This window comes from Kitasatospora sp. NPDC029367 (assembly GCF_055569135.1).
On the sequence record NZ_JBVHYH010000080.1, the window covers coordinates 1 to 42,261 of the forward strand.

Consider the following 42,261-nt stretch of genomic DNA (forward strand, 5'->3'; position numbering starts at 1 on the left):
GTTGACTTTTGGCACGCTGTTGAGTTCTCAAGGAACGGACGCTTCCTTCGGACCGCCTTCCAGCGGGCCCTCCGGGCGCTTCGTTCTTTCGTGTTCCCAGCTTATCAGATGTTTTCCGCTCCGTTTTCCGGGGCTTCGTCATCCAACTTGCCGGTGTCTTTCGGGGTTTGATGCCCCGTCCGACGTCTCAAACTCTAACCGAGCCCCGCTCCGAAAAGCGAATCCGGCCGCAATCCCGATAAGCAGGCATGCCGAAACCGGCCTGTGCTGTTTCTCGTGGATTGGCCGCCCCGGAACCGTCCGCGCTTTCGCGTGTCCGGTGCTCCCTGTCGGGCGACTGGGAGACAGTACCCCTACTCCTCGCCCGAAACAAATGCCCGGCCCCGAACCGCGCGGGAGCGTAGACGGGGGCTGAACGTACGTCACCGGCCGACTCGGCACTGTGGCGATAGGGTGCCGGGATGGTTCCCGACGCTCCCCGGCTGCTGCGCGCCGACGCCGCCCGCAACGCGGAGAAGATCATCCGGGCTGCCCGGGAGGTCTTCGCCGAGCAGGGCCCTGACGCCCATCTCGACGACGTGGCGCGGCGGGCCGGCCTCGGGGCCGCCACGCTCTTCCGCCGCTTCCCCGACAAGGCCGCGCTCCTGCGCGCCGTGCTGGACCAGCGCTTCGAGGAGCACGTCCGGCCCGTCATCCAGGCCGCCGCCCACGAGCCCGATCCTGCGGGCGGGCTCGCCCGGGTGCTGGCGGCGGCTCTGGAGTCGGTGGCGGGCGACTACAACGTGCTGGCCGCCGCCCGCGCCGCCGGGGTGCTGACCCCGGCGACCGGTGAGGAGTTCTTCGCCGCCCTCGACGTCCTCCTGGCACGCGGTCAGGCGGCGGGCGTGCTCCGCACCGACCTCGTGCCCGACGACCTGCACCGCGTGGTCGTCATGCTGGTCTCGGTGCTGTGGACGGTGGAGCCCGGTGAGGACGGCTGGCGCCGGTACCTGGCCCTGGTCCTCGACGGCCTCTCCCCCACCGGGGCCCGCCCGCTGCCCTGCCCCGCCCCGGCGCTGCGCGCCCGCACACCCTGACGCCCTGACGCCCTGACGCCTCACGCCTCACGCCTCACGCCTCACGCCCGGGCTGGTGTCGGCAGCTCCACAGGGCCGTTCACCACCGGACCGGGACCTCGCCGATGCCGCCCGCCAGCCGTTCGGAGTGGTCGCGCAGGCTGCGCGCGTCCACCGCCAGTCGCAGGCCGGGGAAGCGTCGGAACAGCGCGGTCAGCGCGATCTGCATCTCGGTGCGGGCCAGCGCGTTGCCGATGCAGTAGTGGCCGCCGTGCCCGAAGGCGAGATGGGCGTTGGGGGAACGCGAGGGGTCGAAGGTGTCCGGCTCCTCGAACGCCCGCCCGTCCCGGTTCGCGGCGTTGATCGCCACCAGCACCGCCTCGCCCCGCGCGATCGCCGTCCCCGCGACGGTGATCTCCTCGCGGGCGTAGCGGATCAGGCCCAGGGCGCCGGGCGCGGCCATCCGCAGGATCTCCTCCACGGTGGCGCGGGCCGTTCCCTCGGGGTCGGCGGCGAAGCGGTCGCGCCGGGCGGTGTCGCTCAGCAGGAACAGGACCCCGAGGTCGATCCGGGTCGACGTCGTCTCGTGGCCCGCGAACAGCAGCCCCACCGCCAGGCGGGTCATCTCCTCCTCGGTGAACGAGGGGTCCTGCGCCTGTACGGCGAGGATGTCGCTGATCACGTCCTGTCCCGGCCGCTTGCGCTTGTCCGCGGCGACGGCGGCCACGTACGCCTCGAACTCGGCCATGGCCGCGGCCCCGTCGGCCTCGCCGTACAGTGCGGCGATCCGCGCCGACCAGCCGCGCAGCAGCTCCCGGTCAGCGACCGGCACGCCGAGCAGCTCGCAGATCACCATCACGGGCAGCGGGAAGGACAGGTGGTCGTGCAGGTCGACGGCGCGTCGGGGGTCTCGTGCACGCTGCTCCTCCATCGCGTCCAGGCAGGACGCGGCGAGTTCGCCGATCCGCTCGCCCAGCCGACGCATCCGCGGCGCGCTGAACGCGGGTGCCAGCATCCGCCGCATCCGCGCGTGCTCGCGGTCCTCCTCCTCGGGCGTGCCCGCGGTGCGGGTGTGCAGCGCCGAGGCCGAGATCCTCGGGGAGTCCGCGGTGTCGGGGCGCAGCCGGGAGAACCGGGTGTCGCTCAGGATCTCCCGCGCCTCCTCGTAGCGGGTCACCAGCCAGGCCGGGTCACCGGCGGGTGTCGTCACCCGTGTGATCGGGCCCTCCTCCCGCAGGCGCGCGAGCAGCGGCGCCAGGTCCAGGGCGTTGGGGCGTTCGAAGGGTAACTGCGGTGCGGGCGTGGTCATGGTCTCTCCTCACCGGCCGAAGGGCCACAAGAGCAGCGAACACTCGACGGAGCGGCTCTCTCCTGCACACCCGGGCCGGGGTGGACGAACGGCACCCGGACCCAAGAAGTGAGAGCCAGCTCTCTATTGCGGGGAGCGTAACACCGCCGGCACGCACAGTCAGCCTCCCTGGCACCGTCCGGACCGGTTCACCACCGCGTCGAACGCCATCAGGCCGCGCCCCCGTCACTCGTCGAACCGATGCGACGAACCCTCCACCTGCGGCGGGATCTCCCTCTGACCTGTCGTTCAGCCTCCGGCTTCGAACGAGCGGGCCCCGAAGTGGCAGGCTGTGGCCGTGCGTATCGCGAGAGACGACCAGCCAAGGCCGCTGTCGACGTGCTGGCTCTACTGGATCGCCGTACCGACCGGTGACCAAGCGGGAGTCATCGCGTCCCTGGGCCTCACCCGACCCGTACCCGTGACGTTCGCCGAGGCCGAAGCTGTCATCGACGAGGACGGCCACGGAGAGGCCGAGGACGATCCGGACGGACTGGCCCGGGTGTACGTGAGTCCTGAGATCGAGGGATGGACTCTGGTGATCGGCCCGTGGTGCGACCCGTGCGACACCGCCAGAAGTGACGAGGTCCTGCGCCTGTGTACCGACCTCAGTTCCCGCTACGGAGTGGCCCAGGCGTACTACTTCGGCACACAGAACGACGGCTCGGCCTGGCTGATCGCAGAGCACGGGGTGGTGGTGCGGCGGTACTGCGAGACCGGCGAGATCGACGACGGACTCCTCACACTGGGACAGCCCCTTGCACAGGAACAGGCCGAGCGGCAGCGGATGGGCCTGCCGCCGACCTGGAACGAAAGCGACCGCAACGACGAGGCCGAGGAGGAGTGGAAGTGGCGGGCGTTCGACCTGGCCCCCGAGATCGCCACCGCCCTGGGCATCAGCCCGCTCGCGCTGAACGAGTCGATGCGCGTACGCGGCGTCGGCGTTCTTGCGGAGACACCTGTTCCGGTGCGCTGAGCACCGCATTCCGCACTTCGCCGCGGTCGTTCTCGGCTTGGTCCCCTTCTTGTGGTGGGCGGGTTGTCGGAGGGGGGTGGCACCATCAGGGCAACACGACGAAGGGGGCCGCCGATGAGTTTCCTGGGCATGTGGTGCCTGATCCCCGTGCGGCCCGAGGCCGTCGCACGGTACGCGCCGGAACTCGCTCCGGTCATCGAGGCGGAGGCCGCGCTCGCCGCGTCCACGGACCTCCTCCGTTGGTGGCGAGCCGGCGGCAGCACCCCGGAGGCCATGGACCGGTTCATCGATCTGGCCGCCCCGTCCGCACTGGACGAGCGGATCTGCACCGTCTACGAGGCCTGGGAAGAGGGCTACGACAGGTCCCTGCCGCACCTCGTGGTCTCCGCCCGCAAGGCCTACCCGGCCTCCGCCATGGCCTTCGCCCTCGGCCCGCAGCGCTTCGCGGAACTGCCCGGCTGGTTCGGCGACATCCTGCTCACCCCGGAACAGGTCGTGCAGACCCTTCCTGCCGTCGAACGCGCCTACGACTGGACCCCGCAGAGCCGGCACCAGGCCGAACTGCTGCTCACCGCCGCCCTCCACGACGAGGGCGGTCGGGACGACATCACCGCACTACTCGACGGCGTACCCCCGGTGTGGCGCGCGGCGGCGGCCGCCGGCCACGGTCTGCTCGGAGCACAGTTCATCCCCTGACACCCGGCACGGGAAGCCGGACCGGCCCCTACGGCCGCGGCTCGTTCGGGCGAACGAGCCGGTGTCCGGGGCAGGGCTTCGGCGCCGTCCCGACGAGGCTGCCCCCGGAGCGGGCCGGCGGCTTCGGGGGCAGTGTCGTCGCGGGTGGACCGGTGTCAGTACAGGGGGGTGTATCCGGCGTGGCTGCCGATCTGCCCGGAGGAGTCGGTGGCGTTGCCGACAGCGTAGGAGAGGTAACCGGCGTCGTTGACCATGGGCGTGTAGCAGTAGTACTGCCCGGAGCCCGAGTCCCAGGACGCCTTGTCGCAGCCCGAGCGCTGGTTGTCCTTCTGGCGGACCACGTTCGCCCAGAGGCTGTTGCCGCGGGAGTAGACGCGGGCCCAGGCCGTGCGGCACGAGCGGCTGTAGCGCAGTTCGAGGGTGCCGACCTGGCCGATGCCGTCCGCGTTCAGGGGCACGGACTTCGCGGTGATCGCGTCGGCGGCGCAGCCGGAGGAGATCGGGTCCTGTCCGTCGTAAGTGTCGGCGTTCGCGGTGCCGTTGACGCCCGTGGCCAGGGCGATGACGGCCGCGCCGACCAGGGCGGCCCGCTTGAGGGAGGTGGAGATGCGCATGGATCCTTCTGGGGGCTGGTGGTGGTCGGTTCCGGGCCGGGCGTTCGTGCGCCGGATTCCGGCGGCCCGGTGGGGGCGGTGGGGGCGGGGTGGGGGCGCAGTTCGCCAGTGTTCCGTCCGGAGCCCGTCCCCGGCGCCGTCCGCGCGTCCCCGCTGCGTCCCGGGACGCCCGCGCCCGCCCCGGGGACGCCGCCGGGATGCGAGGCAGCGGTCTCCGGATGGAGCGGTTGCGGTGCTTCGCCCACCTCTAGGGTTACGGGGACGAGAGAAGACCCACCATGGACCCCCGCATACCCCGCCTGCGTCGCAGGCTGGCCGCGATCCCGTTCCAGCCACTGCGCAGCCACTCCTTCGGGGAGGAGCAACACAGGTTCCGCCTCGGACCGACGCTGTCGGAGTCGCGGATCGCTGCCTTCGAGGCCGAACACGGCGTCGCCCTGCCCTCCGCCTATCGGCAGTTCCTCAGGCACCTCGGCGGCTCCGGCGCGGCACCGTTCTACGGGCTCGTGCCGCTGGAGCGGTGCTCCCTGCTGGTCATGGAGCCGCGCGGAGCACCGGGGACCCCCCGGGGCTTCGGCCGCCCGGAGACCGGGTCGCACGATCGCGACCTCTTCCTCCACATCATCGAGATGGGGTGCACCGACGTGTGCGTCATCGCGGTGACCGGGCCCCTCACCGGCCGCGTCCTCGTCGGCAACGGCGACGGGTACTGGGGGCCCAACGTCTCCTCCGCCACCGACTTCCTCGCCTGGTACGAGCGCTGGCTCAACCAGATGGGTGCCGGACTCGACAACCGGGCGCTGGAACTCAACTCGCCCCGGCTTCACGGCCATCCGAACCGGCATCGGATGGCCCCGCGGCTGTGACGCTCCGCAACAGCCCTGGTCAGTCCCGGTCCAGGTCCGGATAGTAGCCGCGCTGGTAGGAGGACAGTCCGTAGACGCTCAGCTCGCCGGCGCCCCGGCAGATGACGCAGAGCCTTGTCGTGCGGCATTCGCCGCAACGGCGCTTGCCGTCGGGGCGGCGGGGGAGCCACCCGCGGCCGTGGCAGGTGGGGCAGCGGCCGAGGCCGTCGCACTCGTAGCAGAGGACGTAGCCGGGTGTGAGGGTCTCCGGCGTACACACCGGTTCCGGCTCCGGTTCGGGCTCCTGGGGGCGCACCGGCACCGACTCAGGTCCAGGCTCCGGTTGCGGGGCGGTCAGGGCCAGGTCCGCCGTCTGTCCCCGAAAGACCACCGCAGGGGTGTCGTCGCTCGTCAGGACGCGGATGGTGCTGCCGTCCCGGCGGGCGAGGATCACCGTCCAGAGCCTTCCGTCGTCGTCCAGCTGTGACGTCGTGACGTCCCACCCGGCCGCGTGGAGGAGGGAGACCGCCCGGTCGGACGTCTCGGTGGCGGTGACGGTCGCCGGACGATTGCCCTGGTACGCCATCGAGTGGTGGTACCGCAGCGGATCGGGCCGGTCCGTGATCTCCGGCTGCGGCTCGCCCAGGGTGAGTCGGCGGAGGTGGACACGAACGGTCAAGTCCTTGACCAGGGTGACCAGTTGTACGCGCAGGGACCGACCCAGTCGGTCCAGTTCCGCACGTGCCGTCGAAGTCTCGTCCATGTCGCCCCCTTGGTCCCGGAACGTACCACGGGGCCGGATCCCGTGACCGTGGCGGCCGCGCGCGAGATCTTCCGAGGTCGCGCCCAACTCGGGGAGGGTGTGAACCCAAGGGCACGACTGGCCTGTGCACCGTGCACCGTCCAGGATCTGGCCAACCGGTTCCCGTCGCTGTCCGACGTGGCCATCGAGCGGGCCTGGGGCGGTTGGATCGGCATCAGCCCGGACTGGCTGTCGATCGCCGGGCAGGTGGGCGGCAACGTCTTCTACTCGATGGCCTGCAACGGCCACGGCCTCTGTCAGGTGCCGTACGTGGCCCATCAGCTCGCCGACTACATCGTCGACGGTGAGATGTCGGATGACCTCGCCGGCATCTGGTCGAACGCCTCGAAGTACCCGCCGTCGATGTCGTTGCTGATGCAGCCGTTCGTCCTCCGAGCCATCTGGGGGCTGGACCGGTTCAACGACTTCTTCAATGGCAGCAGGACACTGGCCCGGCGGGCGCTCCGCCGTGGCAGGCGTGGGGGCTTCTGAAGGTCTGGGTGGCGCCTGATCGGTTACGGCGTGGTGTGAGATCGCGGGGGTTCCCCGCACGGGTGGGGTGTCGTACCGTGACCGGATGACCACGATCGTGTCATCCCGGTACGACGCCGTGATCGTCGGCGGCGGGCACAACGGACTGGTGGCGGCGGCCTACCTGGCGCGGGCCGGGCAGCGGGTGCTGGTCCTCGAACGGCTGCCCAGGGTGGGCGGGGCCGCCGTCTCCGCGCGGGTGTTCCCCGGCGTGGACGCCCGGCTGTCGCGCTACTCCTACCTGGTCAGCCTGCTGCCCCGGCAGGTGGTACGGGACCTCGGGCTGCGGCTCGACCTGCGCCGCCGCCGGATCTCCTCCTACACCCCCACCCTGCGGGACGGGAAGCCCACCGGGCTGCTGGTGGACGCGGCGGACCCGGAGCGCACCAGGGAGTCGTTCCGGAGCCTGACCGGCGACGACCGGGAGTGGCAGGCCTGGCAGCGCTTCTACGGGATGACGGCGGAGGTCGCCCGACGGGTGTTCCCCACCCTCACCGAACCGCTGCGCACCCGCGCCGAGTTCCGTCGGCTGGTCGGCGACGAGGCCGCCTGGACGGCCCTGTTCGAGCGGCCGCTCGGCGAGGCGGTCGAACGGACCTTCACGGACGACCTGGTACGCGGCGTGGTCCTGACGGACGCGCTGATCGGCACCTTCACCCACGCCCACGACCCCGCGCTGCGGCAGAACCGCTGCTTCCTCTACCACGTCATCGGCAACGGGACCGGTGACTGGGACGTGCCGGTCGGCGGGATGGGCGCCGTGACGGACGCCCTCGCCGGGGCCGCCCGGGCCGCCGGGGCGGAGCTCCGGACCGGCTGCGAGGTGACGGCCGTCGCCACCGACGGCCGGGGCGACGCCGAGGTGACGTACCGGCACCGGGACGGCGAGACGACGGTGGCGGGGCGACGGGTGCTGGTGAACGCCGCCCCGGCCACCCTGGCCCGGCTGCTCGGCGAGGACCCGGGGCCCGCCCCGGAGGGCTCCCAGCTCAAGGTCAACATGGTGCTGCGCCGGCTGCCCCGGCTGCGGGACACCGCCGCCGACCCGCGCGAGGCCTTCGCCGGGACCTTCCACATCGCCGAGGGCTACCGGCAGTTGGAGACCGCGTACACCGAGGCGCTGGCCGGCCGACTGCCCTCGGCACCGCCGTCCGAGATCTACTGCCACTCCCTCACCGACCCGTCCATCCTCGGGCCGGAGGCCGTCCGGCAGGGGTACCAGACCCTGACGCTCTTCGGACTGCACATGCCCGCCCGGCTGTTCGGCGACCCGGCGGCCGAGGAGCGCGCGCTGGCCGCGAGCCTGGCGCAGCTGGACGCGGTGCTGGCCGAGCCGATCGCCGACTGCCTGGCCGTGGACGCCGACGGACGGCCCTGCGTGGAGGCCCGGACGCCGCCGGCGCTGGAGCGGGAGCTCGGGCTGCCGGGCGGGCACATCTTCCATCGCGACCTCGCCTTCCCCTTCATCGAGGAAGAGGACGGGGACGGGGACGACGGCGGGGAGGGGCGGGCGGACCCCGCCGCCCGCTGGGGCGTGGCGACGGCGCACCCGAACGTGCTGCTGTGCGGGGCGGGCGCCGTCCGCGGCGGCGGGGTCAGCGGTATCCCGGGGCACAACGCGGCGCAGGCCGTCCTGGCCGACCCGGCCCGGTAGGACGGGGACCGGGCCGGCCGGGACGAGAAGGTCGTACGGAGAGGCCGCGCGGAGAGGTCGTACGGAGAGGCCGTACGAGGAGGTCGTACGGCGACCTGCCCGGTGCCGGTGCGTCAGGCGCGGGCGAGGACCCAGCCGCCGAGGCCGTCGCAGGCGCCGGCGTTGTACTGGGTGGCCCGGAAGCCGGCCGGGACGGGCGAGCCCGGGCAGGTCCAGAGGCCGACGCGGGCGGTGTTGTGGCGCCAGGAGCCGGCGCCGTCGCAGCCCGCCACGGTGTGGCCGGTGATCACGTAGCCGGCCACCACCGGGGAGCCCGAGCAGGTCCAGATGCCGTCGTGCGGGAGGCTGTGCTGCCAGTTGCCGATGCCGCCGCAGCCGCTGCGGAAGTGGTTGCTGATGACGTAGCCGGGCACGACGGGCGAGCCGGAACAGGTCCAGATGCCGTCGTGGACGAGGTTGTGCCGCCAGGAGCCCATGCCCCGGCAGCCGGTGGTCTGGTGGTCGGTGATCACGTAGCCGGCCACCACCGGGGAGCCGGAGCAGGTCCAGATGCCGTCCTTGGCCGGCTGCTGGTACCAGGAGCCGGCGCCGCTGCACCCGCTGGGGTCGTGGTCGGTGATGACGTTCCCGGCGGCGACGGGCTGCCCGGAGCAGCTCCACTTGCCGCCGTTGCCCCAGCCCGCCGTCCGGGCCTCGGCCGTGGACATACCGGAGACGGTGCCGCCCAGAGCGACGGCCGCGACCAGGGCGATCGACGCCACGGCGGCTCCCGCGCCCCGGCCGGTCGCCAGGGCCCTCACGCACTTCACTATCTGACGCAGGATCATGTCCGGTGTGCTCCTGGAGTGTTGAGGAGGTTGAGGTGCCCCCGTTGCGCCGGTCCGCCCGGCGGTCGAACGAGAGTCACCCTAGGTGGTGGAGACGTGAAAGTTCAGCGGAGGATCGGAGAATTCCACTCCCGGGGCGCAGCTTGTCCGAAAGTCGTCAGGACGTACGGCCCACCCCCCGGCATCCCACCTGACGGGACTTTCAGCATGCGGAGTGATCTTGGCGCGCCCCGCGGGTAAGGTGGTGGACCGTGGCCAGTAGGAAAACGTCGATCATGGAAGCAGCGGCGCGGGTGATCGCGCGGCGCGGGGTGCGCGGGCTGCGGGTGGAGGAGCTCGCCGCCGAGGCGGGCGTGTCCACCGCGCTGATCTACTACCACTTCAAGGACCGCACCGGCATCCTCCGGCAGACGCTGGAGTTCATCAACGACCGGGCCGAGCGCTACACGACCGAACGCGCCCCGGACGCACCGCCGTTGACACCGCGCGAGGAGCTGGAGCAGACCCTGCTGCTGGAACTCCAGGACAGCGTCGAGGTCCGGGAGAACAGCACCGCCTGGGGCGAGCTGCGCGCCAGCGCCGTCTTCGACGAGACCCTGCGCGAGGACCTCGCCCGCGCCACCCGGGTCTGGGTGCAGGAGGTCGCCGGACTGCTCGGCGCCGTACAGCCGATGTCCTCGGCGGTCGCACTGGCCGGCGCGGCGGAGCGGCTGACCGCACTGCTCGAAGGCCTCAGCACCCGCTGGCTCAGCGGCAGCCTGCCGCTGGCGCACGCCCGCGCCCTGATGGCCGAGGCGATCGACACCGAGATCGCCCGGCTCGACGCCTGAACCGTGCAACGGGCGGGCCCGGACGGCGCGCTGCGTGACGCTCCCTGCGGCAAGAGTCACGGCGCATGTCCAAACTTGACTGACTTTTTAGTCAGTGCAACGCTGCAGGGGGCAGCAGGCGCCGGCCGCCCCGTCCGTTGACTCCGTCCCGCTCTGCGCCCACGCGCCGTCACCCGGAGAGTGGAGACGGCCGCGGCCCTTCCCCCGACCACGGACCGGTCCCGGGCCGCGGCGCGAACGGCACCTGCGCATCCCCGCACGATCAGGAGACCACCGTGAGCTACCACGACGACCACTCCGGCGAGTCGGGCCCCTGGGTGCCTGCCGACGACGTCCCCCATGCGCGGACCTGGATGTCCTGGCCCTCCCGCCGGGGCGTCTGGGGGCTGCGCCTGGGCGGCGTCCAGGAGGACATCGCCCTGATCGCCCGCACCGTCGCCCGGTTCGAGCCCGTGGTCATGTGCGCCCCCGACGACTACACCGCGGACAAGGCCCGCTCGAGGTGCGGCCCGTCCGTCGAGGTGACCACCGCGATCCCCACCGACGACCTGTGGATGCGCGACATCGCCCCGGTGTTCCGCCGGGACGGCCACGGCGGCCTGGAGGCCGTGGTCCTCAACTTCAACGGCTGGGGCAACAAGCAGGTCCACCACGACGACGCCCGGGCCGCCGAGCGGATCGCCGCTCACCGCGGCCTGCGCCACTCCTACGCGGACTTCGTCGGCGAGGGCGGGGCGGTCGAGACCGACGGCGACGGCACCGTGATGGCCACCGAGAGCAGCCTGGTCAACAAGAACCGCAACCGCGGCATGAGCCGGGACGAGATCGAGGACGCCGTCCTGGAGGCCTACGGCGCGGACAGGATGATCTGGCTGCCCGGTATCAAGGGCGAGGACATCACCGACGACCACGTCGACGTCACCTCGCGGTTCGTCCGCCCCGGCGTGGTGATGGTCCAGCTGCCGCCGGCCGACCGCAACGACTCCTGGGCGCGCGACGCCCGCGAGCAGTTCGCCATCCTCTCCGCCGCCACCGACGCCCGCGGCCGCCGGCTCCAGGTCATCCCGGTGCACGGCCCGGACAGCGTCCGCTCCCGCAGCTCCAGGTTCGTCGACTCCTACCTCAACTTCGTCCTCGTCAACGGCGGGGTCATCACCGCCCAGTTCGGCGACGCCTACAAGGACGCCGCCGCCCGGGACGCGCTCGCCGCCGCCTTCCCCGGCCGCCACGTCGTCCAGCTCGACGTCGACCGGCTGATGGCCGGGGGCGGCGGCATCCACTGCTCGACCATGCACGAGCCGCTGCCGTAGCCGGAGCCCGAGCCAGAGCCCGAGCCGCACCAGTTGTCCTTCCCGGACCACCCTCGACCCCTGCCCGGAGAGCCCGTATGACCAACGCCATGTCCCGCCGCAGCATGATCCGCTCCATCACCGGCGTCGGCGCCGGAGTCGGCGTCCTCACTCTCGGCCTGACCGCCTGCGACCCCGACGGCCTCGGCGCCCCCGACGGCGCCGTGCCGCCGTCCCAGCAGCCCGGCACGCCCGGCCCCCGGCGCTTCGGCGCCGAGTGGGAGAAGCACCAGCGCACCGTGATGTCCTGGCCCGCCTCCGAGAGCGTCTGGGGCGAGCAGCTCCCGGAGGTCCGCAAGGACATCGCCGGCCTCGCCCAGGCCATCGCCGCCCGCGAACCCGTCGTCATGATGGCCCGCCCGGAGCAGCAGGAGGCCGCCCAGAAGGCCTGCGGCTCCGCCGTCGAGGTGGTGCCGGTGGCCGTCGACGACCTGTGGGCCCGCGACACCCTGCCGGTGTTCGTCGAGGAGGGCGGCAAGGTCAAGGGCGTCGACTTCAACTTCAACGGCTGGGGCGACAAGCAGCAGCACGCCAACGACTCCAAGATCGCCCGGACGGTGCTGGCCAGGTTCGGCGTCGAGCGCGTCGAGACCCCGCTGGTCGCCGAGGGCGGCTCCTTCGAGACCGACGGCCAGGGCACCCTGATGGTCACCGAGAGCTCGATCGTCAACGCCAACCGCAACCCGGGCCGCGACCGCGACCAGATCGAGGCCGAGCTCAAGCAGGCCCTCGGCATCACCAAGGTGATCTGGCTGGCCGGCGTCAAGGGCAAGGACATCACCGACGCCCACGTCGACTGCCTGGCCCGGTTCGCCGCCCCCGGCGTGGTCCTCCTGGACCGGGCCTTCCCCGGCATGCCCGCGGACGTCTGGTCCCGCTCCGCCGACCAGGCCCGGGCCGTACTCGCGGACGCCACTGACGCCACCGGCAGAAAGCTCAAGGTGATCGAGATCAGCCAGCCCGACCCGGACCGGATCACCGGCCGGGGCGACGCCTTCGTCTCCTCGTACATGAACTTCTACATCGGCAACAAGGGCGTGTACCTGCCGCTGTTCGGCGACGCCAAGGCCGACGGGCACGCCCGGGAGGTCTTCAAGGACCAGTTCCCGGACCGCGAGATCGTCCCCGTGCAGATCGACACCATCGCCTCCGGCGGCGGCGGCATCCACTGCTCGACCCACGACCAGCCCGCCGTCTGATCCCCGTTGTTCGGCGCCCACGGCGCGACCCCGGCGGACCTCTCGGTCGCCTTCACCAGCAGCGCCGCCGCCGAGGCGGGCACCGGCGACCGGCGACACCACGGCGGCGGCGGGCACCCCTTCACGTTCGCTTGAAGAACTCCACCTCCGCCAGTGCCACGGTGCGGCCCGGGCCGGTGCCCGCCGCCTCGCGGACGGTCAGCTTCACCCGGACGACGTCGCTGATGCCCGTCGCCACGGTCTGCGGGCCCGGCTGGTCGTTGAGGGTGACCTGCTTGCGGTGCACCTCGCCGTCCGAGGCGGTCACCTCCAGGGCGAGCACCAGCGGGCGGGCCTGCTGCCGGAACTGCTCCGGGTCCGCGGAGGCGCCGGTGTGGACGATCAGGTCCACCAGCCGGAACGGGGTGCGGAAGGTGAAGTCGACGGAGTCGCCGATCGCGGGCGCGCCCCAGTAGGTGTTGGAGAGGCCGTCGTCGGCCGCGCTCGCGGGGTGCCCCTCGACCGCGGCCGACGCCGTGGTCAGCGAGGGCGAGACCGGCGCGGTGCTGCCCAGCTTGTCCAGCACGTCCTGGTAGGCGTTCTTGCCGAGCGGGTAGAGCAGGACCCCCGCCACCACCAGCGCGAGCAGCACGATCAGCGCGATGGTGCGGCGCAGCGCGTTGCCCGAGCCGCCGATCCGCACCCGGCGCCGGAACGGCCACCGGGTGCGCCACCAGGGCAGCTCCGGGGCGGCCGCGGTGACGGTCAGCGGGGCCGCGCAGCGGCGGCAGAACCGGCGCTCGGGCAGGTTGGGGGTGCCGCAGCGGGGGCAGGGCGGGCCGTCCTGGGCCTCCTCGACGGCGGAGGCCCGGACGACGGGACGCGGCGCGACGGGCTTGGCGGGCTGCACGGCGACCGGGTCGCTCTGCGGTGCGGCGGGTGTCACGGCGGGCGGTGCCGCAGGCGGTACGGCGGGTGGTTGCGGCTTCGGGTCCGGCTCCGGTGCGGGAGCCGGTACGGGCCGCGCCCGGGTGGAGGTCGAGCGCGAGGTCTCGACGGCCGCCGGGGACGACGGCTCCTCGACGGGCGGCTCCTCGACGGGCGGTGCCGGTGCAGCGGGCTCCGGGGCAACAGGCTCTGCGGCAGCGGGCTCCGGGGCGGCCGGTTGGGCGCGCCGGCTCCGGCTGGTGACCCGTCGGGAGACGTTCCGCCAGGTACGCGAGGTGTCGGGGGCGGTCGGCTCGGGCGCAGCAGACTCAGGCGCAGCAGGCGCAGCAGGCGCAGCAGGCGCAGCAGGCGCAGCGGACTCGGGCTCGGACGCCGCCGGCGCCGAGGCCTGCGCCGAGGCCTGCGCCTGCGCCGGAGCGGGCCCAGGCCCGGCGACCGGAGCGGCCCCGGCCCCCGCGGCGGGCGCCCGGCGCGACCACCCCAGGTAGGCGCCGCAGTTGCCGCAGAAGTCGTCGCCCTCCGCGTTGGCCGTGCCGCATTCGGGACACACCGGCATCCGTCAGCCCTCCGCTCGCCCGGGTGGACCGGGCAGGATCTCGACCCGGCAGGTCAGGTGGACCGGGCAGCCGGCCCGGACGACGGCCAGCACCTGGTCCTCGTCCAGCCCCGCGCCGCCCAGCGGCCAGACCCGGACCAGCACCCCGCCGCCGCCCGGTGCGGGAGGCAGCTCGCCGTCCGGGTCGGTGGACCAGACGGCGCCGCCGCCGTCCGTGATCTCGGCTCCGGCGCCCAGCACCAGCCGCAGCCGCTCGGTGAGTCCGCGCCGGGTGCCGCGCCAGCGGTGCAGTTCCACGGCGCGCCCGACCACCGCCCGGCGCACCTCCTCCGGCCAGGCCGGGTCGACCTCGACCGCGACCCAGGAGGCCAGCCAGTCGAGGAAGTCGGCGGGCGCGAGTTCGGGCCGGAAGTAGGCGGACAGGTTGTCCAGGGTGGCGAAGACCGGGGCGAGGACGGTGTCCAGGCCGGCCGTGAAGCGCTGGGCGAAGTCGTCGTCGGCGAAGAGCGCGGGCAGCAGTTCGCCGATCGGGTGCGGGCTGGGCAGCCCGGGGACGGCGGCTCTGGTCATGAGGTGCCGTCCTCGGCGACCGCGGTGACCACGACCTGGTGCTGGTGGGAGAAGACCAGGGCGTCCGGCGGGACGTCGACCCGCTCGGCGGGCGCGCCCCGGCGGCCGGTGATCGGGTCGGCCGGGAAGAGCCGCAGCTCCTCGACGCCCGCGACGGCGGCCACCCGCTGGAGCACGGCGAACACCTCCCCGTACTGCACCGCCCGGCCGAACGGCCAGCCGGTGCCGGCGGCGCCGCCGCGCAGCGGGTTGAGGTGACGGTAGAGCGCGTCCAGCACCGCCTCGCGGACCCGGTCGGGGTCCGCGGCGCGGGTGGTGAGCCGGGCGACCACGGTGACGCCCTGGTAGGCGGGCGGCTGGACGAGGACCCGGGTGCCGATCAGCCGCCGTTCGTCCAGCGCGGCCGCCACCTCGGCCAGCACCTGCTCGTCCGGGATGAGCTGCTCGAACCGCAGCCGCTCGCCCTCGTCGGCGACGGCGTCCGGCACCACCAGCACCCGGACCGCCCCGGCCTCCCCGCCGGTGGCGGGCACGCAGCTGACCCGGGCGGCGGAGGGCGCGGCCTGGCGGGCGATCAGCTCGAAGTCCCCTGCGGTGACGGCGCGTTCCTGCAGCCGCAGCTGGTGCGGGGCGCGCGCCTTGGCGTTCTCCACCGTCTCGCCGTCGACCCCGCCCCGGGCCGCCTCCCGGTTGTCCACCCGGGCGACGTACGGGACGGAGCTGCGCAGCACCGTGACGGTGCCCCGGGCGACGTTGCCCGCGATCCCGCCGCCGGTGCGGTACTGCGGGACGCGCAGTTGGGCGCCCTTGGGCGGCACCGCGCCGAAGGCGCGCAGGCTGCCGTCGGGCTCCCGGACGGCGGGCGGGAAGAGGAACTCGCCGTTGGTGGCGTCCAGTACCACGTGCCGGTCGGTCGGCGCGGAGTCGCCGAAGTGCTCGACGACTGTCCAGCGCTGCCAGCCGTCGCCGGCCGAGACCTCGACCACCGGCGCTCCGCCGTCCAGCAGTACCGGCGGGCGGGCGAGCCGGAAGCGCTGGCCCGCGACGCCCTCCGAGGTGCCCAGCGGCGCGTCGGTGACGGTCCGGGCGTGCACGGCGGTGGCGGTGCCGCCGACGGTGAACACCTCGGCCCGGCGCACGGTCGGGGACTCGGAGTAGAACGGCTGGCCGGGCCGGGGCTCGGTGACCCGGCAGCGCAGCCAGCCGGCCCGCCGGCCGGCCACCACCGAGGCGGTGTGCCCGGCGGGCACGAACACCACCACCTCGCCGGGCCGGTTGAGGCCGCCGGTGGTGTCGCTGCCGGTCTCGCAGGCGATCCAGCGGGCGCCGTCCCACACCTCCCAGACCAGCGGGGGCTGGCGCGGGTCGACGCCGACGCCCTCCACCCGGCTGTCCAGCCGGACGGCCAGGATGCAGCGCGGCACCACGGCGGGCAGGGCGAACAGCATGGCGTCCCCGGCCGCCGGGCGGGGCTGGAAGCACCGCACGTCCACGCCGTCCGCCAGTCGTCCGGTGACGTCGGCCTGCTCGCCCGCGGCGGTGACGGTGACCAGCCGCTCCAGTGCGCTGGGGACGACCGGGAGGTCCTCGGCGGTGGCGAAGACCACCGCCTCGTCGGTCTCGGTGCGCAGCGTGGACACCTCGGTGCCGGCGCGCAGCAGGACCGTCTCGGGCTGCGGGGCGGAGAGCCAGAAGTCGACCTCGGCGCGGGCCGCGGCGGGCGGGAAGAGCCGGATGCCCAGCAGGTCCAGGAAGGCGGTGTAGTTCTTCTCGGGCACCCGGTTCAGCCGGTAGAGCAGCTGGTCGACCAGGTAGGCGAAGGTCTCGATCAGGGTGACGCCCGGGTCGGAGACGTTGTGGTCGGTCCACTCCGGCGCGCGCTGCTGCACGTACCGCTTGGCCTCGTCGACGAGTTGCTGGAACCGGCGGTCGTCCAGGTTCGGGGAGGGCAGGGCCATCAGCGGGCACCTCCGTCGGCGGCGGCGGCCGGTTGCGGGTCGAGGGCTTCCGCCCCCGGGGACTCCGGGATCGTGTAGAAGGGGAAGACCAGGTTGCGGCGGTCGTTGGTGGCGCGGACGGTGTAGTGGACGTCGATGTAGAGCGTGCCCTCGTCGACCCGGTCGAAGGCGATCACCACGTCGTCGACGGTGATCCGCGGCTCCCAGCGTTCCAGTGCGATCCGCACCTCGCGGGCGATCCGCCCGGCGGTGGTGCTGTCGCCCGGGGCGAAGACGTACTCGTGGATGCCGCAGCCGAACTCGGGGCGCATCGGCCGCTCGCCGGGGGCGGTGCCGAGGATCAGCCGGATCGCCTCGGCGAGTTCCCGGTCCCGTTCCACCATGCCGATCCCGCCGGTGGCGTTCACCCGCAGCGGGAAGGCCCAGCCGCGGCCGATGAAGTCGTTGCTCATGCGCCCGCCTCGCTGCGCCGGGCAGGGGCGTTCGCCCGTGCGCGCCTGTTGATGACCCGCTCGCCGCGCTCGCTCACAGTGCGCCGCCGATCAGCACGTTGAACGCCCCGGCGATGATGGTGGCACCGCAGGTGGTCTTGTCGCCCATCCGGGCCGCGGGCAGTCCGCCGATCAGCACCACTCCCCCGGTCAGCCCGCCGAGTTGGGGCTCGACCAGGTTGGCGGGGCCCAGCTCCACGTGCGGGACGCAGGCGTGCACGCTGCCGGCCACCGCGGCGGGGCGGCCGCCGATCAGCACCGTCGCGACCTTGACGGCACCCGGCGGCGGGGTGGTGAGGACGCCGCCGTGGTCGGTCGGGTCGCCGGTCCGGGCTGCGGGGGGCATGTGCGGTCTCCATTTCCGAGGGCGCCCTGCCGGGCACGATCCTGCTGCTTGTCCTGATGGTCCGTCAATTGATGTGCACGAACGCCCCCTTGAGGACGGCCTCGGCCCCGCCGTCCACGGTGACGGCGGTCGTGCCGCGCACGGTCACCGAACCGCCGCGCACGTTCACCTCGCCGGTGCCCGCGTCCAGGGTGATGCCGGAGGAGGTCAGGCGCACCGTGCTGCCCGCCCCGCCGACCCCGCCGTGCACCGTCAGCAGGATCTCCCCGCGCTGCTGGTCCAGCCGGACCTCCAGCTTCCCGTCGCCGCTGGCCAGCCGGACCCCGGAGCTACCGCCCGGCACGTCCAGCAGTTCCAGCCGGTGGCCCGAACGGGACACCACGGAACGGCGGTTGACCTTGCCGGCGGTCGCGTCGACCAGCGGCACGTCGTGCGGCGAGGGCCGGTCCACGCCGTTGTAGAGCCCGCCCAGCACGTACGGGCTGTCCAGGTCCCCCTGCTCGAAGCCCACCAGCACCTCGTCGTTGACCTCCGGGCTGACCACGCCGCCGCCCCCGTGGCCGCCCCACTGCACGGTGCGCACCCAGTCGGAGACGTAACTGTCGTCCAGCCAGGGGAACTTCAACCGGACCCAGCCCCGCTGCCCGGCGCCCGGCTCCCGGACGTCGGTGACCACGGCGACGGCCAGGCCCGGCATCCGCGGCCCGCGCGGCGGCGCGTTGCCGCCGCTCGTCAGCCCGGCCAGCGAACGGTCCGGTGAGGCGCTGACCACCACCGTGGTGCGGTAGCCGCGGAACGGCTCCAGCAGGTGCCGCACCCCGGTGGCGGTGTAGCGGCCGGAGAAGGCCGCGCCGACGTTGCCCAGCGCGACGGCGGTGCCGGCCCGCAGCCGCGGATTGCCCTCGGCCACCACCTCCAGCTCGCCGAAGCCCCCGGCCACCGAGGCGGCCAGCGAACGGGCCACGGCGGCGGTCTCCGCCTGGGTGCGGTACGGGGTGTCGGCGACGGTCAGCCTGGCCTGGCCGGGGAAGGCCGAGGCCACCACCGAGGGGCTCAGCCCCGGCAGTACGGTCGTCGAGGCCACCGACGGCTCGGTGGCGACCAGGGCGCTCTTGGTGGTGACGTTCCAGCCGCGCGCCTCGACGGTGTCCGCCCCGGCCGCGCCGGTCAGCACCCCGCGCAGCTCCAGCAGGTTGCGCCCGTACTCCAGCACCAGCGGGTTCTGCGGCGCGGGCGTGCTCGGCGCCGGGGCCGAGGAGGCGGGCTGCGGCCGGACGAACTCCAGCTTGCCGTCGTCGTCCACCCGCACCTGCGCGCCGCTCTCCTGCGCCAGGAACTGCAGGAACTCCCAGTCCGGGACGTTCGCCTGGGACAGCTGCTGGTGCACCACCGGGAAGGAGTCGACCCGCCCGCAGGCCAGGCCCGCGCCCGTGGCCACCTCGCGCACGATGTCGGCGGTGGTCATGTTCCGGAAGGCCTTCACCCGGCGCCCGCGCATCAGCCGATGGGTCACCGCCGCCGCCCGCAGCACCGTGTAGGAGCCCGTGGTGTCCACCTCCAGCTCCAGCGCCGTCACCTCCCCGGTGAACAGCCGCACCCGGGTGTTGCCCTGCACCGTCACCACGGAGACCCGCAGCTCGGTGCCGATGGTGATCCCGGTCGCGGAGAGGAAGGTGTGGTCGGCGTCCCGGAAGCTCAGCACCGCCGTGTCCGGCAGGCCCACGCTCTCCTCGATGTCGCAGGACACCAGCTGCGCCGCCCACACCGGCGGCAGCGGCCCCGGCGCCTCGACGACGGGATCCGCGGCGAACGGCCGGCCGCCCCGGGCCTCGGGCGTGGTCATGCCGCACCGCCCCGGGTCAGCTCGTCGATGCCCGGCACGATCAGCTCCGCGCCCGGGACCAGCACCAGCGGGTCGTCGATGCCGTTCGCCTCCGCGATGGTCCGCCAGGCCGTCGCGTCCCCGTACGCCCGCCAGGCCAGCAGCGGCAGGCTGTCGCCCGCGATCACCCGGTGGGTGCTGCGGGCCTCCGGGGAGCCGGAGGTCGGGTTCTGCCCGGCCGGGTCGACGCTCGCCTCGTCGATGGAGAGCGAGCAGACCGCGCGCAGCGGGTTGCCGTCCACGTCGAAGAGCGTGTACGTGACGGACAGGCCGGTCAGTACCCCGTTGAACGAGGTCGTCTTCAAGGTGCCCCAGTCCAGCCGGATCCACGGGCTGGCCGGGGTCTTGCGCGCCAGGCTCGTCGGGGTCGGCACACAGGCCGTCATCAGCTGCTCCACCGCCCGCTCCACCGAGTTGTCGTGGGTCGCGGTCGAGTCCAGGAACACGTCCAGGGAGAGCGAGCGCGGGCCGCTGCCGACGAACTCCGGCAGGGCCGACTGGCCCGCCATCCGGGACGGCGTGCGCCGCCACTCGGTGGACTTGCGCAGCACCAGGGTCGCCGGGTTGAACTGGAGCGGGAGCCGCGCGATCGCACCGCCGGGCTGGGCGCCGACGGTGGCCGGCGGCTCCATGATGGTCAGTTGCGCCCGGGTGACACTCGCGGGGACCGCCGAGGACATCCTGCTGCTCCTTGGGTGCTTGGGGGGAGAGGGAGGGGTGAGAGGCGCGCTCAGGACGGGCGGAGGCCCGCGTGGGCGATCTCCAGGGACTCCATGGCCGGCTGGGAGCTCGACGGGTCGAAGGACGGCCCCTCCCAACGCACCGGGACGATCCCGAGCACCTGCCAGCCGACGATCCGGCTCAGGTCCGGCCGCAGCGCCACGATCTCGCCGTCCTTCGGCTCGACCTTCCGCACGATCTCGTTCAGCCACCGCGCGATCTTGGCGGTGTCCGCGGTGACCGCGCGGCTCAGCGTGATGTTCGTCCAGGTGATCCGGCCCGGCAGCTGCCAGGCGAAACCGTTGTTGCCGCCCTCCGCGTACTGCTCGATCTCGACCTGCGCGCCGAGCCCCGAACAGGTGGTGAACTCGCCGAGGTCGTTCCCGCCGATCGTCAGGCTGAAGAACACACTGCTCGCGAAGATGTTGTCGGTCATCGGCCCCGCCTCCTGCTGTTCCTGCTGTGCTGCTCACGGTCAACGTCGATCCGGTCCCCCGGCGGCCGTCCGGCGCCGGCCCGCGCTCAGCGGCGCAGGTCGTACGGCTTCCCGGCCCGCTCCCGGCCCCTGCGCAGTTCGGTGCGCAGCAGGCGGCCGACCGGTTCGACCAGGCGCCGGGCCAGTTCGTCCAGGTCGGCGGGCCCGGTGTGCTCGGGCCTGTCGGGGCCCTCGGCCGCCGCCCCGCCCTTCTCGGCGCCGCCGGGCGGCCGTTGCCCACCGGACTGCGCGCCGTGCGGCGGCGCCGCCTGCACGGTGGTCGGCCGACGCGCCGGGACGGCGGTCAACGGCACCCCCACCAGCCCCGCCTGCTCGGCCACCCGCTGCAACACCTGCGCCGTACCGGGTGCGGAGTGGTGAGCGGCGGGCGGCGAGGACGGTACGGATGGGGTGCTCCCGGCCCCGAGGGGCCGCGCGGCCATGGGCGCTGCCCCAGGTGTCGCGGGCACCCCGGGGGCCACGGACCGGGACACGACCGGCGACGACAGCACGGCGAGCGGCTGAGCCTGGGCCTGCGGCAGCGGGCCGGGCGCACCCGGCAGCCGCTGGAGCGAAGGGACCACCGGCAGCGCGGGCGCCACGGACTGTGCAGGCGCCACGGGCTGCGCGGGCCGTACGGGCTGCGCGGCGCGGGCCGGCGCGGCCGTCCCTTGCGGTGACAACTCGGCTGCCACCGAAGGCCACTGAGCCCGCTGGACGACCGGTGAGGGCGCACCGAACAGCGGTGCGGCCGCCCGTGGGAGCGCCTGGATGCCCGGCGGCGCGAGGCGGACCACGGGCACGGGCACCGGCGCGGGCACCGGCGCGGCCGACCGCCCGCCGGACCGAGCCCCGGGGCGCGGGTGGCCGGAGGACGACTGGGCGGCGGCAAGACGTTGAACGGCTGCAGGGCTGTGGCCGCCACCTCCCTGCGGCCGTTGCGCCACGGGCACCGTGCCGCGCGGCTGTTCGGAGCGGACGGGCGAGGGGCCGTCGGCGGCAGCTGACGTCGGCGCGGCGTCGCCGGGCGCCGAACTCCCTTGTACGGAAGGACGATCGACTGCATCCCGGCCAGCCCGGGCTTCCGGTGAACGCCGAACGCGCAGTCGCTGCACGGCCGTTGCCACCGCGTGCCCGACTCCCCCGCCGGACGGACGACCGGCGGCCACGACGCCCCCTAGCGCCGGTGGCAGCGGCTGCCCGGCGTTGCCGGTCCGGCCGCCCCCGGGCTTCGTCCCGCGCCGGGGAGCAGCAGCCGCCGCTCGGCCCCCGCGCGGCGCCGGAGCCGACCTCGGCTGCGGCGCGGCCGTCGAACCCTGCTCCGAGTCCGGCTCCGAGTCCGTACGGCGCGCAATGGCGTTGGGCCAGGCCACCGGAACCACCGGCGGGGCGGCGGGCACCGCAGCGGACCCCGGCCGGGCACCGACGCCGCCCGCGAAGGGCGCCGACGCTGCCGCCAGGGCGACCGCCATCGGACGCTCCCCGATCAACCCGCGCCTCGGGGCGGTGGATTCGACGGCCCGCTGCACGCCCAGACCGCCCCCGGCCGGACGAGCCGGAACCACCGGGCCGCCGCCGACACGTCCGGCCGCACTCGGCACCCCGGCAGGGCCGGGCGCGGCTGCGTGGATCTGGTGTGACGATGCCTCACTTGTGCTTGCCTGAACTGGTGTTGCTGAGTGCGGGCCAGTCACGTGGTGCTCGACCGCACGCTGCACGGGTGCACCCCCACCGGCGGTCGGTGCGTTCGGCCCACCGCTTCCCGGCAGGGCGACCGAGCCCCGCCGGACCCGCCGCCGCCCACCGGCCGACGGAGCGCCACGGCCGACGGCTGCCGCCGTCGGCGGTATCGCATCGAGGGGCGCACCCAGACCCGAGCGCGGGCGCGCCGGGGCCTGGGGCGGGGTTGACGTCGGGGTCGGCGCTTGGGCCGGGGTCGGCGCTTGGGCTGGGGGCGAGGCCTGGGCCCGAGCCGAGGTCGAGGCCTGGGGCGTGATCGGGGCCGGCCGCGACAGTGCCCGGGACGCTCGTTCAGCGGCCGGCGAGGACGGCGCACGCTGGACGGACGCGCCGCCGACGGGCCCAGCCCCGAACCCACGCGCTGCCCGCTCGCTACTCCCGGACTCCCCGCCACCCGTGGCCCCGGGCTCGGCGCGGACCACCGGCATAGCAGCCGGGGCAGCCTGCACGGACTCGGCCGCCCGGGGGCCGGTGGCGGCCAGCGGCGCCGCACTCGCGGGCAGCGCCGTCAAGGGCGCGCCGAGCACCGGACGGGCCGGTGCCGCACCACGCGTCGCCACAGCCCGCTGCACTGCCGCGTCGGCGGCGCCACTCGGGCCCGACGGCGCCGTTCGGGCCGCCGACCCGGTGCGCTCGGGCGCCCGCTCAGCACGGACCGTCTCCTCCGCCACAGCCACCGGCTGCGACACCTCCGCACCCCGGCTCGACACCTCGCCGACGACCTCCGGCGTAGCCCCGCTCCGCACCGGAACGGCCGCCACCGGCCGCACGGGCAACAACCCGGGGCGCCGCGCCACGGTCAGCGGCGCGCTGACGGCCCGCGGTCGCACCGCACGCTGAACGGCCGGACCTGCCACGCCATTCCGACGCGGCGCCCCGGCGACCGCCTCCGGCTGCCGCACCGTGCGACCCGCCGGACCAGCGGGTGCCTCCACAACTCCGGCCTCGACAGCATCAGTTGCCGCACCCGCCGCCGGAACGGCACTGCGGGACGGACCGGGCACCGCAGCCCCAGCCCCGGCCTGCCGATCGGCGCCGCCCGTACGCACCCCACGGGACCCGGTCGACCGCACGGGCAACTGCCGTGGCCGGAGCGCCCGTTGGACGGGCCCGGTCCGCTGTCGTGCCACCTGTCCCGCCGGTTCCAACGGTCCTGCGGGCTCCTCCTCCCCCGCACCCAGCCTCGGCCGCAGGACGAGCTCGTCCCCGCCGCCGACGGTCACGGACGGGGTGCCCGGCACCGCGACCGCCCGCAGGATGCCCGCCGGAGCGGAGGGCAGCACGGAGTGGCCGAGCGGTCCGCTCAGCGAAGGGTCCTGCCAGGCGGCGAGCCGGGAGCGGAACGCCAGACCGTCGCTGACCCCGCGCGGCGACGCCCCGGCCAGGGTCGAGACCAGCGGCGCCACGGCGCGCCAGCCCCCGTCCCCGGCCGCCGGGCGCGACCGCACGACCCCGGCAGCCCCGGAACCCGAGCCCGAGCCCGACGGCGAGCCCGAACCCGCGTCAGAGCCCGAGCCCGGCCCCGACGCCGAGCCCGACCGCGCGCCCGACCCCGGAGCAACCCCGGCGCCGGACCCGCCACGCCGCCGCCCGATCCAGTCCCGCAGCCCCACCCCCCTCACCCACCCTCACTGATGCGGGAGTTGAGCCGCGCGACCTCGCGCACCCACTGCCCGCGCTCGTGGTGGGTCAGGTCGAGGAGGTCCTCCCGCGACCAGTGGAGGTGGTAGGCGATGTACGCGATCTCCTCGTACAGCCGAGCAGGCGCGTACGTCACGATTCCCCCAGGCGCCCACCGGCGAGGTCGACCTCGAAGGCGCCGTCGCAGTGCGGGCAGGTCACGGCGGCGCGCGTGTGGCCTTCGCTGTTGATCCGCTGGTAGAGGTCCTGGAGGAAGGCCACGTCGGTGGCGTACATCCGCTCGACGATGCCCGTGTGCACCTCGGTGAGGTCGCCCAGCCGGGTGATCACGTGGCTGAGCAGCACCACGCTGAGGTAGGCCGGGTTCTCCTTGACCCGCAGGTCGATCTGCGGCATCAGTTCGTCGCGCGCGGTCGCCAGGCGCATGGCGCCGTGGCGGTGCACGGTGCCCTCGTCGTCGACGTAGCCGAGCGGCAGCTCGAACTCGAACTCGGTGTGCGGGGACTGCCGCCGGGTCGGGCCGGCCGGCCCCGCCTGCCCCGGAGCCGCCTGCTGCGGCGCGGGGTTCTGCGGGGCCGGGGCGCCTTCCAGCAGCTCCTCAAGGCCGATCTTGCGCCTCACTCGACCCGGATCTCCTCGAACACGATGGTCACCGTCTCGGTCGCGGCGCTGGACTCGCCCGCGCTGAGCGTGGGGCCCTCCCAGCGGCTCGCCCAGGCGTTGGTGAGCTGGATGCGGCGCAGGGTGGCCCCGGTGGTGTCCTTGACCTCGATGGTGAGGTTCTGCCGGGCGGTGTTGATCGCCCCGTTGTTGAGGGTCTCCTTGATCCAGTCCGTGAACGCGCCGCTCTTGTCCAGGCCTCGGGTGATGGTCACCTCGCCGGGCAGTCGGGCGCCGGGCTGCTTGCGGACGATCAGCTTGCCCTCTTGGGTCACCTGCTTGTACTCGACGACGTCCTGTTCGACCGTCAGGTTGCTGATCTCCTTGACGGACTCGACGTTGTAGCCGCCGAGTTGGACGCCGAATATGTGTGTGGAGAGCGGATCGCCTTCAGCCATGGCGTGTGGTCACCTTCCGATGAATATCGACAGTGGGGCCGACGGGTGGGTCTGCGGCGGGGCCGCGACTCACTCGTCGAGGAGGCTGGTGCTGTCGGAGAACTGGGCCAGCCGGAACACCACGAACTCGGCCGGCTTCACCGGGGAGACGCCGATCTCGCAGATCACCTGTCCGAGGTCGATGGACTCGGGCGGGTTGTTGTCACGGTCGCACTTGACGTAGAAGGCCTCGGCCGCGGTCTGGCCGAACAGCGCCCCGCGCCGCCACTCCTCGGTGAGGAAGGCGGTGATGTTCCGCCGGATGCTGGACCACAGCCGGTCGTCGTTGGGTTCGAAGACCACCCACTGGGTCCCCAGGAGGATGGACTCCTCCAGGTAGTTGAACAGCCGGCGCACGTTGAGGTAGCGCCAGGCCGGGTCGGAGGAGAGGGTGCGGGCGCCCCAGATCCGGATGCCGCGGCCGGGGAACGCCCGGACGCAGTTGACGCCGATCGGGTTCAGCAGGTCCTGTTCGCCCTTGCTGAGCCGCAGTTCGAGGTCGACGGCGCCGCGGATGACCTCGTTGGCGGGCGCCTTGTGGACCCCGCGTTCGGCGTCGCTGCGCGCCCACACCCCGGCGGCGTGGCCGCTCGGCGGAACCAGCACGTTGCGCCCGGTGGCCGGGTCGAACACCTTGATCCACGGGTAGTAGAGGGCGGCGTAGCGGGAGTCGTAGCCGGCCTCGTCCTGGCGCCAGCTGCGCATCCGCTGGGCGTTGAGGCCGGGCGGCGGGTCCAGCACGGCGATCCGGTCGCCCATCTGCTCGCAGTGCGAGATCACCGCGAGCTGGACGGTGCGCAGGCCCTCGTCGTCAAGGTCGCCGCGCTGGTAGGCGCTCATCAGGTCCGGCACCGCGACCATGGTGATCTCGTCGATCGCCTCCAGGCCGGAGAAGCCGGTGCGGGCGGCCGCGTCGCCGACGTACTCGGCCGGGTCCAGCCGGGTGCCGGCGGCCACCACCGGGCCGGTCGCGGGGGCCGGGGCGGCGGCGAGCGCGTGGGTGCGGCGCTCGGGGCGGCTCGGCGCGGTGCCGGGCTGCTCGGCGACGGCGACCAGCTTGGACTCGCGCAGCTGGGTGACGAGGTAGCCCTTGGTGTTCTTCCGGGTGGAGACGTCGTAGCTCTCGGCCACCTCAGCGCCCCGGCGGACGATCAGCCGGAACCGGTCGTCGGGGACGTTCTCGCCCTCGGCGTCGGCGACCTCGACGGACACCTCGCCGCCCGCACCGGGCAGGGCCGACACCAGGAAGCCGCCGATCTCCACCGGCGGGGCCGCCGCGACGGCCGGGGCGGGGGCGCCGCCGGTGGCCTGCCGCGCCGGGTCGCCGATCCGCACGACGTAGGCGGAGCCGCCACCGTTGGCGAAGAACCCGTACACCGCGTGCGCCAGGTAGGTGCCCTCGGTGAACGCCCCGAACCGCTGGACGTACTGGTCCCAGTTGGTCACCAGCGTGGGCTCGTGGAAGGGGCCGCTGCCGGCGAAGCCGACGAAGGCGGCGACGGCCGTGCCGACGCCCTCGATCGGCCGGGCACCGGACTGCACCTCCTCCACGTACACGCCCGGGGTCAGGTACGACGGCATACGCGCTCCTCCAGATGACCGGTCGTTACGTCTCACTCGCCCCCGAGTCTGCGGCCGGGGCGGTGTCCGGGGACATGTCCCCGCGGTCAAGATCGGGGGCAGGATCGCTGCCCCGGCGGGCACGGCCGGGTGCGCCCGACGGCCCCGAGCCGCTCCGGGGCGGGGCGCTGCCGCTCCGGTCATGTGCGCCCGGCAGCCCCCGACGGGCCCGGGGCGGGGCGCAGCCGCTCCAGCCACGGCCCGAACTCGCTCTCCAGCACCAGCCGGCCGAGCTTGCGGTACTCCCCGACCACGGCGGCGACCAGCTGGGCCATGCCCAGCGGGGTGCCCGCCCCGGCGGCCAGGTAGGCCGCGGAGACGGCGCAGGCCCGGATCGAGCCGCCGGTGAGCTCGAAGTGCTCGGCGCAGTAGTCCAGGTCGAGGTCGTCGCCGCGGGGCAGGGCCGGGCCGAGGCAGCGGTCCCAGAGCAGCCGGCGCTGCGCCCGGTCGGGCAGCGGGAACTCGGCGATGACGTCCAGCCGCCGGGTGAACGCCTCGTCGAGGTTGGCGCGCAGGTTGGTGGTGAGCAGCGCGATCCCGTCGAAGGACTCCATCCGCTGCAGCAGGTACGCGGTCTCCAGGTTGGCGTGCCGGTCGTGGGCGTCCTTGACCTGGGCGCGCTTGCCGAACAGCGCGTCCGCCTCGTCGAACAGCAGGACGCCGTTGACCTGGGCGGCCTCGGTGAAGATCCGTTCCAGGTTCTTCTCGGTCTCGCCGATGTACTTGTCCACCACGGTGGAGAGGTCCACCACGTACAGCTCCATGCCGAGTTCGGCGGCGACCACCTCGGCCGACATGGTCTTCCCGGTGCCGGACTCCCCGGCGAACAGGGCGATCACGCCGTTGCCGCGGCCGCCGCCGGGGCGCATCCGCCACCAGCCGAGCACCTGGTCGCGGTGCCGGGCGCGCAGCACCAGTTCGCGCAGCCGGTCGGCGGTGGGGTCGGGCAGCACCAGGTCGGGCCAGCCGACGGCGGGCTCGATCCGGCGGGCCAGCCGGGCCAGGCCGGCGGCGTTCTGCGCCCGGACGGCGGCCCGCAGGTCCTCGGCGCGCACCGGGCGCCGCTCGGCGGCGGCCGTCCGGGCGGCCACCGAGGCGGCCCGCGCCAGCTTCTCCCGGTCGACCCGGTAGGCGGCCACCGCCTCGGCCAGGCCGTCCGTCAGCTCCTCGTCCAGCGGCGTGCCGGCGGCGGCCAGTGCGCGGGCCCACTGCCCGGCGCGGCCGTCGGCGTCCGGCGGCGGGGCGGTGACCACCACGGGGCTCTCCCGCGACCAGGCCGGGTCCCACACCAGGGGGCCGTGCACGATCAGCGGGACGGCGGCGAGTTCCGCGCACAGCTCGCGCAACAGCGCGGCCCGCTCGGGGCGTTCGGGCTCCAGCCGGTCCAGCGGGCCGAGCACCACCCCGCCCCCGGCCAGCCGGGCCTCGCGGGCGAGCACCCGTACGGTGGCCCCCGACGGGCGGGCGGCCAGCGCGGCGGCGTCGACGACCAGCGGCGGGCGACCGTCGGCGGCGAGCGCGGCCACCGCGAGCGGGCCGGCGTGGCCGCCCCGGTCCAGCAGGTAGACGGCTCCGGCGCCCGCCGCCGTCGCGGCCGCGCGCAGCCGGTCGACGGCCTGCGCCTCGGCGGGGGTGAACGCCCCGGCCGTGCCCATCGGTTCGGGACGGGCGGCCGGGTCGGCGCGGTGGGCCAGTCCGGCGAGGGCGTCGTCCGGTTCGTCCTCGCCGAGCAGGTGGGCCGTCACCCGGTCCGGGACCCGCAGGGTGCGGGACAGCAGCGGGCGGTCCGGTTCGGTGAGTTCCAGCAGGCCGCCGGCGATCAGCGGGGCCCGCACGGCGAAGCGGAAGCGGGCGGCCCCGGCCCCGGGCAGCCCGCACAGTTCGAGGGCCAGCCCGACGGTCGCCCGACGGCGGGTCAGGTCGTCGTTGAGGTAGCCGTAGAGCTGCTCGAAGCGGGGGTCGAGGTCGGGGGCGAGGGCGACCAGCAGCAGGTCGAGGTCGACCGGGAGCAGCCCGAAGGCGGCGCCGAGCCGGGCCAGCCGGGAGCCGGGCGGCGGGGCGGGCGCGTCCTGGCCGGCCGGTGTGCCGTGGCCGGTGGTCACGGCGGCGGAGGCCAGGATCCGCTCGACCGCCTCCGGGCCGAGGTACTGGCCGCGGTACGGGTCGTCCGGGTCCGGGTCGTCGGCCCGGCGCTCGCGCACCGCGGCGCGGACGCGCTGCTCGACCCGGTGCAGGCGGTCCCACAGGTGGTCGGTGTCGTGCTCGTGGTCGCGGTCGGTGTCGTGGTCGGGCGGGACGCCGGGCACCGCCAGGGCGAGGTCCGGGCTCACCTGATTCCGCCCCCGCTGCTTCCGCCCCTGCCGCTCCCACCTCTGCTGCTCCCACCCCTGCTGCGGCGGCCGGGTGGCAGGGCGCGGTCGCGGGGGGCGGCGAAGCCGTCCGGTCCGGGGTCGGTGGCGGCGCCCCGGTAGCGCAGCCGCCGGCCGGGGCCGTCAACGGGCGGCCGGGCGTCCCCAGCAGTGTCCGTGCCGGTGTCCCCGCTGGTGTCCCTGGCGTGCACCACCAGCCCCTCGGTGACGGGCGGTCCGGCGGGGGTGAGCGCCCCGGCGAGCGGGGCGAGCACCCGCAGGTCGATCGAGGGCCGCAGCTCCCCGCCGAGCGCGGACCAGACGTCGGAGACCGACGGCAGACCGGTGTCGCGCCCGGCGATGTCCAGGCCGACGGTGAGTCCGAGCCGGGCGAGCGTCCCGGTGAGCAGCCGGGCGGGCAGCGCGTCGACGGCGGTCAGGCACTGCAACACCTCGGCCAGCAGCCGGTGTTCGTCCTGCGGGCGGTTGGTCCAGACGGTGACCAGGTAGGCCAGTTCGAACCAACGCGGCGCGGCGCGGTGGCCGATCACCAGGCCGTCGGCGTCGTGTTCGGCGACGGCGCCAGCCTGTCGGCGCCCGGTGTCCTCGCGGACGTCGTACAGGAAGACGCTGACCGTCGGCGCGGTGCGCCGGGCCGCCAGGTCCCGGGTGGGCGCGTCGAGGACGACCTCGACGCCGCGCTCCGGCAGTCCGGCCTCGGCGAGCAGCAGCCGCAGCGCCTCGTCGACCTCGTGGATCACCGCTGCCCCACCTCCCCTGCTGCTCCGGCCCGGCCGCCGGCCGACCACTGCTCCAGCACCGCACCCGACCACCCGGCTGCACCGGAAGTCGACCGGGCCGACTTCCGGTGCAGCCGCGATGTCTCGTCGCTCACCCGGGTCACCGCCGGTCCACCTCCCCCGGCGGGCCGATGGTGCCCTCGACCACCAGGAAGGGCGTGGTGACCGGGGAGAAGCCGGGGCCGTCGGCGGTGATGGTGCGCGGGCCGGTCTCGTCCTTGGACAGGATGAGCAGCTGGCCCGCGAAGGTCCCGTCCGCCTTGGGGTAGGTGGGCGCGGCGGCGGCCGTGATGCCGGGGTTCCAGGTGAAGCGGACGGGGGCGCCGGGCGGGAAGTCCACGCCGCGCACGGAGGTCACGAAGCCGGGCTTGCCGATCGGCGGCACCGCGACGATCCGCGGCTGGACGACCCGCAGCGGGGTGCTGGCCCGGTGCGGGCCGGGCGTGGCGTCGGTGCCGGTGGTGGTCAGTTCGGCGGTGACGGTGGTGTCCAGCACCGCGACGGGCGAGAGCACCACCCGGACCACCTGGCTGCGCCCCGGGCGCAGGTCGGCCAGCGCGCAGCTGCCGGCCCGGCAGCCGGGCGGCAGTGCCTCGGTGGGCACGCCGGGGGGCAGGCCTAGGGTGAGCCGCAGGCCGGTGGCGAGGGCCTGGCCGGTGTTGCGCACGGTGTAGCTGACGGTCACGTGGCCGCCGACGTAGCCGGGGTTCGGCTGGGCGTCGACCGCGACGGCGGGGCCGGCCTGCGGCGGTGCGGGGGACGGCGGCGGTGCGGGGGTCGGCGTGCTGCTCGGGGTGGTCGGCGCGGGTGTCGGAGTCGGGGTCGAGCTGGGGGTCGGGGTCGGGCTGGGGATCGGACTGGCCGAGGCGGTGGGGGTCGGGGTGGGCGTGGGAGTGGGCGCGCTCAGCACCGGCAGGACCGTCTCGGCGGAGTCGTTCTCCGGGTCCGGGTCGACGACCGCCCCGGTGACGCTCCACCCGAACGGCTGGTCACCGGTGCGGGTACCGATCAGGGTGGCGGTCACCCGCACCTCGGCGCCCGGTGCCAGGGTGCCGAGTTCGCAGCGCAGCGCGGCCGCGTCGCACGTCCCGACGGGCGTGGTCAGCCTGCCGAGCCGGGCGCCGCCGGGCACCGAGGCGGTCAGTACGGTGCCGGGCGAGGGCGCGGGGCCGTGGTTGGTGACGGTGACGGTGACGTCGGTGCCGCCGTCGACCTGCACGGCGGGGGTGCGCGGCGGCGCGCTCAGCGCCAGGTGGACGGACTGCTGGACGGCCGGCTCCTTCTGCCGTCCGGGCAGCCGCCAGTCGAGCGGGCTGAGCTTGCCGCTGGCGAGGTCGTAGGTGCCGAGCCCCTCCGGGGAGTTGGGCGGCAGCGCCCGGCGCGAGGTGAGCACCAGCTGGGCGCCGTTCGGCGTCCAGGCGACGTCCCGCGGCTGGTACGGGCCGGTGGCGATGGTGTCGGGCAGCGGCCGGGTGCAGGCGCCCTTGTCGTCACGCAGCCCGGCGGGCAGCAGCACCGCGCAGTCGGTGCCGGTGGGCGAGGTGACCAGGAGGCCGTCCTGCCGGTTGTTGCCGCCGTCACCGGCCTTGCGGTTGAAGGCGAGGCGTCGGCCGTCGGGCGAGAACACCGGGCTGTCGTCGATCACGTTGCAGCTGCCGGGGCAGGCCGCCCGGCTGAGGTCGCGCTGCCGGGTGAGGTCGTCGGCGGCGACGGTCCAGATGTGCAGGTTGCCGGCGTTGCCGTTGACGACGGCGGTCCGGGAGAAGGCGATCAGCTTGCCGTCGGGGGACCAGAACGGCTCGCCGTCGGAGGCGCCCGGCTGGTCGGCGGGCGGCTGGACGGTGCCGACGATCGCGCCGGTGGCCACCTGGGCGATCAGCAGCCGGCCGGGGCGGGCCGGGGTCTGGCCGGCGGCCGGGGTGCTGCGGCTGAACACGATGAGCCGACCGTCCGGGGACAGCGAGGGGTCGGTGTCCCGGTCGGTGGGCCCGCGGCCGGCGAGGTTCAGCGGGTGTGGGTTCGAGCCGTCGGCGTCGGCCTGCCAGATCCGCTGGATCCGCCCGGCCGGGGAGTCCTCGTAGCGGGTGACCACGAGCTGGCGGCCGTCGGGCGTGTAGCTCTGCCGCTCGAACCAGGGGTCGTAGCCGGGGCGGGGGTGGAAGAGCGGGTCGGCGCCGGGGTCGGGGTTGGTGTTGGTGTCGGCGGCCGGGTCCTCGGTGAGCACGCTGATACCGAGGTCGCGCGGGTCGGTGCCGTCCTGGCGGACGTCCTGGACGTCGGCGGTGTTGGCGGTGGCGGCGCTGGTCTGCTCGACCACCGGGCCGCCCTCGGCCTGGGTGCCGAGCCAGGTCGGGGTCGAGATCAACCGGTTGGTGCGGTAGAGGAGTTGGGGGTCGGTGCAGTCGCAGGTCGGCGCCCGGTAGAGGTTCACCACGGGCGGCTGGTTCGGGTCGGGCTGCGGGGCCGGGGGCGGGGAGGTGAGCTGGTCGGCGCTGAGGAAGAGGACGCCGGTGCCGTCGGCCAGCCAGGAGGCGGAGCCGGTGCGCCAGGTGGAGCCGGTGCCGGGGAAGAACGCCTTGTCACCGCCGGTGGGCGAGGTGAGCATCAGGGTGCGGCCCTGGTCGCCGCCCTTGTCCCAGGTGTAGACGATCTGGTTGCGGTGGGCGTCGTCGTTCACCGGGTTCCAGGTCGGGTCGACGGCGTCCCCGACGGCCACGTTGGTGATCTTGACGGGCGCGCCGCCGGTGAACGGCCGCAGGTAGATCTGGCGGTGCGCCGGGTCGCCGGTGCAGGAGTACGCGACCCACTGACCGTCGGGCGAGACGGTCGGGTGGGTCTCGTCGGCGGCGCCGTCGGTGATCCGGCGCAGCCCGGTGCCGTCCCGGTTGACCGCCCACAGCACGTGCTGGGTGCCGCCGGCGGCGGTGGGCTCCAGCGCCTCGAAGACGACGCCCTTGCCGTCCGGGGCGAGCGCGGGGTGGGCGGTGTCCATGCCGTTGGTGAGCCGGCGCACCGCGCCGTTCGCCTCGCGCAGGTAGACCTGGGGCAGCGGGCTGTCCCGCAGGCTGGTGAAGACCAGTTCGCCGCCGCGGGCGGAGGGGTCCTGGTCGAAGTGGACCGGACCGGGCCCGAACAGCGGGGTGCTGGAGGCGCCGCCGGTCACCCGGCCGAGGCCGCGGTGGTTGGTGCCGGCGTAGACGATCCGTGCGGCGGCCGGGTCCTCGGCGGTGACGGCCGGGGCCGCCCGGCCGCTCGGCGTCACGGGGGCGGAGCCCAGGGTCAGCACGGCGGTCGCCAGCGCGAGCAGCACCGCGACGGCGGCCCGGGCCGGCCGCCGGACGGGGCGGGGGGTGGCGGTGGCGCCGATCACGCTCGACCTCACAGGGTGGCAGGGGCGGTCTCCCCCGCAGTCTCACCGGCTCGGGGGGGGGGGGGGGGGGGGGGGGGGGGAGGGGGGGGGGGGGGGGGGGGGGGGGGGGGAGGGGAGGGGGGGGGGGGGGGGGGGGTGGGGGGGGGGCCCCCCCCCCCCCCCCCCCCCCCCCCCCCCCCCCGCCCCCCCACCCCCCCCCCCCCCCCCCCGAGCCGGGGGTAACGGCCGGTGTCCGCAAAGGGCAGGACGCCGCGGCGCGGGCGCTGGGGACGTCCGTCCGTGCCTGCGGCTGTCCTGCCCGCTCGGGGCGGGTCTTCTCCTGCTCCTCAGGGGCAGCCCCCCTCCCCGGTCAGATCAGGCCGCGCCGCATCGCGTACCCCACCGCGTGCGCCCGGTTGCGCAGCCCCAGCCGGGTGATGATCTCGTGCAGCACGTTCTTGACGGTGCGTTCCGAGTACGAGGTCTTGGCCGCGATCTCGCTGGTGTCGAAGCCCTCGGCGACCAGCCGCAGCATCTCCGCCTCCCGGGCCGTCAGGGTCGACAGGGTGAGGCCGCGTCCGTCGAGCATGGTGCGCTGGAGCGTCCCGATCCGGTCGAGCAGTTCGCCGAGGAGGTCCCCGGGCATCACCCCCTCGCCGTTGGCCAGGGCGGTGATCAGGTGCACCAGCCGGTCCTGGTCCGCCTCCGAGCGGCGCAGCACGGCGGCGACGCCGTGCTCGACGATGGTCTGCAGCCCCCCGGCCTCGAACTGGCCGACCACCAGGCCGATCCGGCCCGAGGTGGCGAGCCGCAGCCGGCGCAGATGGTCGGCAACCGCCTCGGTCAGGGCGTCCACGACCAGCAGCGAGACCTCCGCCCGGCCCGCGTCGGCCTCACTGAGCAGTTCCACCTCGGGCCGCTGGCGCAGCTGTTGGACCACCCCGGTCTGCAGGATGAGGTCCTCGGCGTACACCGCCACGGGTATCTGGGCCGGCCGGGCGCGCCCCTGCACCGGGATCCGCGCCCCGGCCGGGCGGGCGGGCACGGACGGCGGTGCCGCCGGCCCCCGGCGGCTGGTGACGGCTTCTCCGCGGGTCGCCTCGATCGATGTCATCGGAACACTCCATTCTCCTGCGGTCCTGCGGCTGTTGCGGCCCGGCGCCGTGGCGCGGGGCCGGTCGGGGGCCCGGTCGGGGCCCCGGTGGGGGCTCGGTGGGGGCTCGGTCGGGCCCCGCCTGGTCGGTCGCGACGGCGCCGGGCAGGGCCGGTCCGTCCGTACGGGCAAGGGGTGTGCCCACGGCTTGCCCGTACGGCCCTCTCCGCGGACGGTCCTCCGGCCCTACCGTCACGCCATGACCACATCCGCCGAACTCGGCCTGCCCGCGCTGACGGTGGCGCCCGGTGGCGTGGCCACCACGACCCTGACGGTGCGCAACGACCTGGACATCGTGGAGGCGTACACGCTGGAGGTGGTCGGCGACTGCGCCGCGTGGACGACGGTCGAACCGGCCCGGGTCTCGCTCTTCCCGGGGACGTCCGAGACGGTGACGGTGCGCCTCGCCCCACCGCGCTCGCCCGCCGCCCGGGCCGGGGAGTTCCCGCTCGGCATCCGGGTCCTGCCGACCGAGCGCCCCGAGCTGGTGACGGTGCCGGAGACCACGGTCACCGTGACGCCCTTCGAGGAGTTGCAGGCCGCGCTCGCGCCCCGGCGCCGCCGCGGCTGGCTGCGCGGCCGCTACCGCACCTCGGTGCGCAACCTCGGCAACGCCCCGGACACCGTGGTGCTCACCCCCGCTCAGGCCGGCGAGGACCTGCGCTTCCGGGCCACCCCGGAGCGGCTGCGCCTGGAGCCCGGCGAGTCCGGGGAGCTGCGCCTGCAGGCCCGCGCGCGCAAGCTGATCTGGTTCGGGAAGCAGGCCTCCTGGCCGTTCGAGGTCGCGGTGGGCCCCGAGCCGGCCCCTGCGGGCAAGGCCCCCGACGGCGGGGGCAAGGACGGCAAGGACACCAAGGACGGCAAGGACACCGGCGGCGGAGCTGCCGAGGGCACCGCTGCCGCCGCCACTCCCGCCCCCACTCCCCCTCCCGGCGCCGCTCAACGCCCGGTGCTGGAGGGCGAGTTCATCCAGCTCCCGATCTTCCCCAAGTGGCTGCTGGCCCTCCTGGCGGCACTGATCGCCCTGCTGCTGGCCTGGTTCGCCCTGGTCCGCCCGGCGGTGCGCAGCTCCGCCAAGCAGGCCGCCCAGCAGGCCGTCGCCCAGCAGAGCGCCACCCCGGCCGCACCCGCCGGCACACCCGGCGGCGGCCCGGGCGCCCCCTCCGGCGGCAACCCCAGCGCACCGGGCAAGCCGGGCTCCGGGCAGGCCACCAGCAGCGGCGGCCGCCCCGCCCCCGGACCGGGCCTGGCGGAGCCGGGCACCGGGCGGCAGAGCTCCGCGACCATCGACGTACAGACCGGCGGCGGCGCCGCGTCCACCGGCAGCTACCAGGTGCCGCACGGCAAGGTCTTCGACATGACCGACCTCGTGATCGCCAACTTCCAGGGCGACCAGGGCGTCGTGACCATCACGGCCGGCCAGAAGGTGATCAACACCATTGCCTTGGAGACCTTCCGCAACCAGGACTACCACTGGGTGACTCCCATCCAGGTCTCCGAGGACCAGGCGGTGACGGCGAGCGTGACCTGCGAGTCCCCGGGCACTCCGGCCTCGGGCAAGCAGGCAGCCACCTGTCACGAACTCCTCAACATCAGCGGAACGTTGAGCGACATCAGGCAGGGGAACTGACCCGGTGCACACGGTGCCCTCCCCTCCCGCGACCGGACCGGAAAGGTGCACCCGATGCCCCAACGGTGTCAATGGGCCCCTTCCGCCGGAATCACCCCGTTCTCCTCCGTGATCTTCCCCTTCCGTATCTCCTCTCACGGCCCGTGACCATGTCAACACGGGACGGACGTCACACCCGGTCCGCGCTCAGGGCGACAACCCGTTCGAACCCCACCAATACGGGCCACGTGCCCTCCCGGGGAACCCGGCCGGGGCCTGCCAGGGCAATCGGCCGTTCCCCCGGGGACGGCGAAGTCTGCCCTTGACGCCCTCCTGACGTGTCATCAGTACAGCAGTAGCTTTGAACCGTTCCCGCACCGGAGACGCCTTCGAGGCCTTATATGCACCGAATCGCCACAAGGCGGAAGGAATCCGACCACCGTGCGCGCTCATGAACCGGACCGGCAGGCCGAGCAGCGCAGCGACCGGGGGAACTCCCCGGCCGCCCGCGCACCACGCCCGGGCCCTGGGCCCGGCACCGCCCTCGCCCTGCAACGCACCCTCGGCAACGCCGCGGTGAGCCGCCTCGTCCAGCAGGCCCGGGCCGGATCCGGCGCCCACGGCGCCCACAGCGGCCACAGCGGCCACGACTGCGGCGCCCACGGCGCCGGGCCGGAGGAACTGCCGCTCCAGCGCTCCCTGGTCCCCCAGGTGCTGCGCACCGCCGGGAAGCCCCTGGACGGCCCCACCCGCAGCGAGATGGAGGCCCGCCTCGGCGCCGACTTCTCCGACGTACGGCTGCACACCGGCAGCGCGGCCGCCGCCTCCGCGGCCGAGGTCGGCGCCCGCGCCTACACCTCCGGCAACCACGTGGTGCTCGGGCAGGGCGGCGGCGACCGGCACACCCTGGCGCACGAGCTCACCCACGTCATCCAGCAGCGCCAGGGCCCGGTGACCGGCACCGACCGCGGCGACGGCCTGCGGATCTCCGACCCCTCCGACCGCTACGAACGCGAGGCGGAGGCCAACGCCGTCCGCGCCCTCGCGGCCCCGCTGCAACGCGCGGAGGCGCCGCCCGCCCACGCCGGATCCCCGGCGGCGGCCACGGCCGCGGTGCAGCGGATGCCCAAGCGGAACGCGGACGTCGCCGAGGTGCGCGGCAGCAGCCCGCCCGCGCGCACCACCCGGGGCAAGGCGCGCGCGGCGAACCTCGACCTCGCCCGGCCGGTGCTGGAGTTCGAGTCCGGCTACGAGGGCCCGGCCACCCAGAAGATGGACGACGACCAGAACATCGGCTTCTGGCAGGTCGCCCGGTTGAAGAACCCGCCGGGCGCCCCGCAGCGGGTCTCCACCAACTACCACTTCTGGCAGGAGGTCACCGACTCCAACGTCCAGGTCGTCCGGGCGAAGGACGGCAGCTACGGCGAGCACGACTCGGCGCGCGACTGGGTCCAGGACGGCCCCTACCGCCCCAACTACACCAACGCCGTCATCGTCGACGCCCAGAACCAGATCGAGTTCAACGACAACCCGGGCTTCTCCACCTCGGCCCGGATGTCCCCCGGGTACTGGCTCCAGGAGTACAGCGTCTCGTTCCGCTGGAAGGTCGCCCCGAACAACGGCACCTGGAACCGGAACCTGCCCGCCTGGACCAGCCCCGTGGTCACCCACAGCGTGAGCTCGGAATTCGACCCCGAGCACCCGGACGAGCCGGTCGCGATCACCGTCCACGAGGGCGGCGTGCACACCTGGAACGTCGACCTGACCCCGTACACCACGGGGACGTGAAACGGCCGAGTCCCCGGGGGCCCATGGACCCTCCCCCGGGGACTCGGCCGGCGTCGGCCGACGCGCTCGACCCGCCGGACGGTCAGCGCCTCGGGCCCACCACGGCGTACAGCGCGGTACCGACCGCCAGCAGGACCCACCCCGTCCCGGTGGACACCGTGGTGGCCGGGGAGAAGGTCATCCAGTGCACCACCTCCCCCACGGTGCCGGGCGCGGCCGGGCTGAGGACGGTGACCGCGAGCCAGCCGGTCGGCAGGATCCAGGCGAGGTGCGCCCCGCACAGCACCGCCCCGAGCCCGGCCAGGCCGGCCAGCCCGGCGGCGTCCCGGACCACGTACCCGGTGGGGGCGGGCTCCGACCCCACCAGCCGCAGCGCCAGCAGCGCCGCGGCGGCGAACGCACCGATCAGCAGCAGGTGCGCCGCCCGGCGGGGCACCCACCGGATCGCGGCCGTCCGGTCCAGCCCGGCGTCCTGGCCGCCGAGCCCGACGGAGGCGGCCGCCACGCTCACGGTGAGGACCAGGACCGCCGTCCCCAACCCCATCGGGTCCGGGCCCTCGTGGTCGAAGGCCCACCCCGCCAGCACCACCAGCAGGACGACGGCCGCCGAGGCGGACGCCTGCCGCGAGCGCGCGTACAGGCTCAGCCACCTCATCGGGACGCCTCCCCGGTCAGCGACGCCAGCTCGTCCCCGCAGGACAGCGCGGCGGCCCGGACCTCGGCGATCCGCACACGCTGCTCGGCCCGCGGCAGCGCGGTCAGCTTCTCCCAGGCAGCCGTTGCGTTCGCCCAAGCGACCTGCGAGTACCTGTTGTCCTCCGGCTTCTGCAACGGCTGGAGCTGACGGTCGCCGAGGGCCCAGCTCGCGACGACGCTCTGCGCCGCGACGGCGTCCAGCCCCCCGCCCTCCCAAGGGGTGCGCGGCCGGCAGTTCGGCGCCAGGCCCTGGGCGACCAGCAGGCGGGTCAGTTCCGCCCCCGTCGCACGGGCGATCAGCGGGTCGTCGAAGTCGACCAGCACCGTGTCGCCGGAGAGCTGACGGTCGTCGCCGGTCGCGCGCAGCGTGGTCTCCTCGTGGACCGCGGTCGGCGCCCGGTCGCCCAGGGCGTCGTGCAGCACCCGCAGCGCCTCCTTGCCGGAGGGCGCGAATACGGGCAGTTGCGCGCCGTTCGCCCGGGTCACGCACACCGGACCGTCGCAGACCAGGGCCACGGCGGCCCGGTCGACCACCCAGGTGTCGCGCGGGTCGGCCGGCAGGACCAGCAGGGCCAGCGCCGCACCGGCCAGCACGGGAGCCGCCGCGAACAGCCGGGCCCGGACGGTCGAGGCCGTCAGCAGCGCGAAGCCGGTGCCGAGCAGGCCGAGGAACCACAGCGCCTGCCCCAGGTCCACCGCCCCGGACAGGGTCAGCAGCATCTCGCGCGGCATGTCGGTCACCGGGGACAGCTGGGAGAAGCGGTTCGGCGCCTGGCCCGACGGCAGGGCCGTGTCGGTGGTCTGCCGCAGGTACATGACCGTCACCAGGGAGCCCACCACCAGGATCGGCGGGGTGAGCACCGAGGGCAGGGTCCGCGCCAGGCCCATCCCGAACACGGCACCCGCGGCCAGGGCCAGCGCCGCCACCAGCGAGATAGGCAGCCAGCCCGCCGGAAGGTAGTCGCTCTCGCCCAGGGCCACCTGGCTCCCGCCCCACAGGACGAGCAGGCCGAAGCCCGACACCAGCGCGAGCGCCAGCGCACCGGCCGGCACCGCCGCACGGCGCCAGGCCGGCCGCGGCGTGCTCGCCAGCAGCTCGGCCGTCCGCGAGCGGGAGTCCCGCAGGCCGTACACCGCGCCGAAGCCCACCGAGAGCGGCCACAGATAGGCCAGCATGGAACGGGTCGTCAGCGCCATCGACGTCCACTGCCCGGTCCACGCCGCGGTGCCCCGCCACCACAGCCCGTTGACGGCGTAGAGGACCGCCAGGCTGCCGCCCAGGACGACCAGGCCGGCCCACGGGGCGACGGAGCGCCTCAGTTCGGTGCGCAGCACCCGGGCGTTCACCAGTTGCCTCCCTGCTGTCCGGAGTCACGGAGCAGGGCCGAGTAGCCGCGCTCCAGCGGGCTGTCGCCCGGGTACTCGCTGCCGCCCGCGGCGGCCAGGTCGTCCGGGGTGCCCTGGAAGACCAGGCGCCCGTCGGCGAACAGCACCACGTCGGTGCAGGCCGCCGCGACGTCCTCGACCAGGTGGGTGGAGACGACCACGCAGGTGTCCCGGCCCAGTTCCTGGAGCAGCTCGCGGAAGCGCAGCCGCTGCGCCGGGTCCAGGCCGGCCGTGGGCTCGTCCAGCAGCAGCACCGCGGGGTCGTTGACGATCGCCTGGGCGATGCCGGCCCGCCGCACCATGCCGCCGGACAGCGTCTTCATCCGGTGGTCGGCCCGGTCGGCCAGGCCCACCCGCTCGACGGCCCGTTGAACGGCCGCGGGGATGTCCGGCTTCGGCACCTCCTTCAACCAGGCCATGTACTCCACGAACTCCCGCACGGTGAAGCGCTTGTAGTAGCCGAAGTCCTGCGGCAGGTAGCCGATCCGGCGCCGCAGCGCCCGGTGGTCGCCCAGCCCGCCGACGGAGGTGCCGAGCAGCTCCAGCTCGCCGCCGGCCGGTCGAAGCACCGTCGCGAGCGCCCGGATCAGGCTGGTCTTGCCCGCGCCGTTGGGCCCCAGCAGGCCGTGGGCACCGAGTCCCAGCGAGAGGTCCAGCCCGTCGACGGCCAGCTTCTTCCGGCCCACCCGGACTCTCAGGTCACTGGCCCGGATCTCCCAGGCGTAGGTCTTCGGCGCGATGTCGGCCGCGCTCGTCATGGGCGCCATGCGGTGGCCCCTTTCGAGGGTCGATGGTGTTGTCACAACGTTGAGTAGGCGTTCCGGCGGACGATCACGGCAGCGGTCCCCAGCACCAGGAACAGGCCCCACACCGGCAGCCGGCCCGGCTCCAGGGCGAGCCGCAGGGCCGCGGGGACACGTCCGGTGACCCCGGCGGGCACCAGCACGGCGGCGCTCCAGACGGCCGCCAGAGCGGTCGCGGCGCGGGTCACCCCGACGACGCTGCCCAGGGCCAGGGCCGTGGACGTGAAGGCGAGCGAGGGCAGCAACCACTGAGCGGCCGTCATGGTGCCGGTCAGCCACCCCGTCAACAGGAGCCCGGGCACGACCACGGCGAGCACCGCCGTGGTGCGCCTGAGCAGCAGGGGCAGGCCCGCGCGGGCGGTCGAGGCGGTCAGCTCGTACGCCGGGTCCAGGGCCCGCGACCACGCCGCGGCGACGCCGAACAGCGGCAGCGCGGGCGCCAGCAGCGACACCGGCGAGGCACCGCCGAGCGACCCCGACGGCGCGACCGCGTCCAGCAGCAGCGCCAGCAGGGTGACGGCGGCGGTCATGGCCAGCCACGGGCCGGTCGCGGGCGTCAGCCAGGCCGACACCCACCGCGGACGGCGCCGACGGGCGGGCGCCCGGACCGCGGCGTCCAACTGCGGGACCAGACCGGCCCGGACGGTGTCCAGCAGCGCGGCGACCTCGGGCGCCTCGGTGACGACCGAGGCCGCCAGCAGCGCCCGGCACGGCGCACAGGTCTCCAAGTGGGCCTCCAGCGCCCACACGGTGTCCGCGGCCATCGCCGCGTCCCCCCGCGCGTAGTCGGCGATGAGCCGCCGGGACGCGTGTTCCGCCGTCATGCCAGTGCCTCCCGCATCGCGATCCGAGCCCGCCGGGCACGGGTCTTGACCGTGCCTTCGGGCAGTCTGAGCAGCACGGCCGTCTCCCGGACGGACAACCCGTCCAGCACCGTGGCCTGCAGCACCTCGCGCAGTTCCGGCGCCAAGCGCCGCAACGCGTCGCCCACGTCACCGCCGACCGTCCCGGCGAGCGCCTCCTCCTCCGCCCCCGGCACCACCGCCCGCTCGGCGGCCGCCATCGGCGGCTCGGCGTGGTGGGCCCGGCGCCGGAACGCGTCGACCAGCCGGCGCGCCGCGATCGTCCACAGCCACCCGACGGCCGAACCGCCCACGGCGCTCCCAGCGAACGCGCCGGCCGCGCGCCACACCGCCAGGTACGTCTCCTGCATGACCTCGGCGACGATCTGCTCGTCCGAGCAGCGACGGCGCAACCGCACCGCCAACCACGGTGACGTCCGGCCGTACAGCTCCTCGAACGCCCCGCGGTCGCCCCTGGCCACCAGCCGGAGGAGGCGTTCCTCGTCCAGCTCGTCCAGTGCTCTCCTGCGTGATCTCACACCAGCCAGACGCCCGATCCAGCGCGCAGGTTCTTGATCCGGCGTGACCTGCGTCACAGTGCGGGTCTCCCCTTCCCCGGAAATGCGAAAAGCCCCCGCCGGTGAACCCGGCGGGGGCTTTTCTGAATGATTGTTCGGCGGCGTCCTACTCTCCCACAGGGTCCCCCCTGCAGTACCATCGGCGCTGTGAGGCTTAGCT

Annotated in this window: 38 protein-coding genes, 1 rRNA gene and 1 pseudogene; 12 read left to right on the plus strand and 28 right to left on the minus strand. The window is 74.6% G+C overall.

Annotated elements, in window-relative coordinates; genetic code table 11:
* Window positions 1-461: 461 nt before the first annotated feature.
* Complete coding sequence (locus ACZ4W5_RS31660) at window positions 462-1,076, plus strand: TetR/AcrR family transcriptional regulator (protein ID WP_465658408.1); 615 nt, start codon at window positions 462-464, stop codon at window positions 1,074-1,076.
* A gap of 79 nt (window positions 1,077-1,155) precedes the next feature.
* Here the strand turns inward: ACZ4W5_RS31660 and ACZ4W5_RS31665 are convergent, their stop codons facing one another.
* A complete protein-coding gene (locus tag ACZ4W5_RS31665; RefSeq protein WP_465658410.1) occupies window positions 1,156-2,364 on the minus strand; it encodes a cytochrome P450 in 1,209 nt (402 codons plus the stop codon).
* Between the two features lie 460 nt (window positions 2,365-2,824).
* On the opposite strand from ACZ4W5_RS31665, the gene ACZ4W5_RS31670 reads away from it, so the two are divergent.
* Both ACZ4W5_RS31670 and ACZ4W5_RS31675 read left to right on the plus strand, forming a co-directional pair.
* Entirely contained in the window at window positions 2,825-3,379 is a 555-nt protein-coding gene (locus tag ACZ4W5_RS31670; protein WP_465658412.1) for a hypothetical protein, read from the plus strand.
* Window positions 3,380-3,493: 114 nt separating this feature from the next.
* Entirely contained in the window at window positions 3,494-4,075 is a 582-nt protein-coding gene (locus ACZ4W5_RS31675) for a hypothetical protein (RefSeq protein ID WP_465658413.1), read from the plus strand.
* A 155-nt stretch (window positions 4,076-4,230) separates the two neighbouring features.
* Here the strand turns inward: ACZ4W5_RS31675 and ACZ4W5_RS31680 are convergent, their stop codons facing one another.
* Complete coding sequence (locus tag ACZ4W5_RS31680; protein WP_465658415.1) at window positions 4,231-4,689, minus strand: DUF2690 domain-containing protein; 459 nt, start codon at window positions 4,687-4,689, stop codon at window positions 4,231-4,233.
* Between the two features lie 278 nt (window positions 4,690-4,967).
* Between ACZ4W5_RS31680 and ACZ4W5_RS31685 the strand changes: the two genes are divergently transcribed.
* Window positions 4,968-5,555: an SMI1/KNR4 family protein gene (locus ACZ4W5_RS31685; RefSeq protein WP_465658417.1), complete on the plus strand. Its 588-nt coding sequence runs from the start codon at window positions 4,968-4,970 to the stop codon at window positions 5,553-5,555.
* Window positions 5,556-5,574: 19 nt separating this feature from the next.
* Here ACZ4W5_RS31685 and ACZ4W5_RS31690 read toward each other — a convergent pair whose 3' ends face one another.
* The gene (locus ACZ4W5_RS31690; RefSeq protein WP_465658460.1) at window positions 5,575-6,297 is read right to left on the minus strand and encodes a hypothetical protein; all 723 of its coding nucleotides are present in this window, start codon (window positions 6,295-6,297) and stop codon (window positions 5,575-5,577) included.
* Between ACZ4W5_RS31690 and ACZ4W5_RS31695 the strand changes: the two genes are divergently transcribed.
* Together ACZ4W5_RS31695 and ACZ4W5_RS31700 are read left to right on the plus strand one after the other, a co-directional pair.
* Window positions 6,196-6,828 (plus strand): FAD-dependent oxidoreductase, encoded by a 633-nt coding sequence (locus tag ACZ4W5_RS31695; RefSeq protein WP_465658419.1) that lies wholly within the window; start codon window positions 6,196-6,198, stop codon window positions 6,826-6,828. The genes ACZ4W5_RS31690 and ACZ4W5_RS31695 overlap by 102 nt on opposite strands.
* A gap of 85 nt (window positions 6,829-6,913) precedes the next feature.
* Window positions 6,914-8,521: a phytoene desaturase family protein gene (locus ACZ4W5_RS31700; RefSeq protein ID WP_465658421.1), complete on the plus strand. Its 1,608-nt coding sequence runs from the start codon at window positions 6,914-6,916 to the stop codon at window positions 8,519-8,521.
* Between the two features lie 113 nt (window positions 8,522-8,634).
* On the opposite strand, the gene ACZ4W5_RS31705 is transcribed toward ACZ4W5_RS31700, so the two are convergent.
* Window positions 8,635-9,348 (minus strand): hypothetical protein, encoded by a 714-nt coding sequence (locus tag ACZ4W5_RS31705; RefSeq protein ID WP_465658423.1) that lies wholly within the window; start codon window positions 9,346-9,348, stop codon window positions 8,635-8,637.
* A 275-nt stretch (window positions 9,349-9,623) separates the two neighbouring features.
* On the opposite strand from ACZ4W5_RS31705, the gene ACZ4W5_RS31710 reads away from it, so the two are divergent.
* From ACZ4W5_RS31710 to ACZ4W5_RS31720, 3 genes are all read left to right on the plus strand, one after another.
* Window positions 9,624-10,178, plus strand: coding sequence for a TetR/AcrR family transcriptional regulator (locus ACZ4W5_RS31710; RefSeq protein ID WP_465658425.1), 555 nt, complete (start codon window positions 9,624-9,626; stop codon window positions 10,176-10,178).
* A gap of 275 nt (window positions 10,179-10,453) precedes the next feature.
* On the plus strand, window positions 10,454-11,488 hold the full coding sequence (locus ACZ4W5_RS31715) for an agmatine deiminase family protein (RefSeq protein ID WP_465658427.1): 1,035 nt from the start codon (window positions 10,454-10,456) through the stop codon (window positions 11,486-11,488).
* A gap of 77 nt (window positions 11,489-11,565) precedes the next feature.
* Window positions 11,566-12,726: an agmatine deiminase family protein gene (locus ACZ4W5_RS31720; RefSeq protein ID WP_465658429.1), complete on the plus strand. Its 1,161-nt coding sequence runs from the start codon at window positions 11,566-11,568 to the stop codon at window positions 12,724-12,726.
* Window positions 12,727-12,847: 121 nt separating this feature from the next.
* Here the strand turns inward: ACZ4W5_RS31720 and ACZ4W5_RS31725 are convergent, their stop codons facing one another.
* The 10 genes and pseudogenes from ACZ4W5_RS31725 to ACZ4W5_RS31770 form a co-directional block, all read right to left on the minus strand.
* A complete protein-coding gene (locus ACZ4W5_RS31725; RefSeq protein WP_465658456.1) occupies window positions 12,848-13,651 on the minus strand; it encodes an NADase-type glycan-binding domain-containing protein in 804 nt (267 codons plus the stop codon).
* Window positions 13,652-14,140: 489 nt separating this feature from the next.
* Window positions 14,141-14,209, minus strand: a pseudogene (locus ACZ4W5_RS31730) (zinc-ribbon domain-containing protein); the annotation flags it as partial.
* Window positions 14,210-14,212: 3 nt separating this feature from the next.
* A complete protein-coding gene (locus ACZ4W5_RS31735; RefSeq protein WP_360244204.1) occupies window positions 14,213-14,779 on the minus strand; it encodes a phage tail protein in 567 nt (188 codons plus the stop codon).
* Window positions 14,776-16,737 carry a putative baseplate assembly protein gene (locus ACZ4W5_RS31740; protein WP_465658431.1) on the minus strand — a complete coding sequence of 654 codons (1,962 nt, stop codon included), beginning with the start codon at window positions 16,735-16,737 and terminating at the stop codon, window positions 14,776-14,778. The genes ACZ4W5_RS31735 and ACZ4W5_RS31740 overlap by 4 nt, the downstream gene beginning before the upstream one ends.
* Complete coding sequence (locus tag ACZ4W5_RS31745) at window positions 16,737-17,189, minus strand: GPW/gp25 family protein (RefSeq protein WP_465658433.1); 453 nt, start codon at window positions 17,187-17,189, stop codon at window positions 16,737-16,739. Before ACZ4W5_RS31745 ends, ACZ4W5_RS31740 begins: the two co-directional genes overlap by 1 nt.
* 73 nt (window positions 17,190-17,262) lie before the next feature.
* On the minus strand, window positions 17,263-17,574 hold the full coding sequence (locus tag ACZ4W5_RS31750; RefSeq protein ID WP_360244213.1) for a PAAR domain-containing protein: 312 nt from the start codon (window positions 17,572-17,574) through the stop codon (window positions 17,263-17,265).
* 64 nt (window positions 17,575-17,638) lie between these two features.
* Complete coding sequence (locus tag ACZ4W5_RS31755) at window positions 17,639-19,417, minus strand: VgrG-related protein (RefSeq protein ID WP_465658435.1); 1,779 nt, start codon at window positions 19,415-19,417, stop codon at window positions 17,639-17,641.
* Window positions 19,414-20,136, minus strand: a complete 723-nt coding sequence (locus ACZ4W5_RS31760; RefSeq protein WP_360244219.1) for a CIS tube protein — start codon at window positions 20,134-20,136, stop codon at window positions 19,414-19,416. The genes ACZ4W5_RS31755 and ACZ4W5_RS31760 overlap by 4 nt, the downstream gene beginning before the upstream one ends.
* 50 nt (window positions 20,137-20,186) lie before the next feature.
* The gene (locus tag ACZ4W5_RS31765) at window positions 20,187-20,612 is read right to left on the minus strand and encodes a phage tail protein (protein WP_360244222.1); all 426 of its coding nucleotides are present in this window, start codon (window positions 20,610-20,612) and stop codon (window positions 20,187-20,189) included.
* An 86-nt stretch (window positions 20,613-20,698) separates the two neighbouring features.
* Window positions 20,699-20,992 carry a hypothetical protein gene (locus ACZ4W5_RS31770; protein ID WP_465658437.1) on the minus strand — a complete coding sequence of 98 codons (294 nt, stop codon included), beginning with the start codon at window positions 20,990-20,992 and terminating at the stop codon, window positions 20,699-20,701.
* Between the two features lie 1,870 nt (window positions 20,993-22,862).
* Here ACZ4W5_RS31770 and ACZ4W5_RS31775 point away from each other — a divergent pair.
* On the plus strand, window positions 22,863-23,231 hold the full coding sequence (locus ACZ4W5_RS31775; protein WP_465658439.1) for a hypothetical protein: 369 nt from the start codon (window positions 22,863-22,865) through the stop codon (window positions 23,229-23,231).
* 778 nt (window positions 23,232-24,009) lie between these two features.
* On the opposite strand, the gene ACZ4W5_RS31780 is transcribed toward ACZ4W5_RS31775, so the two are convergent.
* From ACZ4W5_RS31780 to ACZ4W5_RS31815, 8 genes are all read right to left on the minus strand, one after another.
* A complete protein-coding gene (locus ACZ4W5_RS31780) occupies window positions 24,010-24,168 on the minus strand; it encodes a DUF6760 family protein (protein ID WP_360244231.1) in 159 nt (52 codons plus the stop codon).
* Window positions 24,165-24,653: a hypothetical protein gene (locus ACZ4W5_RS31785; RefSeq protein ID WP_465658441.1), complete on the minus strand. Its 489-nt coding sequence runs from the start codon at window positions 24,651-24,653 to the stop codon at window positions 24,165-24,167. The genes ACZ4W5_RS31780 and ACZ4W5_RS31785 overlap by 4 nt, the downstream gene beginning before the upstream one ends.
* Complete coding sequence (locus ACZ4W5_RS31790) at window positions 24,650-25,090, minus strand: phage tail protein (protein WP_350509413.1); 441 nt, start codon at window positions 25,088-25,090, stop codon at window positions 24,650-24,652. The genes ACZ4W5_RS31785 and ACZ4W5_RS31790 overlap by 4 nt, the downstream gene beginning before the upstream one ends.
* A 69-nt stretch (window positions 25,091-25,159) precedes the next feature.
* Window positions 25,160-26,710 carry a phage tail sheath family protein gene (locus tag ACZ4W5_RS31795; protein WP_465658443.1) on the minus strand — a complete coding sequence of 517 codons (1,551 nt, stop codon included), beginning with the start codon at window positions 26,708-26,710 and terminating at the stop codon, window positions 25,160-25,162.
* A 179-nt stretch (window positions 26,711-26,889) separates the two neighbouring features.
* Window positions 26,890-29,055 carry an ATP-binding protein gene (locus tag ACZ4W5_RS31800; RefSeq protein WP_465658458.1) on the minus strand — a complete coding sequence of 722 codons (2,166 nt, stop codon included), beginning with the start codon at window positions 29,053-29,055 and terminating at the stop codon, window positions 26,890-26,892.
* Window positions 29,056-29,075: 20 nt separating this feature from the next.
* Window positions 29,076-29,858 carry a Pvc16 family protein gene (locus ACZ4W5_RS31805; RefSeq protein WP_465658445.1) on the minus strand — a complete coding sequence of 261 codons (783 nt, stop codon included), beginning with the start codon at window positions 29,856-29,858 and terminating at the stop codon, window positions 29,076-29,078.
* A 139-nt stretch (window positions 29,859-29,997) separates the two neighbouring features.
* Window positions 29,998-33,267 (minus strand): hypothetical protein, encoded by a 3,270-nt coding sequence (locus ACZ4W5_RS31810; RefSeq protein WP_465658447.1) that lies wholly within the window; start codon window positions 33,265-33,267, stop codon window positions 29,998-30,000.
* Window positions 33,268-33,616: 349 nt separating this feature from the next.
* Window positions 33,617-34,360 carry a helix-turn-helix transcriptional regulator gene (locus tag ACZ4W5_RS31815; RefSeq protein WP_360244247.1) on the minus strand — a complete coding sequence of 248 codons (744 nt, stop codon included), beginning with the start codon at window positions 34,358-34,360 and terminating at the stop codon, window positions 33,617-33,619.
* Window positions 34,361-34,598: 238 nt separating this feature from the next.
* Between ACZ4W5_RS31815 and ACZ4W5_RS31820 the strand changes: the two genes are divergently transcribed.
* On the plus strand, window positions 34,599-36,029 hold the full coding sequence (locus ACZ4W5_RS31820) for a COG1470 family protein (protein ID WP_465658449.1): 1,431 nt from the start codon (window positions 34,599-34,601) through the stop codon (window positions 36,027-36,029).
* A gap of 420 nt (window positions 36,030-36,449) precedes the next feature.
* Window positions 36,450-37,796 carry an eCIS core domain-containing protein gene (locus ACZ4W5_RS31825; protein WP_465658451.1) on the plus strand — a complete coding sequence of 449 codons (1,347 nt, stop codon included), beginning with the start codon at window positions 36,450-36,452 and terminating at the stop codon, window positions 37,794-37,796.
* A gap of 82 nt (window positions 37,797-37,878) precedes the next feature.
* On the opposite strand, the gene ACZ4W5_RS31830 is transcribed toward ACZ4W5_RS31825, so the two are convergent.
* From ACZ4W5_RS31830 to rrf, 6 genes are all read right to left on the minus strand, one after another.
* Window positions 37,879-38,451: a hypothetical protein gene (locus ACZ4W5_RS31830; RefSeq protein ID WP_465658452.1), complete on the minus strand. Its 573-nt coding sequence runs from the start codon at window positions 38,449-38,451 to the stop codon at window positions 37,879-37,881.
* Entirely contained in the window at window positions 38,448-39,839 is a 1,392-nt protein-coding gene (locus tag ACZ4W5_RS31835; protein ID WP_465658454.1) for a hypothetical protein, read from the minus strand. The genes ACZ4W5_RS31830 and ACZ4W5_RS31835 overlap by 4 nt, the downstream gene beginning before the upstream one ends.
* Window positions 39,836-40,645, minus strand: a complete 810-nt coding sequence (locus ACZ4W5_RS31840) for an ATP-binding cassette domain-containing protein (RefSeq protein ID WP_465658455.1) — start codon at window positions 40,643-40,645, stop codon at window positions 39,836-39,838. The genes ACZ4W5_RS31835 and ACZ4W5_RS31840 overlap by 4 nt, the downstream gene beginning before the upstream one ends.
* Before the next feature lie 32 nt (window positions 40,646-40,677).
* Window positions 40,678-41,505, minus strand: coding sequence for a zf-HC2 domain-containing protein (locus tag ACZ4W5_RS31845; protein ID WP_360244262.1), 828 nt, complete (start codon window positions 41,503-41,505; stop codon window positions 40,678-40,680).
* Window positions 41,502-42,062: an RNA polymerase sigma factor gene (locus ACZ4W5_RS31850; protein ID WP_360244265.1), complete on the minus strand. Its 561-nt coding sequence runs from the start codon at window positions 42,060-42,062 to the stop codon at window positions 41,502-41,504. The genes ACZ4W5_RS31845 and ACZ4W5_RS31850 overlap by 4 nt, the downstream gene beginning before the upstream one ends.
* 132 nt (window positions 42,063-42,194) lie before the next feature.
* Window positions 42,195-42,261: ribosomal RNA gene (rrf, locus tag ACZ4W5_RS31855) — 5S ribosomal RNA — on the minus strand; the annotation flags it as partial.

Coding starts and splice junctions, on each gene's coding strand:
- ACZ4W5_RS31660 (WP_465658408.1), top strand. CDS start 462: ATGGTTCCCGACGCTCCCCGGCTGCTGCGCGCCGACGCCGCCCGCAAC.
- ACZ4W5_RS31665 (WP_465658410.1), bottom strand. CDS start 2,364: ATGACCACGCCCGCACCGCAGTTACCCTTCGAACGCCCCAACGCCCTG.
- ACZ4W5_RS31675 (WP_465658413.1), top strand. CDS start 3,494: ATGAGTTTCCTGGGCATGTGGTGCCTGATCCCCGTGCGGCCCGAGGCC.
- ACZ4W5_RS31680 (WP_465658415.1), bottom strand. CDS start 4,689: ATGCGCATCTCCACCTCCCTCAAGCGGGCCGCCCTGGTCGGCGCGGCC.
- ACZ4W5_RS31685 (WP_465658417.1), top strand. CDS start 4,968: ATGGACCCCCGCATACCCCGCCTGCGTCGCAGGCTGGCCGCGATCCCG.
- ACZ4W5_RS31690 (WP_465658460.1), bottom strand. CDS start 6,297: ATGGACGAGACTTCGACGGCACGTGCGGAACTGGACCGACTGGGTCGG.
- ACZ4W5_RS31700 (WP_465658421.1), top strand. CDS start 6,914: ATGACCACGATCGTGTCATCCCGGTACGACGCCGTGATCGTCGGCGGC.
- ACZ4W5_RS31705 (WP_465658423.1), bottom strand. CDS start 9,348: ATGATCCTGCGTCAGATAGTGAAGTGCGTGAGGGCCCTGGCGACCGGC.
- ACZ4W5_RS31710 (WP_465658425.1), top strand. CDS start 9,624: ATGGAAGCAGCGGCGCGGGTGATCGCGCGGCGCGGGGTGCGCGGGCTG.
- ACZ4W5_RS31720 (WP_465658429.1), top strand. CDS start 11,566: ATGACCAACGCCATGTCCCGCCGCAGCATGATCCGCTCCATCACCGGC.
- ACZ4W5_RS31735 (WP_360244204.1), bottom strand. CDS start 14,779: ATGACCAGAGCCGCCGTCCCCGGGCTGCCCAGCCCGCACCCGATCGGC.
- ACZ4W5_RS31740 (WP_465658431.1), bottom strand. CDS start 16,737: ATGGCCCTGCCCTCCCCGAACCTGGACGACCGCCGGTTCCAGCAACTC.
- ACZ4W5_RS31745 (WP_465658433.1), bottom strand. CDS start 17,189: ATGAGCAACGACTTCATCGGCCGCGGCTGGGCCTTCCCGCTGCGGGTG.
- ACZ4W5_RS31750 (WP_360244213.1), bottom strand. CDS start 17,574: ATGCCCCCCGCAGCCCGGACCGGCGACCCGACCGACCACGGCGGCGTC.
- ACZ4W5_RS31755 (WP_465658435.1), bottom strand. CDS start 19,417: ATGACCACGCCCGAGGCCCGGGGCGGCCGGCCGTTCGCCGCGGATCCC.
- ACZ4W5_RS31760 (WP_360244219.1), bottom strand. CDS start 20,136: ATGTCCTCGGCGGTCCCCGCGAGTGTCACCCGGGCGCAACTGACCATC.
- ACZ4W5_RS31765 (WP_360244222.1), bottom strand. CDS start 20,612: ATGACCGACAACATCTTCGCGAGCAGTGTGTTCTTCAGCCTGACGATC.
- ACZ4W5_RS31790 (WP_350509413.1), bottom strand. CDS start 25,090: ATGGCTGAAGGCGATCCGCTCTCCACACACATATTCGGCGTCCAACTC.
- ACZ4W5_RS31795 (WP_465658443.1), bottom strand. CDS start 26,710: ATGCCGTCGTACCTGACCCCGGGCGTGTACGTGGAGGAGGTGCAGTCC.
- ACZ4W5_RS31815 (WP_360244247.1), bottom strand. CDS start 34,360: ATGACATCGATCGAGGCGACCCGCGGAGAAGCCGTCACCAGCCGCCGG.
- ACZ4W5_RS31820 (WP_465658449.1), top strand. CDS start 34,599: ATGACCACATCCGCCGAACTCGGCCTGCCCGCGCTGACGGTGGCGCCC.
- ACZ4W5_RS31830 (WP_465658452.1), bottom strand. CDS start 38,451: ATGAGGTGGCTGAGCCTGTACGCGCGCTCGCGGCAGGCGTCCGCCTCG.
- ACZ4W5_RS31840 (WP_465658455.1), bottom strand. CDS start 40,645: ATGGCGCCCATGACGAGCGCGGCCGACATCGCGCCGAAGACCTACGCC.
- ACZ4W5_RS31845 (WP_360244262.1), bottom strand. CDS start 41,505: ATGACGGCGGAACACGCGTCCCGGCGGCTCATCGCCGACTACGCGCGG.